This is a genomic window from Streptomyces sp. UNOC14_S4 (assembly GCF_020740835.1).
Classification (GTDB): domain Bacteria; phylum Actinomycetota; class Actinomycetes; order Streptomycetales; family Streptomycetaceae; genus Streptomyces.
In genome coordinates this window covers 1-56907 of the sequence record NZ_JAINFC010000001.1, presented here as the reverse complement: position 1 = coordinate 56907, position 56907 = coordinate 1, and the positions used below count along the sequence as shown (strand labels likewise).

The 56907-nt window shown below is 64.2% G+C and carries 66 protein-coding genes (1 of these 66 only partly in view); 57 read left to right on the top strand and 9 right to left on the bottom strand.

The annotated features are described in order from the left end of the window. From K6I34_RS00340 to K6I34_RS00075, 52 genes are all read left to right on the top strand, one after another. A protein-coding gene (locus K6I34_RS00340; protein ID WP_229321935.1) for an endonuclease/exonuclease/phosphatase family protein crosses the window boundary here: on the top strand, positions 1-831 show its 3' portion. The gene continues 9 nt to the left of window position 1, outside the view; only the last 831 of its 840 coding nucleotides appear in the window; its start codon lies beyond the left edge, outside the window; the stop codon is at positions 829-831. A 24-nt stretch (positions 832-855) separates the two neighbouring features. Then, positions 856-1194, top strand: a complete 339-nt coding sequence (locus K6I34_RS00335) for a MazG-like family protein (RefSeq protein ID WP_229321934.1) — start codon at positions 856-858, stop codon at positions 1192-1194. 92 nt (positions 1195-1286) lie between these two features. Next, positions 1287-1640 carry a hypothetical protein gene (locus K6I34_RS00330; RefSeq protein WP_229321933.1) on the top strand — a complete coding sequence of 118 codons (354 nt, stop codon included), beginning with the start codon at positions 1287-1289 and terminating at the stop codon, positions 1638-1640. Beyond that, positions 1640-1975: a hypothetical protein gene (locus K6I34_RS00325; RefSeq protein ID WP_229321932.1), complete on the top strand. Its 336-nt coding sequence runs from the start codon at positions 1640-1642 to the stop codon at positions 1973-1975. The genes K6I34_RS00330 and K6I34_RS00325 overlap by 1 nt, the downstream gene beginning before the upstream one ends. Next, positions 1972-2568 carry a hypothetical protein gene (locus K6I34_RS00320; RefSeq protein WP_229321931.1) on the top strand — a complete coding sequence of 199 codons (597 nt, stop codon included), beginning with the start codon at positions 1972-1974 and terminating at the stop codon, positions 2566-2568. Before K6I34_RS00325 ends, K6I34_RS00320 begins: the two co-directional genes overlap by 4 nt. Continuing rightward, entirely contained in the window at positions 2568-3779 is a 1212-nt protein-coding gene (locus K6I34_RS00315) for a hypothetical protein (RefSeq protein ID WP_229321930.1), read from the top strand. The genes K6I34_RS00320 and K6I34_RS00315 overlap by 1 nt, the downstream gene beginning before the upstream one ends. Then, complete coding sequence (locus tag K6I34_RS00310) at positions 3779-4597, top strand: hypothetical protein (protein ID WP_229321929.1); 819 nt, start codon at positions 3779-3781, stop codon at positions 4595-4597. Before K6I34_RS00315 ends, K6I34_RS00310 begins: the two co-directional genes overlap by 1 nt. Further along, entirely contained in the window at positions 4594-5133 is a 540-nt protein-coding gene (locus K6I34_RS00305) for a hypothetical protein (protein ID WP_229321928.1), read from the top strand. Before K6I34_RS00310 ends, K6I34_RS00305 begins: the two co-directional genes overlap by 4 nt. Before the next feature lie 62 nt (positions 5134-5195). Further along, entirely contained in the window at positions 5196-5807 is a 612-nt protein-coding gene (locus K6I34_RS00300) for a hypothetical protein (RefSeq protein ID WP_229321927.1), read from the top strand. An 11-nt stretch (positions 5808-5818) separates the two neighbouring features. After that, the gene (locus K6I34_RS38525) at positions 5819-7417 is read left to right on the top strand and encodes a phage tail sheath subtilisin-like domain-containing protein (RefSeq protein ID WP_229321926.1); all 1599 of its coding nucleotides are present in this window, start codon (positions 5819-5821) and stop codon (positions 7415-7417) included. A 15-nt stretch (positions 7418-7432) separates the two neighbouring features. Then, entirely contained in the window at positions 7433-8014 is a 582-nt protein-coding gene (locus K6I34_RS00290; RefSeq protein ID WP_229321925.1) for a phage tail protein, read from the top strand. A gap of 34 nt (positions 8015-8048) precedes the next feature. Then, complete coding sequence (locus K6I34_RS00285; RefSeq protein ID WP_229321924.1) at positions 8049-8900, top strand: hypothetical protein; 852 nt, start codon at positions 8049-8051, stop codon at positions 8898-8900. Positions 8901-9046: 146 nt separating this feature from the next. Beyond that, positions 9047-12052, top strand: coding sequence for an NlpC/P60 family protein (locus K6I34_RS38145; RefSeq protein WP_275126936.1), 3006 nt, complete (start codon positions 9047-9049; stop codon positions 12050-12052). 2 nt (positions 12053-12054) lie between these two features. Then, positions 12055-12798 carry a hypothetical protein gene (locus K6I34_RS00270; RefSeq protein ID WP_229321923.1) on the top strand — a complete coding sequence of 248 codons (744 nt, stop codon included), beginning with the start codon at positions 12055-12057 and terminating at the stop codon, positions 12796-12798. Positions 12799-12810: 12 nt separating this feature from the next. Then, a complete protein-coding gene (locus K6I34_RS00265; protein WP_229321922.1) occupies positions 12811-13089 on the top strand; it encodes a tail protein X in 279 nt (92 codons plus the stop codon). Next, positions 13079-14260 carry a hypothetical protein gene (locus tag K6I34_RS00260; RefSeq protein ID WP_229321921.1) on the top strand — a complete coding sequence of 394 codons (1182 nt, stop codon included), beginning with the start codon at positions 13079-13081 and terminating at the stop codon, positions 14258-14260. Before K6I34_RS00265 ends, K6I34_RS00260 begins: the two co-directional genes overlap by 11 nt. Beyond that, positions 14260-14481 (top strand): phage baseplate assembly protein V, encoded by a 222-nt coding sequence (locus tag K6I34_RS00255; RefSeq protein ID WP_229321920.1) that lies wholly within the window; start codon positions 14260-14262, stop codon positions 14479-14481. Before K6I34_RS00260 ends, K6I34_RS00255 begins: the two co-directional genes overlap by 1 nt. Positions 14482-14495: 14 nt before the next feature. Further along, complete coding sequence (locus K6I34_RS00250; RefSeq protein ID WP_229321919.1) at positions 14496-14900, top strand: GPW/gp25 family protein; 405 nt, start codon at positions 14496-14498, stop codon at positions 14898-14900. A gap of 61 nt (positions 14901-14961) precedes the next feature. Beyond that, positions 14962-16470 (top strand): baseplate J/gp47 family protein, encoded by a 1509-nt coding sequence (locus tag K6I34_RS00245; RefSeq protein ID WP_229321918.1) that lies wholly within the window; start codon positions 14962-14964, stop codon positions 16468-16470. Beyond that, the gene (locus K6I34_RS00240) at positions 16470-17294 is read left to right on the top strand and encodes a hypothetical protein (RefSeq protein ID WP_229321917.1); all 825 of its coding nucleotides are present in this window, start codon (positions 16470-16472) and stop codon (positions 17292-17294) included. The genes K6I34_RS00245 and K6I34_RS00240 overlap by 1 nt, the downstream gene beginning before the upstream one ends. 24 nt (positions 17295-17318) lie before the next feature. Next, positions 17319-20057 (top strand): hypothetical protein, encoded by a 2739-nt coding sequence (locus K6I34_RS00235; RefSeq protein WP_229321916.1) that lies wholly within the window; start codon positions 17319-17321, stop codon positions 20055-20057. Then, complete coding sequence (locus K6I34_RS00230; protein ID WP_229321915.1) at positions 20054-24463, top strand: hypothetical protein; 4410 nt, start codon at positions 20054-20056, stop codon at positions 24461-24463. Before K6I34_RS00235 ends, K6I34_RS00230 begins: the two co-directional genes overlap by 4 nt. A 558-nt stretch (positions 24464-25021) precedes the next feature. Then, a complete protein-coding gene (locus K6I34_RS00225; RefSeq protein ID WP_229321914.1) occupies positions 25022-25921 on the top strand; it encodes a hypothetical protein in 900 nt (299 codons plus the stop codon). Then, on the top strand, positions 25918-26595 hold the full coding sequence (locus K6I34_RS00220; protein WP_229321913.1) for a hypothetical protein: 678 nt from the start codon (positions 25918-25920) through the stop codon (positions 26593-26595). The genes K6I34_RS00225 and K6I34_RS00220 overlap by 4 nt, the downstream gene beginning before the upstream one ends. Positions 26596-27052: 457 nt before the next feature. After that, a complete protein-coding gene (locus K6I34_RS00215; RefSeq protein ID WP_229321912.1) occupies positions 27053-27526 on the top strand; it encodes a hypothetical protein in 474 nt (157 codons plus the stop codon). Continuing rightward, positions 27526-28026: a MerR family transcriptional regulator gene (locus K6I34_RS00210; RefSeq protein ID WP_229321911.1), complete on the top strand. Its 501-nt coding sequence runs from the start codon at positions 27526-27528 to the stop codon at positions 28024-28026. The genes K6I34_RS00215 and K6I34_RS00210 overlap by 1 nt, the downstream gene beginning before the upstream one ends. Next, on the top strand, positions 28023-28253 hold the full coding sequence (locus K6I34_RS00205) for a hypothetical protein (RefSeq protein WP_229321910.1): 231 nt from the start codon (positions 28023-28025) through the stop codon (positions 28251-28253). Before K6I34_RS00210 ends, K6I34_RS00205 begins: the two co-directional genes overlap by 4 nt. A gap of 3 nt (positions 28254-28256) precedes the next feature. Next, a complete protein-coding gene (locus K6I34_RS00200) occupies positions 28257-29036 on the top strand; it encodes a hypothetical protein (protein WP_229321909.1) in 780 nt (259 codons plus the stop codon). A gap of 17 nt (positions 29037-29053) precedes the next feature. Beyond that, a complete protein-coding gene (locus K6I34_RS00195; RefSeq protein ID WP_229321908.1) occupies positions 29054-29455 on the top strand; it encodes a hypothetical protein in 402 nt (133 codons plus the stop codon). Between the two features lie 334 nt (positions 29456-29789). Next, positions 29790-30146, top strand: a complete 357-nt coding sequence (locus K6I34_RS00190) for a hypothetical protein (protein WP_229321907.1) — start codon at positions 29790-29792, stop codon at positions 30144-30146. A gap of 102 nt (positions 30147-30248) precedes the next feature. Next, a complete protein-coding gene (locus K6I34_RS00185; RefSeq protein ID WP_229321906.1) occupies positions 30249-30419 on the top strand; it encodes a hypothetical protein in 171 nt (56 codons plus the stop codon). A gap of 186 nt (positions 30420-30605) precedes the next feature. Further along, positions 30606-30764, top strand: a complete 159-nt coding sequence (locus K6I34_RS00180; RefSeq protein ID WP_229321905.1) for a hypothetical protein — start codon at positions 30606-30608, stop codon at positions 30762-30764. Then, positions 30765-31214, top strand: coding sequence for a WhiB family transcriptional regulator (locus K6I34_RS00175; protein WP_229321904.1), 450 nt, complete (start codon positions 30765-30767; stop codon positions 31212-31214). It begins immediately after the preceding gene. Next, positions 31207-32043 (top strand): hypothetical protein, encoded by an 837-nt coding sequence (locus K6I34_RS00170; protein ID WP_229321903.1) that lies wholly within the window; start codon positions 31207-31209, stop codon positions 32041-32043. The genes K6I34_RS00175 and K6I34_RS00170 overlap by 8 nt, the downstream gene beginning before the upstream one ends. A 44-nt stretch (positions 32044-32087) precedes the next feature. Beyond that, complete coding sequence (locus K6I34_RS00165) at positions 32088-32528, top strand: hypothetical protein (RefSeq protein ID WP_229321902.1); 441 nt, start codon at positions 32088-32090, stop codon at positions 32526-32528. 214 nt (positions 32529-32742) lie between these two features. Continuing rightward, a complete protein-coding gene (locus K6I34_RS00160; RefSeq protein ID WP_229321901.1) occupies positions 32743-33315 on the top strand; it encodes a hypothetical protein in 573 nt (190 codons plus the stop codon). Positions 33316-33435: 120 nt separating this feature from the next. Next, positions 33436-33723 carry a stage V sporulation protein S gene (locus K6I34_RS00155; RefSeq protein ID WP_229321900.1) on the top strand — a complete coding sequence of 96 codons (288 nt, stop codon included), beginning with the start codon at positions 33436-33438 and terminating at the stop codon, positions 33721-33723. Positions 33724-33794: 71 nt separating this feature from the next. Continuing rightward, the gene (locus tag K6I34_RS00150) at positions 33795-34094 is read left to right on the top strand and encodes a hypothetical protein (RefSeq protein WP_229321899.1); all 300 of its coding nucleotides are present in this window, start codon (positions 33795-33797) and stop codon (positions 34092-34094) included. 248 nt (positions 34095-34342) lie between these two features. Continuing rightward, positions 34343-34633 (top strand): hypothetical protein, encoded by a 291-nt coding sequence (locus K6I34_RS00145; protein ID WP_229321898.1) that lies wholly within the window; start codon positions 34343-34345, stop codon positions 34631-34633. Further along, complete coding sequence (locus K6I34_RS00140; RefSeq protein ID WP_229321897.1) at positions 34630-35115, top strand: hypothetical protein; 486 nt, start codon at positions 34630-34632, stop codon at positions 35113-35115. The genes K6I34_RS00145 and K6I34_RS00140 overlap by 4 nt, the downstream gene beginning before the upstream one ends. 215 nt (positions 35116-35330) lie before the next feature. Then, on the top strand, positions 35331-35519 hold the full coding sequence (locus K6I34_RS00135) for a hypothetical protein (protein ID WP_229321896.1): 189 nt from the start codon (positions 35331-35333) through the stop codon (positions 35517-35519). Further along, on the top strand, positions 35519-35731 hold the full coding sequence (locus K6I34_RS00130; RefSeq protein WP_229321895.1) for a hypothetical protein: 213 nt from the start codon (positions 35519-35521) through the stop codon (positions 35729-35731). Before K6I34_RS00135 ends, K6I34_RS00130 begins: the two co-directional genes overlap by 1 nt. A gap of 20 nt (positions 35732-35751) precedes the next feature. Continuing rightward, positions 35752-36855 (top strand): peptidoglycan-binding protein, encoded by a 1104-nt coding sequence (locus K6I34_RS00125; RefSeq protein ID WP_229321894.1) that lies wholly within the window; start codon positions 35752-35754, stop codon positions 36853-36855. Continuing rightward, positions 36852-37157 carry a hypothetical protein gene (locus K6I34_RS00120; protein ID WP_229321893.1) on the top strand — a complete coding sequence of 102 codons (306 nt, stop codon included), beginning with the start codon at positions 36852-36854 and terminating at the stop codon, positions 37155-37157. Before K6I34_RS00125 ends, K6I34_RS00120 begins: the two co-directional genes overlap by 4 nt. Before the next feature lie 2 nt (positions 37158-37159). Continuing rightward, positions 37160-37417, top strand: coding sequence for a hypothetical protein (locus tag K6I34_RS00115; protein ID WP_229321892.1), 258 nt, complete (start codon positions 37160-37162; stop codon positions 37415-37417). Between the two features lie 78 nt (positions 37418-37495). Then, a complete protein-coding gene (locus K6I34_RS38770; RefSeq protein ID WP_374230758.1) occupies positions 37496-38119 on the top strand; it encodes a transglycosylase family protein in 624 nt (207 codons plus the stop codon). Between the two features lie 82 nt (positions 38120-38201). After that, positions 38202-38711 carry a hypothetical protein gene (locus K6I34_RS00100; protein WP_229321891.1) on the top strand — a complete coding sequence of 170 codons (510 nt, stop codon included), beginning with the start codon at positions 38202-38204 and terminating at the stop codon, positions 38709-38711. 2 nt (positions 38712-38713) lie between these two features. Beyond that, entirely contained in the window at positions 38714-39025 is a 312-nt protein-coding gene (locus K6I34_RS00095) for an HNH endonuclease (RefSeq protein WP_229321890.1), read from the top strand. A gap of 2 nt (positions 39026-39027) precedes the next feature. After that, complete coding sequence (locus tag K6I34_RS00090; RefSeq protein WP_229321889.1) at positions 39028-39321, top strand: hypothetical protein; 294 nt, start codon at positions 39028-39030, stop codon at positions 39319-39321. 84 nt (positions 39322-39405) lie between these two features. Then, the gene (locus K6I34_RS00085; protein ID WP_229321888.1) at positions 39406-40686 is read left to right on the top strand and encodes a helix-turn-helix domain-containing protein; all 1281 of its coding nucleotides are present in this window, start codon (positions 39406-39408) and stop codon (positions 40684-40686) included. Positions 40687-40846: 160 nt separating this feature from the next. Next, positions 40847-41599 carry a hypothetical protein gene (locus K6I34_RS00080; protein WP_229321887.1) on the top strand — a complete coding sequence of 251 codons (753 nt, stop codon included), beginning with the start codon at positions 40847-40849 and terminating at the stop codon, positions 41597-41599. Positions 41600-41667: 68 nt separating this feature from the next. Then, a complete protein-coding gene (locus tag K6I34_RS00075; RefSeq protein ID WP_229321886.1) occupies positions 41668-42381 on the top strand; it encodes a bifunctional 2-polyprenyl-6-hydroxyphenol methylase/3-demethylubiquinol 3-O-methyltransferase UbiG in 714 nt (237 codons plus the stop codon). A 95-nt stretch (positions 42382-42476) separates the two neighbouring features. Here the strand turns inward: K6I34_RS00075 and K6I34_RS00070 are convergent, their stop codons facing one another. From K6I34_RS00070 to K6I34_RS00055, 4 genes are all read right to left on the bottom strand, one after another. Next, positions 42477-43733 (bottom strand): MFS transporter, encoded by a 1257-nt coding sequence (locus tag K6I34_RS00070; RefSeq protein WP_229321885.1) that lies wholly within the window; start codon positions 43731-43733, stop codon positions 42477-42479. A gap of 113 nt (positions 43734-43846) precedes the next feature. Next, positions 43847-45043, bottom strand: a complete 1197-nt coding sequence (locus K6I34_RS00065; RefSeq protein ID WP_229321884.1) for a hypothetical protein — start codon at positions 45041-45043, stop codon at positions 43847-43849. Positions 45044-45219: 176 nt separating this feature from the next. After that, positions 45220-46608 carry a hypothetical protein gene (locus K6I34_RS00060; RefSeq protein WP_229321883.1) on the bottom strand — a complete coding sequence of 463 codons (1389 nt, stop codon included), beginning with the start codon at positions 46606-46608 and terminating at the stop codon, positions 45220-45222. After that, positions 46605-47210 carry a hypothetical protein gene (locus K6I34_RS00055; protein ID WP_229321882.1) on the bottom strand — a complete coding sequence of 202 codons (606 nt, stop codon included), beginning with the start codon at positions 47208-47210 and terminating at the stop codon, positions 46605-46607. The genes K6I34_RS00060 and K6I34_RS00055 overlap by 4 nt, the downstream gene beginning before the upstream one ends. 288 nt (positions 47211-47498) lie before the next feature. Between K6I34_RS00055 and K6I34_RS00050 the strand changes: the two genes are divergently transcribed. The 3 genes from K6I34_RS00050 to K6I34_RS00040 are packed head-to-tail and all read left to right on the top strand — an operon-like array spanning position 47499 to position 50253. Next, the gene (locus K6I34_RS00050) at positions 47499-48479 is read left to right on the top strand and encodes a hypothetical protein (protein ID WP_229321881.1); all 981 of its coding nucleotides are present in this window, start codon (positions 47499-47501) and stop codon (positions 48477-48479) included. Next, positions 48476-48967, top strand: a complete 492-nt coding sequence (locus K6I34_RS00045) for a hypothetical protein (RefSeq protein ID WP_229321880.1) — start codon at positions 48476-48478, stop codon at positions 48965-48967. The genes K6I34_RS00050 and K6I34_RS00045 overlap by 4 nt, the downstream gene beginning before the upstream one ends. Next, on the top strand, positions 48964-50253 hold the full coding sequence (locus K6I34_RS00040; RefSeq protein ID WP_229321879.1) for a hypothetical protein: 1290 nt from the start codon (positions 48964-48966) through the stop codon (positions 50251-50253). The genes K6I34_RS00045 and K6I34_RS00040 overlap by 4 nt, the downstream gene beginning before the upstream one ends. A gap of 242 nt (positions 50254-50495) precedes the next feature. On the opposite strand, the gene K6I34_RS00035 is transcribed toward K6I34_RS00040, so the two are convergent. From K6I34_RS00035 to K6I34_RS00015, 5 genes are all read right to left on the bottom strand, one after another. Then, on the bottom strand, positions 50496-50960 hold the full coding sequence (locus K6I34_RS00035; protein WP_229321878.1) for a CopG family transcriptional regulator: 465 nt from the start codon (positions 50958-50960) through the stop codon (positions 50496-50498). Positions 50961-51153: 193 nt separating this feature from the next. Further along, complete coding sequence (locus K6I34_RS00030; protein WP_229321877.1) at positions 51154-51663, bottom strand: hypothetical protein; 510 nt, start codon at positions 51661-51663, stop codon at positions 51154-51156. A gap of 333 nt (positions 51664-51996) precedes the next feature. Beyond that, the gene (locus K6I34_RS00025; protein ID WP_229321876.1) at positions 51997-52689 is read right to left on the bottom strand and encodes a hypothetical protein; all 693 of its coding nucleotides are present in this window, start codon (positions 52687-52689) and stop codon (positions 51997-51999) included. Between the two features lie 223 nt (positions 52690-52912). Continuing rightward, complete coding sequence (locus tag K6I34_RS00020; RefSeq protein ID WP_229321874.1) at positions 52913-53707, bottom strand: hypothetical protein; 795 nt, start codon at positions 53705-53707, stop codon at positions 52913-52915. 89 nt (positions 53708-53796) lie between these two features. Next, positions 53797-54303, bottom strand: a complete 507-nt coding sequence (locus tag K6I34_RS00015; protein WP_229321872.1) for a hypothetical protein — start codon at positions 54301-54303, stop codon at positions 53797-53799. Between the two features lie 191 nt (positions 54304-54494). Here K6I34_RS00015 and K6I34_RS00010 point away from each other — a divergent pair, with 191 nt between their 5' ends. Together K6I34_RS00010 and K6I34_RS00005 are read left to right on the top strand one after the other, a co-directional pair. Continuing rightward, the gene (locus K6I34_RS00010) at positions 54495-54728 is read left to right on the top strand and encodes a hypothetical protein (RefSeq protein WP_229321871.1); all 234 of its coding nucleotides are present in this window, start codon (positions 54495-54497) and stop codon (positions 54726-54728) included. A gap of 74 nt (positions 54729-54802) precedes the next feature. Then, complete coding sequence (locus K6I34_RS00005) at positions 54803-56839, top strand: recombinase family protein (RefSeq protein ID WP_229321866.1); 2037 nt, start codon at positions 54803-54805, stop codon at positions 56837-56839. The last annotated feature ends 68 nt before the right edge of the window (positions 56840-56907 follow it).

Below are 56907 nucleotides of genomic sequence, written 5' to 3'. Positions count from 1 at the left end.
GAGGCTCCGGTCAATTCCATCAGGATGCTGACGCTCAACATCGGCGGACCATCCCCGGAACGGGCGCAGCGCCAGCTCGCCTGGCTTGCGCAGCGCCCGGAGGATGTACTGATCTTGACCGAAACAACGCCCAGTCGTGGATGCGATCTCTTGGCGGAGCGGTTCGAGGGCGCCGGGTACGAAGTGGTGTACCCGGCGCCTGAACGGGGTGAGCGCGGGGTTTTGATCGTCAGCCGCTTGCCGATCAGCGCGGGCGGAACGCTGGAGACTGGTTACCTGCCCTACCGTGCGGTGCGGGTGGCGGTTAAGGCCCATGACGGACCGCTCGACATCGTGGGCCTGTACGTCCCGTCACGGGACGCCAGTGCACCCAAGGTTGAGCGCAAGCGTCGATTCCTCGAAGAGGTCCAAAAGGCGCTTCCTGGCGGAGGCACGCCGTCCAGGCGCGTGGTGATCGGCGACTTCAACGTCCTGGAACCAGGGCATGTTCCCCGATATTCTGCGTTTCGGGCGTTCGAATACGGCTTCTACCAGTGGTTTGATTCGGTTGGCTATCTGGACGCTTTCCGGGAGCTTCATCCCAGTACCCATGAGTACTCATGGGTGGGGAGAACCGGCGACGGTTACCGGTATGACCACGCATTCGTTTCGGGCTCTCTCCGTGCAGCAGTACACTCATGCGCTTACGTGCACGAGCCGCGTCACTGCACGGAGCCCCGGCTCAGCGACCACTCCGGACTCAGCCTGCGGCTGGCGGTCAACCCCGTTGAAGCTCTCCCGGTCTCTGATCCAATAAACATCCGGGCCCAAGAGCCTCCAGCACTGTTCTAGGTGAAAGTGAAAGAGATCCACTAAATGGAGCACTGCAAGCCAATGGATGATGAGACGTCATGGGACATCGTGAGTCGAATCGTGGAGTGGCTGGACTCGAAGACTGATCTGCCACCCAGCACGGTGGAACTCCTGCGCGTGCTGAAGATCGGTGAGGAGTACGGGGAAGTGGCCGAAGCCGTCCACGGCGTTATGGGCTCTAATCCCCGCAAGGGGGTGAGCCACACGCAGGATGACATCGTAAGGGAGCTGTTCGACGTGATCCTGACTGCCATGGTCGCTGTGGTGACCATGAGGCCGGACGCGAAGAAGGCGTTCGGCGCACATCTCTCCTCCGCCGCCGACAGATTGCTCTCCAGCTGACCCAGGCAGTGGCGAAGCTCGGCTAACTCCTCTTTGAGATCCCTGCGAAGATTTCTCGCAGGGATCTCTTTTGTCTACGTGAGGAGTGCCAGATGCCGCCCAGGAAGAAGATTTCACCTCGCGATCACACTGCGATGGTGCACGACGAGCTGGTGAAGAACCGCGAGCTGGCCGAGAAGGAGGCCGCGCAGCGCGAGTTGATGGAGGCGCAGGTTGCTGAAGAGGTTCGTAGTCAGGTCGTCGACCTGACACAGCCCGATGTCGTGGTGGAGACCCAGCAGGTCGAGGTCGGTGATCCGGTCCGGGAGATGCAGGTGGTGGAGGATCTCCGGGACGTCACCATCGGGTATCGCCAGACCTACGATTTTGAGGCTGGGCGGAAGTACCGGGTGCCGTCTCACGTCTATGCCCATCTCCATGAGAAGCGCCTCGTCTGGGGGGCGTAGTGTCCTCCATCGAGAACACTTCGCCCGTCGTGATCGGGCGTCACTACCGGCTGCGTGCACCAGAGGGCATGGGTATTGGGTTCGCCAAGCTCGAACCCGGGGATCAGGTCCAGGTCTACGGGATAACGCCGCCGGGTGAGCGCAGCAATCCCTTTCCGGACCAAGCGAATATTGCCTTCCTCTTCTATGACCCTCGGATACAGCCTGGAGAGCTGCTAGAGCGGCGCATCGCGTGCGCGGAACCCGTTTTTCTCCAGAACTTCGACCTCATCGACGACAGCACAGTCATGATCGGCCAGCCGACCCATGACCAGCACCAGGACGCCGTGACATGAGCGCACTCGTGCCCAAGCAGACCGCGGCCGAACTCACTCAGCTGCTGGCCGCGTCGCCCACTCCAGATAACGCCCTGGTCTGCGCCTACCTCCAAAGCTTGTGGAACGCGGCCAAGGGCGACCGCCAACTGCTCTACCGGCTCTTGCCAGCCGACTTCCTGGCGTCGATGGCATCCGTTATCAGTGCTGGGGGAGAGGCCGCGCTCCTCAAGGACATCGAGCAAGTGAAGGACCGCCCTGTGCGCCGCCGTCTCGCCCTGCTGTCCTCCGACCCCGGTCCGGATGCTTCCGCCGACGGCATCGCGTCACGGGAGATTGTCGCCGCCGGGTATCAGCGGCAGAACCTGACGTTCGTGGAATCCAGGGATGACCAGGGCCGTCTCTTCTATGCGACTACGGAGGTCATGTTCGGCCCGCTGCTCTTCACTGGTGGAGACGGCGCAGGGACGGTCACTCATGTGGCTGCCGTCATGGAGTCCGACACGACCACATTGCGCGTACTGGCCGTGTGGCAGCTGGCGACGCCCTTCCAGGTCCACAGCGGCGAGACCGTATCCCTGAAGGCGGGCACGGCGCAGCTCGGGGTGGGCTGATGGCGCAGATGATCACTCCGGGCATGCAGGACCTGTGGATGCAGGCCCTGCTTCACCCCCGAGCCGATGTGCAGAGCAGCCGCATCCGGCAGTGGTACGAGACGGCCACCGCGCGCTTGGCCAAGGCATCAGGCGGCGACGGCGGTGTGTGGCTGTCGAGCCTCAGTACGCCGACGCTGGCGCAGTTGCACGGCCGCTTCGCGCTCGCGCCCGAGGGGCTGGACGTTTTCCTGACCGGCTCGCGCAGCAGCGACTGTTGGGTCATGCTTTTGACTGGCCCTCCGCGTGACATGTGGGCGTCCGGCGCGGCACTGGCCCGCGATGTCGAGGTCATTGCTGAGGGCTGTACGCCCCAGCGGCTGGAGTTCGCTGACGGCATTCAAGTGGGCGCCGACGGCTCGGTCATGGTGAGCAGCTCCAACACGCTCATCTTCGGCCCCTTCACTGGCACTTCCGGCTCCGGCGGCGCTATCAGCCATCTCGCGGTACTTCCGGACCCGGTGCGTGGAGACACCGTGCCCATCGCGGTCGCCGAGCTCGACACCACCGTGGTAGCGACGCAGGGCAGTGCTTTAGTCATTCCCAAGGGCGGTCTCACGCTGCGGTTTGCCGGGGCCGGTCCGATCGTGCGCTCCGCCTACCAGGCTGTCCTCCACGCATCCCTCAGCGTCGCCGGAGGAGCTGACGCCCTCGTCCCGCTCATGCGGCACATGAGCGCGTACCTCGTATCCCAGTCCGGAGTCGACGCGCTGCTGTACGCCGTGCACGACGACGTTCTGCGCTGGCTGAGCGCCGCCCTCAGGGCTGACAGCCAGTACATCGCCGCGGTCCTGGCTGCTCGTGCCCAGCGCTCTGCGGGCTTCGACTACACCCCGGAGCTGTGGGTGCGCCTGCTGGCCGACAGCCCCGGACCCGATCCGACGATGGATGACGTCCTGGAGGCCGAGCTGCTCGCTCCCGGCTACATGCCGCAGACCGCGGCACTGGCCGGAATGTCCTCTGGCCACAGCCTCAGCAACCCCCAGCGCCGGGTCTTCGGCCCCTTTACCGACACCGACGGCTCCAGGTCCTCCGTCACGCACATCGCCATCACCTCAAACCCGGACACCGGCCACGTCATCGCCGTATGGCCGCTCGACACGCCCCTGCGGGCCCAGCAGCTCGAAGAACTCGTCATACCGGAATGGACGCTGCACCTGGAGGCCGCCTGATGGCAGACATCGCCAAAATCATCAGCCGCGTCCGCGCCATGATCGACGACTACGGCACCCCGTACCGCGATGTGCTCACCGGCACCGGTGACCTCGACGAATACGACCTGTCCGAGTCCAACGTCACCGTCGACCGCGTGTCCCAGATCTCCGGCGGCACCATCACCGACCTCCAGGCCGGGAGGAACTACACCGTCGACCAGCACCAAGGGCGCATCATCTTCCGCGGCGGCGTGGGCACCCTGCCGCTCGGCGCCACCGTCATCGTCGAGGGCACTGCCCGCGGCATGCTCACGGACGAGGACCTGGCCCAGCACGTCCGGGACGCCCAGCTCTGGCACTGCGGAAACCGCACGATCACTACGCGGTACCGCTCCAAGGAAGGCTTCATCCGCTACTCGGACGAGCCCCTGACACTGGACAACCTGCCGGAAATCGAGGAACTCCCCCTCGCCCTTCTCGCCGCGGTGAACGCCCTGTGGCAGGTCGCCACCTCCACCGCCACCGAGCCCGACATCCAAACGGCCGAAGGCACGCACATATCCCGCTCGCAGGTCTACGAGCAGACCATGGACCAGATCACCGCCCTGACCAACCGGTACAAGGAGCTGTGCGAGCAGCTCAATGTCGGCATGTACCGGATCGAGATCTCCACCCTGCGCAGGGTCTCGCAGACCACCGGCCGCTACATCCCCGGCTACTCGCCGCGCGAGTTCGACGATGCCTCCTATCCGGCGCGCCAGCTGCCGCCGATCGACCGGCACCACGAGGACCCGTCCGGTATCCCCTCACCCATCCTTCCGGGGCTGACCGGGTGACGCGCGCCGACCGCAAGAGGGGCCGGTGGTCGCGAGCACAGGCATCGGCCACCATCGACCGGGGACTGCGCGCCTGGGCCACGAAAACCGGTGACGCCCTGACCTGGTACCGCTACGCCCCCGAGACGTCACAGGCGGACGACGTGTACGACGAAGGCACAGGGCGCGGCCGGATCTTCTGGGGCCCCATAACCGTCCCCCTGCTCAGCGCCTACCGAGACCAGGGCCAGGCCGACCGCACCGAGCAGGGCCTCTATCAGGTTGCCCCGCTCCAGGTCACTGCGTCGCTGCGCCAGATGGAGCGTGTCGGCCTCACGGCGCCGGACCTGTACAACTATCGGTATCTCAGGGACTGGATCGGCTACGACGGGCGCCTTTTCCGTATTGAGGACATGCAGGTGCTCGGTCGGCTGAACCGGCGGGACACCGTGGTCGCCATGACCTTCTCTGAGATCAAGGCCGACGAGCTGACCTCCGATCCGTTGTTCAAGGCGTACCGAGACTTTCATGGGCGGTTGCTGAATAAGCGGCGCTAACTGTTCGCGGGTATCAGGTGTGACTCTGGATCTGTCAATGATCATTGAGCAGAGGTCGATTCATGCCGTGGCTGAGGAATGAGGATGCCGCCGTCAGGCGGAAGATCCATGGCCTGTCTGTCAAAGACGGGGACGTGGAGCTGCCTGTGGGTGTGCGTTTCTCGCTGCCTGAGAATGAGCTGGCTGATCAGGACTTCCCGCTGATCATCATTGAGCGCACACGTGTATCCCGAGACCCCAGCCGGGAGTGGCGCGGAAGTGTTCAGCTCAAGTACGCGCCGGAAGGCTACGAGCCTTGGGCTGATATGACTGACCCGTCGAAGTCCCCGTACTTCACGCGTGACCCAATCCCTTACCTGATTGATTATCAGGTCACGGCGCTGGCACGTAAGCAGAAGCACATCGCGGACCTTGCAGCCCTGCTGTCGGATCTCGCATACCTACCGGCCAGATTCGGCTTCCTGGAAGTCCCCGAGGACGGCACCGTCAGAAGCCTCGACCTCATCGGCGGCCCGGAGTTCCCCGTCGGGTGGGACGAATACCGAAAGCGCCTCTTCCAAGCCGTCTACCTCGTGCAGGTCACCAGTGAAGTGCTCGGCGAGGTCGAGAATCCGACCCGTGTCAAGGAAGTCATCCAGAAGATCAATGACACCCAGCACCCCTGGCCGACCTAAAGGAGACACACGTGGCCAACTACCGGCGCCCCGGAATCTTCGTCGACGAGACACTCACCCCCATCCTGGTCAACGATGCCCCAGCAGGCGACTTCGTGTCCTGTTTCGTCGGCGAGCACACCTACGGACCGAGCACACCCACCCTGGTCCGTAACTGGGCCGATTTCGTGACCATTTTCGGCGGATTCGGAAACAGCAACTACCTCCTGCCTTTTGCCGTGCACCAGTACTTCAGCAACGGAGGCCGTGCTGCCTACGTGGTGCGCGGCGTCGCCAAGGACGCCAAGACGTCCCAGCTCACACTCAAGGACCGGCAGACCCCCGCCACACCGGCGAACACTGATGGCGACAAGACGAAGGCGGCAGCCCTCCCGGCAGACACACTCCGGCTCACAGCCAAGGCCGCGGGCAGCTACGGCAACAGCATCTCGGTCAGCATCACCGACTCCAATACGGGCCTGGGCCGCTTCAACCTCTGGATCAAGGTCGGCGGAGACTCGGCAAGCAATGTCGTCGAACGCTTCAACGACATCACCACCGACCCCGCTGATTCACGCAACGTCGTCGCCGTCATCAACTCCCCGACCACCGGCTCGAAATTCCTCACAGCCGAATACCTCAACCAGCCGGTATGGAAGGCGGATTACACCCCCGTGCCCGTTCAGGGAGCTTCGCTGGCCGGTGGTGATGACGGCGCGGCCACGCCGGACCTCGTGGCCGCGGCCAAGCTCCTGGAGGAGACCGGACAGGCCCTGAACATCAACCTTCCCGGGGTCAGCGACGCAAGCGTCCTCAACCCCATCATCGACTGGATCGAATCCTACGGATACGGCTTCTTGGTCGTCGATGCCCCCAAGCTCGACGGCAACACCAACACCGAACAGGCCGTCGACAAGTACCTGGCACTGTCTCCGCTGAGCAACAAGGGGACCAGCCCGGCACCGCTGCGCTCGTCCTCCTACGTCGCTGTGTACGGCCCGTGGATCAGTACAGCCGACCCCGCAGTTGCCGCTGTGGGTGCGACGCGGCTTCTCCCGCCAGGTGGCGCGGTAATGGGCAAGTTCGCAGACTTCGACATCCAGTACGGCCCCCACCGGACCCCAGCCGGACCGGAAGCATCCCTGAAAGCTGTCTACGCTGCGCAGTACCGCTTCATCGATACGCAGCTCGACGCCCTCAACCAGGCCGGTATCAACATCATTCGTCAGGTGCCGAACACCGGCTTCTGCGTCATGGGCGGGCGCACTGTGCGAGCGGGCTACCCGGACCGGTACATCGCCGTGCGCCGATTCCTCATCCACGTGCGCAAGATCCTGGTGGAGTCGACACAGTTCGCCATTTTCCAGCCCAACACTCCCGACCTATGGGCATCCCTCTCCGCCATCGTTACGCAGCGGCTCACCGAGATGACGCAGACCCAGATGCTCAAGGGGGCGACGCCCGACCAGGCATTCCGTGTGGTCTGTGACTCCACCAACAACACCGCGGTCACGGTGGCCAACGGCGAGGTGCATATCGATATCGGCCTTGCCCTGGCGCGACCGGCTGAGTTCATCGGAGTCCATATCGGACAGTTCGAGGGCGGATCGACCTCAACGGATTCCCTCTAAGGGAAGGAGCGCGTCATGGCAGGCAAGACCAGGACCACCGTCGAGCAGAAGTCGTCACTGGCCTCCATTTCGACTGACCCTCTACGCTCGTTTAAGTTTCATGTACAGATCAGCGGGCCCCAGTCTCTTCAGAACGCCTACCCCAAGCTGGGGTTCATGGCGGTAAGCGGACTGAGTATGACCACCGACGTGATTGCCTACCGGACCGGTGGCAACAATGTGACTACTCAAAAGCTCCCGGGGCAGTCCGACTTCTCTCCGATCACCCTCTCCAAGGGCCTCTGCCCGGGTGATCAGCAGCTGCTCGACTGGATGTACCAGATGTTCAGCGTTATGCAGGGCGTGGGGCAGACCTATGACACCAAGACCGATTTCAGAGCGACGATCGACATCATGCTCATCGACCATCCGGTCACGACATCCACCGCAGCAGTGAAGGCAATCTGGCGCGTCTACAACGCGTGGCCCACGGCCATTTCGTTCGGCGACCTGGACGCAGGCCAGAACATGTACTCGGTCCACCAGATGACCTTTGCGCACGAGGGGTTCGACTTCAAGGTGGCTCCGAAGTCCGGGCCCACCGGAGTTTCCCTCTAAACCCCACTTGATGACCCCCACACAGGAGCTGTAGATGTCCGAGACCACCTACGACTGGCACTTTGACGACGGCAACACTCCGCAGGCCATCAACCCCGCCGAGAACGCGGCGCAGGCCAACGCCGCCATGCAGCAGGTGCTCGCCGAGTCCACCGGCCCGGCACCGGACGTCCCCGTGCCCAACGATTGTCTGGTCACCCTTCCCGTCGGCATCGAGATCGACGGAAAGACCGTGCGCGAGGCCGAGATCCGTGAGCTGACCGGAGAAGACGAGGAAGCCCTCGCCAAGGTCGCCACCAACTCCCTGCGGTTCTTCGACGTCGTTCTCCAGCGCGGCGTCGTCTGTATCGGTGACACCAAACCGACTCCGGACCTCCTCAAGAGCCTCTACGTCGGCGACCGAGACGCACTCCTCCTGGCGATCCGCATTGCGACCTTCGACAAGGCGCTGGAGATGACCGGCGTGGAGTGCCCCGGCTGCGGCCAGCGCATCGATGTCACCGTCGACCTCTCCACCGTCCCACAGCGAGGGCTCCCGGTGGAGCCGCACAGCGTGGCGCTGCGCAAGGGCACCGCCTTCCTGCGCTTTCCTACCGGAGCCGATCAGGCGTACATCCTCGCCGACCAGGACACCAGCGACGCCCGCAGGAACACGCTGCTGCTGGAGCGCTGCCTGGACCACATCGAAGCGCCGGACGGCACAGCCACTCCGGGCAGCTCCCAGGTTGCCCAGCAGATGGGTATCGCCGACCGCCGCAAGGCCCTGCTCTACCTCGCCGACCACGCGCCGGGCCCGGAGCTTGCACACGTCTCCGTCGAACACGACAGCTGCGGAAAAGAGGTTCCGCTGCCGCTCACGCTGACGGACACCTTTCTCAACCTCTGACGTCGAAGCCGCACTCATCGACTACTCCTCGCTGGTCCACGCCTACGGCTGGACTCCCTCGGAGGTCAAGCGGCTGACCGTGCGCGAGCGCCATTACTGGCGCGATTTGGCCCTGTGGCAGAAGGAACGGAAGGAGGTCGCCAGTAATGCCGTCCAATGACCAGCCAGCAACCGAACCGAATATCGCAGGCCGCCTCCTGGGTACCAGCGCCTTCGTCAAGGGAGTAGAGGACACAGAGAAGCAGATCAAGAAGCTGGGCCAGTCCCTGGATCGCATGAACAAGGCGATCGACAGCCTGACAGGAACGATCCAGGGCACCGGGCGCAGCGCCGGGAGATTTCCCCGGGCGAACACAGCGTCGCGGGCAGGACTGGCGCAGGCCCCCACGCAGGCTGGTGGCTCCGGCTTCATTCCGCCGGGATCGGCGGTGGCGGTGCAGCAGGCGGACGGCGACCGGCTCCCTGTGCTCCGGCCGCAGTACTTGCCCCGGCTCTACACCACGACGCGTCCGCAGGAGCCGCCCCGGGTCGACCTGACGCGGCTGGACCGCTTTCCCGTTCCATGGCGTCCACTGCCCCTGGCAGGAGGCGGAGCCGGTGGGGGAGACGATGGTGGCCCGAGGCGCGGTGACCCTGAACGGTTCAGCTTTGGGCTCGGGCAGGCCACGAATCGGGCGATGACGTGGGGCGCCGGAAAATTCCAGCGCCGGGTCGATCACATGACCTCGCAGGCGTACGAGATGGACCGGTACGCCACATACGCCTACACACAGTGGGGAGACCCGGACAAGGGACGCTGGAGCGAGAAGAACCGGCTGCGCAATGACGCCATGCACAGCAGTACCGCGACGAGCACCGAAGACCTGAATACCGGCCTCTTCGAGGTCGACCGCCGACTGGGAGCGGGCCGCTCGGATGCCGAGCGGCGCATCCTGCACAAGCAGGCGTCGGGCTATGCCGTCCTCGACCCGAGCATGGGTATGGCGGATTCCGCCCAGATGATGACGGCGATGTACACGCCGCAGGCCAGCATGATGTACCAGGTCCTGGGGATCGGGCCGACCATCGGCGAAGGCGGCGAGCGGATGTCGCAGTCCCAGCTGAACGAGAATCTCCTCAACCGTATCTACCGAGGCGGCGGTTACTCCCTCAAGAACGTCCAGGCCGACAGCGAGCAAGGCGGCGCACTGCGCACGACGCTGGAGGCCATGGCCCGCGCCCAGGGGCAGTCGCAGGACTGGGTGGAGAACCGGCTGACCCAGATCCAGTCGCAGGCCAAGTGGCAGGAGAAGACGGGTGGAAGCGCTGAGGAGTTCGACAAGCTCCTCCAGGATGCCGGTGGCACGGGGGACAAAGCGAAGAAGGCGCGCGACAAGCTCGACGAGGGCGGCCTTGACACCGACAACCTGATCAACCAGCGCAAGAGAAAAGAAGGCGAAGAGCGCCGTCACGACAGCCAGATGATGGATGCCTTCGCTCCCGCGCTGTCCGCCACAACAGACGTCGTCATCAAATTCAAAGAGGCACTCAACTCGGTCCTGGAGCTCCCCGGGCTCAAACAGCTCATCGGCGGATACCAGGGTGTCGACAGCGGCACCGGCGGACGGCTGAGCAGCACCCTGGGCGGAGCGGCCAAGGGCGCACTGGCCGGAGCGGGCATCGCCTCCTTCGTACCGGGCATCGGTACCGCTGTCGGCGCAGCTGCCGGTGGTCTGATCGGCGGTCTTGGCGGCCTCATCTTCGGCGGTGCCGACGGCGGAGGCGGCTCCGGTGGCAGCGAGCAGAAGTCCACTAACAGAACGCGGTCCAACCTCACCCAGGGCAGCGCGAACGCGGCTATACGCGCGGCGCTGACCCAGATCGGGGTGGACTACTCCTGGGGCGGCGGTGGGCCGGACGGCCCGAGCACAGGCATCGGACGAGGCTCAACCACCGTGGGCTTCGACTGCTCAAGCTTTATGCAATACGCCTACGCCAAGGCGGGAATCCGGCTCGGGCGCACCACCTATGAGCAGATGACCCAGGGCAAGGGAATCGACTACAAGGACCGGCGCCCCGGCGATCTGATGTTCCCGAACTCGGGGCACGTGGTCATGTACCTGGGCAATGGGAAGATCCTCCACGCGCCGCGCAGCGGGCAGAAGATCCGCATCGACCCGGAATCGCATTTCGGAAAGTACATAGCTGTCCGGCGGCTCGTTGCCGGTGGCGGGGATACGTACGACGGTGGTGACGGCAGCAAGTCCTCGGAAGCCGGAGCGGGTAACGACAACAGCGCGAAGACCGGAGCATCCTCCATCAGCGCTGTCGGAGACGTCTACGGCAGTGCCAACGAAGTCGACGTCCTCAAGGCAGCCCTCGCAACGTCCGCGGGTTCTCCGGCGGGAAGCGGAAGTTCGCCGAAGGAGAAGTCCCGTGATGAGAACGGCGAGTCAGGAGATACCTCAGCTGCCTCGATGGACGGCTCCGGCGGATCTGGAGTCCAGCGCTGGAAGGGTGTCGTCCAGGCTGTCCTGAAGCAGCTGGGTGAACCTATGAACAAGACCAGTCTTGTCCTGAAGGCTATGGACAAGGAGTCAGGCGGCAACCCGACCATCGTCAACAAGTGGGATTCGAACTGGGTCGACGGAACTCCCTCCGTCGGACTCATGCAGGTCATCGGACCTACATTCAAGGAGAACGCCGGTCCGTACCTGCACACAGGGCCCTTCTCCTATGGCGTCTCCACCAACGCGGCAGCCAACATCTATTCCGCTGTGCACTATGCCCGGGGAAGATACGGCAGCGGCTGGGCCGAGCGTATGGCAGAGCCGCGGGGATACGCCGTGGGTGCCTGGGAACTCCCTAATGACGAGATCGCTCAGGTACACAAGGGCGAGATGATCATCCCTGCCCAGCAGGCAAAAACAATTCGCCAGGCATTGCTCCAGGACTCGATCCCGATTAAATCTCCGGCTGCCGAAGCCGCTCGCGCCAGTGCTTCGGGGACGTCCACCCGCGGCGGAGGAGTCACGCTGCACTTCGCCGACGGGGCCATTCGCGTCACTGTCGCAGGCGGCTCTTCCGGACCGGCCGCTTACCAGATGGTGCAGCAGATCGTCGACCATATTGCCGCTGATGATCGCATCAAGAAGATCGGGGCGGGAATCTAGGAATGTTTGAGAATACGAAGGAACTGAGTGCCGATCAGAAGTCCAATGAGCCCTGGGACCGGCGTCAGACAGCGACAGCAGGCGTGTGGGCCGGAGGCGGCAGCATCGGAGAGGGGGCTGATGACTACCACAACGAGCTGTTCAGCCGCCGGGGATTCATTCAGACAGCCAAGTCGAGCGGTGTTCCTGTGGCGGATATGAAGACTCTCCGCTTCCTGTACAACCCGTCCACCGTCGCTATCACTCATGGGCTCGACGGGCAGAATATGCAGCTGGCCCAGTGGCAGAGGTCAGAGGACATGACTGGAACCGCGCTGCTGCCGGTCAACAACTCGTGCAGCTTTTCACTGCTCTTCGACCGGACCTTCGACGTCATCGGCCCCCGGGACAAGCCCCCCGCCAAGTTCGGCGTGATGTACGACGTCAACATGCTCTACAACCTGTGCGGTATCAACCAGAAAGTGAAGCCGAACATCGGCGGCGGTGGCGACGACGACTTCCCCGTAGGTCCCTGGATCGGCGGAAGCGACAAGGATGACAAGCCGTCATCTGATTCCGGGGAGATGCCCCAGACCATCACGGGCCCCATGCAGATGGTCCCCGTGGACGTATATTTCGGCGGCCACCAGAATTTGTACTTCTACGGCTTCATCAGCAATATCTCGATCAACTACTCCCACTGGGTCCAGGAGATGATACCCACACGCTGCGCGGTAAGCCTGACGGTCACCGGCTTGCCCAAGTAAAGGAGGGCACCCGTGATATCGAGCCGATCCCGGTATGCACACAACGGCACCGAGCTGGCTACCAGTCCCGACGGCACCGTTCGTAAGGTGATTTCACCCAGTAGTCAGAAGACAGTGCGCGCCCGCGCCCGGCGCTATCGGTGGAAAGAAGGTGACCGCGTCGACCTGCTGGCCGACCGCTGGTATGGCGATCCCACCCAGTGGTGGCGCATCGCCGACGTCAATCCGCACGTACTGGACTGGACCGAGCCCGACTCCGGAACAGTGATCAGGATTCCGAATGTCTCTTAACGTACACGCTCCGCATGCCGAGATCGTCTACCCCCAGGTCACCTCATTGCGGCAATTCGTCACGGAGGTGACCGTCCGCCTAGGCGAAACTGTCCATCCGGTCGCCGAGGTGACAGTAGCGTTCTCTGCACCCCTGCGCGCCAATATCCAGGGCTGGCTGCTGGAGACTGGGCGCCTGATACCGGAGGATGCCCCGGTACACCTGGTGTACGGCTCCGGCCCGCACCAGCGCAGCAACTTCTTCGGCTACGTGCAGTCCTACTCGATTGCCACCGCTAGCGATGACACGCGCTTCACCCAGAACACGGAAGTGTCCGTCACCTACACCTTGGTGGGGGCTACCAGTCCGCTCCAGACGCAGACCAACCGGACGTGGATTGCAGCATCGCCGTCCTACATTGCCCGCACCATCTGCCGTGACCACATGCTCGCGCCGATGGTCCAGCGAGACGTGGGGCGCCTGGGCGCACGGGCACAAAATGCCCAGAGCGACTGGGTGTTCCTCAGGAAACTTGCTGCGGAGTGCGGGCTGCGCCTGGTCGTGGACAACACGAACGTCTGCCTCACTGATCCCCTGGTGTCGCTGCGCGAGGGCCGGGAGGTCCCCGCGTTCTTCCTGACGAAACTCCCCGGTATCCGCGACACCGTGGACGAATTCCGTGTCACCACTGGCGAGCTGGACCCGGCCAGTGGTCGGCGTACCCGCTCGGAGAGCTTCAGCTACAACCCCGCGACCCGCCACCTGTCCCGGGTCGTCGACAAGGCCACCTCCAGAGCGCGCAGCACGACCTTCGCCACGCAGCTGCCCAGCGCCTCCCAGACGATGGCGACGCGGCGGGCTGTCAGCCAGCCTGCGAATGCGCAGCTGTGGGTGCAGGCCGTCGCACGTGTCCGGGGAGACGCCCGGGTACGCCCGGGTACGGAGGTCTGGATGCAGGGCGCAGGCATGGGGCCGCGCAACACCGGCCAGTGGATGGTGCTCTCCGCCCACCACCATCTCGAACTGCATCTGAACGACGCACGCAAGTCGGTCTACAGCCTGAGCATGATGGTGGGCCGCAACCGCCCGGACGGCCTGGACGCAGTACCCCGCTCGCGGGTCCTGCCCGCGCCGGTCCGCACGGTGCTGACGCAGGGGCGCTGGCGTGCCGAGCACACCGGAGCTGCCTGATGAGCCAGCTGGGCATCTTCCTCGGAGTGGTCTCGCACAGCAAGGACCCGGCACAGCGTCACCGAATCCGGGTGAAGATCCCGCAGCTCGCAGGAGACAGCCCCCAGCCGTGGGCTTCCCCGGCCTTCCCCGGGTCACGCCTCCCGGCGGTCGGTGAGGAAGTGTGGGTCTTCTTCGCCGGGGGCGATCCTCACTGCCCGGTCTACCTGTCCCGCCCATGAGCACGGAGGTCCACGTGTCCCAGCAGCTGTCAGTGCCTTTTGCACTGGACAAGACGGGGAAGGTCGCCGCGGTCGAGAGCCGTGACCAGCAGATGTCCCAACGGGTCCGTGCCGTGGTGGCCACGGGCCTGAGCGAGCGCGTGATGCGGCCGGACTTCGGGACCGACCTCGGGCCCTTTCTCTTCGAGATCAACGATTCGACGACCCGTCAGGCGATCCGTCACACCGTGCAGGACTCCCTCAGCCGCTGGGAGCCGAACGCCATCATCAAGGGCATCGAGCCGCTGGTGAAAGACGAAGCGCAAGGGGTGGCTGACGTCTATGTGGATATCGGCCGGTCCAATACCGACCCCGAGGCAACGGACGGCATGGAGGACAATATCGTGGTCAGGCCCGGCGGCCGGGTAGACATCTATTAATAATTTTTACGTCACCGGCTCCACGCTCTAAGGGAACTCATTTCCCGATCATGGAGGGTCCATGGCACAAGGCAAGCCGGTCAAGCCCGCCATCGACTACACGGCGAAGGACTTCGACGGCTTCCGGGACGCCATGCTCGCCCACGCTGCCCAGGTCTTTCCCGAGTGGACCGGCAGGAACACGGCGGATTTCGGCGTCGTCCTCGTCGAGCTCATGGCCTACATGGGCGACATCCTCAGCTACTACCAGGAAGCCGCCGCCCGCGAGGCATTCCTTTCCACCGCCACCCGCCGCGAGTCCATCATGGAACTCGCGCGCATGCTCGGCTACACGCCCGATGTCGCCGCCCCCGCCACCGGCACCGTCGTCCTGGCGACCGAGGAGACCCAGGCCACCGACGTCTTTGTGCCCGCAGGCACCAAGACCACCACCGCGTATCTGCCCGAGCTCGACGGCCCGCTGGTGTACGAGACCACCGAGGACGTCACCCTGACCGCCAAGGGAGGCAGCGCCACCGTCAGAGTCATCGAAGGTGCGACGGCAGGGACTACGCCGCTGCTCATCCAGCGGCGTACCGCACAGGAGCACGAGGTGCCGGTCGAGGCGCTGGGGACCTCCAGCGGACAGCGCGATCAGCGGATCACGCTGGCGCAGTCCCCCGCCATCCTCGACAGCATCCGGCTGTGGGCGGACGGGGGAGCGGACACCGTCGAATGGCGGCGCGTGGACTCCCTCATGGAGTACGGCCCCTCCGACACGGTCTTCGAGGTCGACACCTCCCTGGAAGGCGTGACCACGCTCGTCCTGGGCGACGGCATCACCGGGTCCATCCCGGCGATGGGTCAGCCGATGTACGCGGCCTACCGGACCGGAGGCGGCAGCCAGGGCAATGTCACCGCGGGATCACTCGTCGACCTCGCCGACGCCCTGACCGGCGTCTACATCATCTCCTCCTCCGCCATGACCGGCGGGCGGGACGCCGAGGGCCTGGAGTCGATCCGTGCCAGCGCTCCTCGCGCCCACCGCACGCAGGACCGCGCCGTCAGCCTGCGTGACTACGCAGACCTCGCGCTTGCGGTCCCTGGCATTGCCAAGGCCCGTGCGCTCGCCCGCCAGACGACCTCCGTCCAAGTACGGGTCGTCGGCGCGCACAACTCGATCCCGTCGGCGGAGCTGCTCGACAAGACCGAGCGGTACCTCCAGAAGAGGGCGGTGGCCGGGGTCAGCGTCACCGTCTCACCAGGCGTTCTGGTGCGCGTGCACCTGGGCACCAAGGATTCCCCGATTCTCCTGGGCCTGTACCCCAATCACCACCGTGAAGACGTCATGCTCGCCGCGACCCAGGCACTCCAGGGGCTGCTCTCCGACACCGGCACCGATTTCGGCATGACCATTCCCGTCTCCCGGGTCTACAGACTGCTCGACGGCATCCCGGGCGTGGAGTACGCCAAGATCCCTTTCCTCACCCGCGACGGGGCCGTCCAGAACGGAGCACAGGACATCGTCTGCCGAGACTGGGAGATACCCGTCCCCGGAAATCTCTACATCGCAACCGACGGAGGTCTGTGATGCCCTCTCACTACCCCAAGGCCATCCGGCGCTGGCCCCAGCACGCCAATCAGCGCGATTACGTCATGGCGGAGGACGTCAACGAAATCCAGGACGAAGTCCAGGGCATCAGTGCCACTCTCGGTGTCATGCCCAACGAATACCTGGACTCCACGGGCAAAACCACCCGCTACACCAGCGTCGACTCCCGTCTGGACAATATCCAGCGTGACATCGAGAGGCTGAAGTATTACCAGGACGGGCTACTGGATGCTGCGAAGACCGGATGGAATCTGCCCGTCGCCTCCATCCGCTCCTCCGGCACGAACATTCCCCAGACCGTCAACCAGACCAGCCCGAACTCACCGGTGGAGGACTGGTGGCCGCTGCTCTACGACTCGCCGGTCATCGACCCCCTCGGTATCGCCAAAAAGCCCACCTACTACCTCACCTGCCCGCAGACAGGCTGGTGGACCATCTCCGTGCGCACCATGATGTGGGTGCCCCGGCGCCAGCCGAGAACCCAGTCCACTGACCACGCCATGTTCACGCGCATCCACATCGACCCCGTTTCCAAGGACGTGGCCACCGACGGTGACTCGGCCCCGCTGGGCACCAACGGCTACCACCGCAACAACCCGACCTATAACGGCCCCTGGTACCAGGGAGAAAAACTCTCCGTCGAGATCCGGCATATGGGAAACAAATCCATCGCCAATGCGCCCGTGAATGATCCGATTGGCGCGCAGACGGTCTACACCTGGATCGGTCTTTCCTACCTCCGTGCGCTCCCCGAGCAGATGCACACCCGCCCGCCGTGGGACGTTGACCCACTCGGCATCTGACCACATCTAGAGGGGAGGGCTGCAATGGCGGTCTACGGACTCGACTTCTACTCGATGTCGAAATACGGCATCGATATCCGCATCGACTACAGCGTTGAGCCCGTCACCGCTGTCCCCACCGGGCCCGGCATGGTGCACCTTCAGTGGTCCCCCTCGAAGGAGGACGCCTGGACGATGCTGCGCCTGGTGCGCAACCCCTTGGGACTGCCCGGCGATGTGAGCGACGGCGAGCTGCTCCTGGAGACCGGGCACGAGGGCCTCGTCGCGAGCTACCTCGACACCAACCTGACCCAGGGGCGCCCCTACTACTACTCGATCTTCGTCGCCGCGCCCTACCCGGACTGGACCCCGAGTACCGCCTACCAGCCCGGCGACGGCGTCACCTACCAGGGGCAGAATTATGTCTGCCAGACGAACACCACGGCCACTCCCGGCCAGAGCACCGCCTGGTCCGCGACGACCGGTACCGGAACGTGGGTACGGGCAGGCAACACCGCCGCCATCGCCGTAGGTAACCACCGCTACGCCGAGCGTTTGTACCGGCTGACGCCACGCTCCTATCGCACGGCCCTGGAGGAGATCACCGGCTACGAAGACGGCATCACCAACCGCCAGCTGTACGCCTTCTTCCAGATCCTCGGGCTCCAACTCGACGTCATCAAAACAGAGTTGGACAATCGCATCCGCATCCACGACCAACGCCATACCGATCTCACCCAAACCGAACGCGCCGCTGCGACCCTGGGCGTTGAGCCCGCCCTCTCCGAGCGCCCGGCCCTGCGGCGCAACCGGGTGCGCAACTCCACCAAGGCAAATCGCGCCAAGGGCTCCATGCCCGGACTGCGCCAGGTGATCCGGGACATGACCGGATGGAACTGCCGGATCGAGGCCACCCTCAACCTCATGGTCGACCAGGACCAGTCCGGGATCTGGCACCCCACTCACCAGGAGTGGAAGCCGGGTATCCGCTATGCCGAAGGCGAGTACGTCCGGTACGGCAACAATATCTACAAGGCCAAGGGCTCCAGCAAGACCTATCAGGCAGCCCAGCTCTTGCCCCCCGCCGCCTCCTCCTCGCAAGGAACGGTCCGCAGGCAGGTCTACCAGGGTGAGCGCGCCTTCGCCGAGAACTTCAAGCTCGGCGACTCCTTCACCCTCGCATTCGAGGTCACCACCGCGGGCGAATACGACCTTTCCGCCGTCTACACCACTGCCAGCGACTACTCCATCTGGGACACCGAGCTCGACGGCACTAAAATCCACACCGGCTTCGCCGGATACAGCGCCTACGTCATGCCCGCCGGAGTCAGCCTCGGACGCGCGACCCTTACCGCCGGGACACATCATCTGCGCTTCGTCTCCACTGGGAAGAACGACGCCTCCGGCGGATACCAGATGGGCGTGAACAGCTGGACCATCGTCCCCACGGGAACCCTGCGCGCCGCCGACGTACCGCCCCAGGGACACGTCGACTCCGGCCTCTTCTGGAGCCAGGAGGACCCACCCCGGGACTGGGCGCTGGAACGCAACCCTGTCACCCTGGACCCGTCCACATGGTGGGGTTTCCGGGACGACACCATGGCGCGGCTGCCGGTCGGCGGGCTGGGCACTCAGACCGGCATGACGCCCGTGCCCGGTGCCAGCTACGCAGGCACGAGCCTGACGTTCACCGCGCCCGATGACCAGCAGTCCTACACCCTCTCCTCCGTCGCCAGCGCCCAGATCCGGCCCTGGGATCCCCGGACCGACTACGTGATCGGCAACTTGGTCGCCTGGCAGGGCACGACGTGGGAAGCCATCGCCACCGTCGGCGAGGGGCAGGAGCCGGGGCGCAGCCAGGCCCACTGGCGGCCCTCGCTGATGACCGCGGACCGCAGCAACCCGGACTCCTCCCTCGTGGCCAGCTACGGCGTCCCGCTGCCGCGCCTGTACGACTGGAGTCCCAGTACCCACTACATGCCCGGCGACCTGGTCATCTATGGCCGCTACCACTACGAAGCCGTCCTGCCGAGCACAGGGGAGCGCCCCAGCGGAGGCCCCCGCGACAGCCGGTCGTGGTCCTACGCTGGAGCCAACATTGAGACGGTCACTGCCAGCGCGTGGACACGCTACGCTGACGGCAAGGCGCTGGCCGACATTGCCGTGGACCTGTGGTGGTACGACCAGGACGCCGCGTACATGACCTGGAGCAGCCGCACTACCAGCAGCGCGGTGATGGACCGTTTCGACGCCGACCGCGACACGCTCCAGGGTGCGGCCACCGGGTCCGCCCCCACGACGTGGATCACCGGCGGGGGAACGTGGTCCGTCACCGACGGCATCACGCATGCCGCTCCGGTGAAGGCTGCGGACGGCACCTACCTGACCTACGCGATCTTCGAGCCGCAGGCCCTGGCCGGAGCCGCGCCAGGCACACTGCCTCTCAACGTCAGCGGCACTTTCATGAGCCGTCCCTCCGACCCCCTGGCTCGGCACGGTGTCGTGTTGTCCGCTAAGGCGGACATGGCCGTGTTCACCCTGGCAGCCCGGGACGGTCTCTACCGGTACACGCTCACCGCAGGAAAATACGCCGCTGTCAAACTCGGCGGCTACCCGGAATTCAAAGACGGCGAACGCATCACCGTATGCTACGAAAAAGATCAAATGGTGATCAAAAAGTCCAGCGGTGACGGCTACCAGATGGCCGACCTGCTCACCGTAAAGAACCCCGAAATGACAGGCCACCACGTGGGATTCGCGGAAATCAAGGGGCAGACGCAGTGACCGATCTTGGCATCACCGACGCAGCCAGCGCGACCGCGTTCGGCTCCAGCCCCACACTCGGCGTCAAAATACCGGCCATGTCCGCCGAGGTCACCGCAGGATTCAAGGGCAGCGCACAGCTCTTCGGAGCATCCGCATTCGGCGGGTTTACTGATTTCGGGTTCGCTGCGTTCGGAAACACCAGGGCAGGCCGTCGCATCCCCTGGGTGGACCCTGTCTCCGCCATGACCCTGGGCCACGGAATCGTCGATGCCACCGATGGCTGGCGCCGGACCTTCCTGACCGCGACCGTCCCCCAGGGCCGCAACACCGGCGTCACCAACAGCTCCTACCGGGGGGCTGCTTACGCTGCACTGGCCGTACGCCTGCCCAACCTGCCCAAGGGGGCAACCCCTCAGCTGAGCGCCGTCATGGTCGAGCGGCACACAGGCAGCAACCTGCTGCATGCCGATGCGGCCTACCACCTGCGAGCCGTCTGCTACACCGGCACCTGCTGCGACGTCACCCTCTCCGCCGACCTCGTCCTGGTCGGCAACCGGTCACTGCGCTGTACCGTCACCAACCCCGCCGGACCCGCCATCGGCCCCACACCTACCTTCGCCGCCCTGGCCAAACTGCCGGACAACGCGCCCCCGCTGACCCTGTCCGCCTCCGTCGCCACGAGCTTCGCCGAGACATTCACCCTTGTGGGCACCTTCTACGACGCCCTGGGCAACGCACTCTCCAGCACCGACGGCAGTAAAAAATTCACGACACCGGGCGGCTACGGGTGGGCCAATGCCACCCTCGACGTCACCCCGCCGCCCGCGGCTGTCTACGCGAGCGTCGTCCCGTCCGTACGCCCCTCTGCGACCTTGCAGGTCGGAGAGAACATCTACACAGCCGCCTTCGGCGTGCGGTACCAGTCGCTCACCGCCCCGCGTCCCGGTAAGAACGGCTACCGGCCCGCCCGCCACATGTACATCAACCTGCTCGCCAACCGCATCAACCTCGCCCGCAATCCCTCATTGACCAGCAACACTCCCGCGACCTGGCGCACCTACACCCCGGAGGGCGACGGCCCAACCGTCATCACCCAGGCCGTAGGACGCACCCGACCCGGCGCAGGCGACTTCCGCGCCACCCCATCCAGCCCCGAGGCCGTCCACCCTGACGGAACCCGCATCGGCATCGGCAGCAGCGTCAGCCCGCAGCCCAGCAGCACCGCCCTGGAGCTCATCCACGTCGGCCGCCAGCACACCCTCTCTGCCTACATCCGCGAGACCCCCGGCAACACCCTTCCCGTCCACGCCTTCGTGCGCGTCACCCAGGAGATCCCCGGCAAGGGCACCGTCGCCACCGTCCACCGGGGCATCTCCACCACCGATGTCCGCGCGCAGCACCCCGAGCACACCGACGGCGAATGGGTACGCGTATGGATCACCTTCACCCCGCCTCCCGGCAGCTCCCGCTGGGTGACCGCCTGGTTCGGACCACCGGTCGAAGACTTCACCGGCAGTACTGTCAGCAGCTTCCAGCTCGACGACGTCCTGCTCGAAGAAGCCGGAATCCTCCAGCCCTACTTCGACGGCGCAGCCCACCACCCCGACTACCTCTGGGAAGACACCGGCCCCGCCGCAGGTGACTCCGGCGAGCACACCCGCAGCCACCTCTACCGCGAACGCCGCTCCTTGCAGCGCCGCCTCGCCGAGAACCTCGACGCCCACATCCAGCACGGCACCCCCTACGACCTCCGCTACGCCACCGCACCCACAGCTGACCAGAGCGAGGCGCTGCCCCCGCTGCCCGGAAAGCCCGGCGCCTCCACCCCCGCCGTCCCCGGCGTGCGCGCCACACAGGTCGCGTCCCGGTCGGCCGTCGTGGCCTGGACGTCCCACACCGACACCGGCCGCAGCATCGTCGTGCGCGTCCCCGGACGCGCTGACACCGTGCGCCCACCTGCCCTGGGCGGCGTCTACCTGTCAGGACTGGAACCCGAAAACCTGCACCACATCACCGTGCTGCGCCGCGACGATGCCACCGGAGCGGAGTCCGCCCCAGCCACGGTGACTGTGCACACCAGGCGCACCGCCTGGCCGGAGGGGCTCCTCAACCTGGCGGCGGATCCGTCATTCGAAGCATCGGGGCAGCCCAGCAGCGGCCAGGTCGGCAGGTGGACCGTGAACCGCGAGACCAGCCCAACCGGCCTCTTCCTGGACACCCAGACCGCGCTCCTGGGATCGGCCAGCCTCCGGCTCGACTCCCGCGGTGACGGCCAGAGCTACGGCATCACCATGTGGCCCCACCGCCGCCCCGTCGTCCCCGGCCAGCAGTGGACTTTCAGTGCATGGGTACGTACCTCCACCGCGCGCCCGGCGGGGATCTGGATTCGCTGGTGGGCTGAGGGCGGCACTACAGATGTCTCCATCACGGACGCCGCCGCCAGCCTGCCCGCCAATACCTGGACCTACCTGACCGTCAGCGGCACCGTACCCGACGGGGCAGACAGCGCTTTCGGGCACGTGCACTTCCCCAAGCATGCACCGGGGGAGGCGTACTGGGTCGACGGCGCCTCCTTCACCTCCACCCCTTCCGCTGTCGAATACGCGGACGGCGGCACCGCGGGCTGGGAATGGATCGGCACTGATGCCGACCGTACGGCCCGGTACATCGGCCTGCCCGGAGAGCGCGTCACGCCGAGCAGACTTCAGATCACCGATATCGGCGCCTATTCCGCGACCATCAAGTGGGATCCTGCCAATCCGAGCAATGCCAAGCGCGACATCATCATCCGTCAAGGCACGCAGGTCATCGCCGAAGTGCCCAAGACCGTCGGATTCAAGCGGCTCACCGGTCTGCGACCGCGCACTGGCTACACCTACACCGTCACCCAGCGATACGACGACGGGCAGGAATCAGGCCCGCTGACCCTCACCCTCACCACCCAGCCGGACACCTGGACCAAGGGCCTGACCAACTACGCGCCCAACCCGGGCTTCGAGTACGGCACCCTCACCGGCAACAGCCTCGGACCGTGGTCCACCGACACCCCAGGCAGCACAATCGAGCTGAGCACCACCGCCCCCATCGGCACCAGGAGCCTGGCACTGCACGGCAGGACAGGCGCGACCGTCGCCCTCCATCACAGTGCCGCACCCGCGGCCACCGCCGAGGGCGAGAGCTGGACCGCCTCCGGATGGGTGCGCAGCACCGCCTCCTCCACGGCGCGCATCACCCTGCGCTGGCAGAACGCCACGGGTGCAGACGTCCTCCTTCAGCAGGGGCAGAGCCTTCCGCTGGCCCCGGGGGAGTGGCAGCGACTCACGGTCTCCGGCAAGACTCCGGTGACGGCCACCCGAGTGTCCATGATGGCCGTCTTCGAAAACCAGGTCGACGGCGAGAGCTGCCACGTGGACGCGGTCATGCTCACCAAGACCCCATCGACCGTGGAGTACGCCGACGGCGACACCCCCGGCTGGCGCTGGAACTCCGACCCCGGGGCCACCAGCACAAGCACCTACGCCGACGACGGGGCACCGCCCGCACCCTTCGGTCTCACCGCGCTGCGCACCAGCGAGAAGGACGTCTCGATCACGTGGGGCCAGCCGCCCGCCGACCGGGCTCTGACCGCCCGGGTCTGGCTGTCCGGCCAGAAGCAGTGGGAAGGGGATGCTGCCACCCGCAGCCTCCGCCTTGCCGGACTCCAACCAAGCACCACGTACACCATCGAAGTCGCCTACTACGATCCGGCCCGCGACAAGGAGTCGCCCAGGAGCGCTCTGACAGTCACCACCAGCCCGGCGAAGTGGCCGCTCGGCCTGGTGAACTGGGCACCCGATCCCGGATTCGAGTACCTCAAGCGCGACAGCAACGGACTGATCGGCGGCGTGTGGACGCTCAACAGGGACTCACGCATCACCGAGCTGGACATCAACACCACCAGCGGCGAGCACTACCTTCAGTACACGGCCCGGGACAACGCCGCCGTCGCCGTCACCCACAATCCCAAGCGCATCCCGGTCCAGCCTGGCCAGCCGTGGACGGCGAGCGCCTTCGTGCTGCCCTACACCGCCGACCGCAAGTGCTCCATCGTCATGATCTGGTGGGACAAGGACGGCAAGGAACTGCCCCACACCGATATGACTCCACAACTCCTCCCGAAGCTCAAGTGGAGCCGGATCTCCTACACGGACACGGCGCCTGCCGGGGCAACAGAGATGTACGTGATGTACCGCATCGGCGACTTCGCAGAGCCGACGAAGAAGGGGGAGCTGTACTACCTCGACAACCTCATGATCACCCCAGGCTCGACCGTGCACCCGTGGGCGTCCGGTGACACCGAGGACTGGGAGTGGATCGGCGGACCCGGCGGGACCAGCCGCTACAAGGGATGGCCCGGCGCCGAGCAGCCCGCCAAGGGCGCATAGCAAGACCCCCAGGGCGGGGGAGAGGGGCACGCCCTGGGGGTCTGACCTCAGAGGCAGGGGGGACCTCTGAGAAGAGGGTAACGAGAGCAACGCTGAATATGTGAGCGGGCCTCTCGCGTAGAGTGCGTATCAACTGCCAATCCATTGTTGGTGTGGGCCAGTTCATAAAGAGCCAGGGAATGACGCGCCGAACTCCGGTTGTTTCTCTAACCGTTCCCGCCGCCTCAGCCACCGCTCAACCTGTCGGCGGCAACGCTGACAGGTCATGCTTCCCTTCCAGCACTCACAGCACCGTCCACCCGCAGGCTGGTGGAATCGTGCGCAGGGAATTCGCCCCCCTCTGCCGCTTCAGCCATGAGACCTGCACAATTTGGTACCACATGACGTGTCACCCACCTGCCTTGCCGGAGGGCGAGCTCTCACCCGCGCTGGAGAGAGAAGTCGCAGCGCATACCAACTCGCAGGAATGAGTTGATCCCCAGTTGAGCCACGGCCTACCAGCTGCCTAATCTCCGATGCCAGGCAGCAGCTTCTCTGCACCAGATGAAAGGCCCCGGGATGCCACGTGGACACGGCAGAATCGACGCCGAAATATGGGACAACCCCAACTTCCTGAAGCTCGATGAAAAAGCACAGCGGCTCTACCTGTTCCTCATCTGCCAGCCTGACGTCACCCACACAGGTGTCCTGCCGCTAACCCTCAGCCGCTGGGCACAGACGGCCAGCGGACTGACTCCCGCCAGCCTCCGCGAAACCCTCCAGGCCCTCGCCCAGGCCGACCTCGTTGCCGTGGACCACACCACAGACGAGCTGCTCATCTGCGGCTACGCCCGCACCACGAGGATCTGGAAGCAGCCGCGGATCATGGGAGCGATGGTGCGCGCCGCCCGCCAGATCACGTCACCATCCCTGCGCGCACGGCTCCGCGCTGATATCGAATGCCTCCCCCTGAGCGACCTCACCGACGTCTCCACCAGCAGCGGTCCGTCCATCCGGCAGCAGGTCATCCAGCACGTCCAGGCGCTATGCAGGGAGCTCACACCCCCTACCGCACCCCCCTCGCGTACCCCTTCGCCAGCCCCCTCCGCAGCCCCTTCCTCCGCTGCTCCAGAGGTCGCCCCACAGGCCCCTGCATTGGCCGACCAGATGCTGACCGCATGGTGGGAACGCTACGGCCGCCGCACCGCGCAAGGCCGGAGATCCGTGCACGCGACCATCGCCGAGGCCCTCGACAACGGCAACGACCCCCGCGAACTGTGGCGCGCCATGGAGAGACTTGGCGAGCTCAGCAAGCCCGTCACCGGCGGCACGCTGACCTACGCGTATGCCGAGCTCCGCAAGACGTCCAAGCCCTCCGGCGCTCCTCAGCTGCCGAACGGCCTGCACCCCACCGGCACGGACCGCCGCGTCGCCGACCACTACGCCCTGATCGCCGAGATGGACCGGGAGACACGATGACCCCCGCCGAAGCCGGACGACTCCTCGCCCACTGCGCAGCATTCGACAACAGACAGCCGAGCCGGGCCGCCAGCGAAGGGTGGGCTGCCGCACTGCGCGATGTCCCGCTCGACGAGGACGCCCTGGCCTCCGTCGCCCGCTACTACGGCACCCCGCCGCGCGACCCTGGACAGCGCCTGTGGATCCAGCCGCACGACGTGCGAACCCTTCGCAAGACGATCCGCAGCGAGCGCCTGGAAACCTACGTCTACGACGGCGACCCCGACGAGAGCACCCAGCAGTACCTCACTCGCCGCCGCCACCAGCTGGCCGCTGTCGCCTCCGGCCATCAGCCGTCCCCCTCTGCAAGAGTGGCCCTGACCGGACCGCCGCATCCGAAGGTCGCAGCCCTCCTCAGCGGCGTCGGCCATGCTGTCGACGACGACACGGCAGCGGAGATCGCGGCCGTACGCCGCCCCGGCCCGCTTGGCACAGACTGCCCCACGTGCAGCGCGCCGATAGGCCGACCCTGCCGTACACCTAGCGGCAAACCTCGCGCCGCGCACCGCCACCGGGTGGATACCGCGTTCGGCCATGAGATGCCGGACGCCGGAGCAGCGGAGCGCGAGATGGACCGCCGCCGGGATGCCTCCCGCCGCTATCTGGAGGCAAGTTCCACGCAGGATGCAGCGTGAGGTGGGAGCAGCTCCTGGCGGAGGAGCTGCCCACAGGCAGTTTCGGGGGCCCTCGCCCGCAGGAGCAACGTTCGCAGGCTGCTGACCCTAAGAAGACGCCTGATCCCAGGGCGGCCGAGCACCGGGCCGTGCTGGAAGCCGAGCTGGCGGATTGGTACCAGCGCCGCCGCTCCGCATATCTGGTGTGACATACGACACCGGGCCGAGAAAGTTTAGTTTCCGTCAAACGCATCGTCAATACTTATCAGTTGTTTTGGTGCAGCAGTAGTAACGCTGCCAGAGACACCAAACGTTTGGTGCTGCTGGCGAAAGTGTTTGACAGGGAATTCTTCGTTAGTAGGGCACTAACAGGGCTGTTGTAGTGTCGTTGGTGTCGGGAGGAGATATCCCGCGCCTACTTCTGCGGCTGGATCCGCCGTAACTCAAGTCCCTCTGACGTGTCCTCAGGAGCACCCTCATGCCTTTTTTCGGTACCGACATCCCTGATGCAAGCCGCGACAGTCAGAACGAAGCGCCTGAAGCGGCCTTCCGGAGAAAGGCAGCCCGGTGGGCGCTCGTCAGGTCGCAGATAGAAGCTCAGACCAGGATCCTTGACGACCTGAAACGGTCCCTCTCTGCCAATCTCCAGGAGTTCGGAATCCGGGACGATAATGGCTCCTACATCATCGACCTCGGTACCACCTACGAAGTCTCGGGGAAGCCCTTCACGGCACTGAAGCTGGAATGCTCCCGTCAGCGGACAGCAGATGAAGACGTCGCCGAACGCATCGCCCTGGAGAAGAATCTCCTCGACCGTCTCTTCCCCCACCGCCGTGTCTTCGATCCACAAGAGGTCCACGTCCTCCTCCAGGAAGACCTGCTGACGGAGGATGAGGTAGACGAAATCTTTCCCGAAGAGATCTCTTACCGATTCGTCCGGGCAGGCAAGTGATGACGTCGCGACTCCGCTACTTCAAGCCCGTCGAGGGCAGCGCCCAGGGCGCCGATGTCCACGCCTACTACCCGGGCTCGTCCCGTCGTATCCGCACCGTCAATCCCGACACCATGCAGCTTGTGGCCCCCGCACCCGCCGAGCCCGTGTGGGACGCCCAGCCCCGCCTCCTGCGCGTCGGCACCGAATGGCGTGAATTCTTCACCATCGGTCAGCTCGCCAATGCCCTCAATCGGTCACCCGTCACCATCCGCAAATGGGAGACCAGCGGCATCATCCCCATCCCCACCTTCGTCATCAGGGGAAAGACCGAGCGCGGAAACCGCCGCCTCTACACCCGCGAGCAGGTCGAAGGGATGCTCCGCATCGCCGATGAGGAGGGAATCCTTCACCACGAGGGGGAGGGGATCCACATCTCCGACACCCGCTTCTCCGAGCGCGTGATCGAACTCTTTCGCGACCTCGCAAACCGGCTGCATGACCAGGGGCAGGCCGCGTGATCTACCGCAAGCTTGTCACTGAGCGCTACAACATGGGATCTGGCGAGCACATCGAAGTCTCCGTTGAAGTTCAATGCGACTCCGAGGCAAACACCATCAACGACATTGAAGAGACCATTAATTACCTCCTCGTCCCCGAGCGCCTACTGGCCAGAAAGCATGCTGAGGAGACCTCCTTCATCCATACCCACCCCGGCCTGACCCGGCCCCACCATCAAAGGATGTGAACGATGCCGTATCCCCGGTACGCAGCCCAGAACGAGCCCAGCGCCTCCGTCTCCTACGACACGGCGCAGGATGCGCCGTCGGGGTACAGCGAACCCGCTGCCCTCGCATACCAGCTCCCCGCCCCGGACCAGCACACCAGCACTGAGGGACCTCAGGCGGCGAACGCCGGGTGGGACGCCTACGACCGTGTCGCCGGACCTGGAGAGACAAGCTACGAAGCCAAGAACGCACTGCGTCTGCAACTTTCCAATGTGCCCACGCTCTTGAAAATCCTTGACAATCAGCCCTTCGACAGCTATCACGTCCACTGGTTCAAGGAGATCACCACCGGCCGCCGGTCTTTCCGGGGACGTGACGTCGGCTGCCCGCCGTGCGACGAACTTGGCCACCGTCCCCGCAAGGTCGGGGTCTTCAACGTCGCTGCCTATGACGACACTACGGGCACCTGGGAAAACCGGGTCTGGGAAACCGGCAGGACCGTCAGCGACCAGCTCCGTGCTCTTGCCAACGACCGCAAGCGCGGACCCCTGACCAATCCGGTCCTCTATTTCGCCGTCTCCAAGACGGGCGCAGGAACCGAGACGAAGTACCACGTCGAAACCGTCAAGGCCCGCGACTTGGAGGAGGACTGGGGTATCCAGTCGCCGAGTCAGGAAGACGCGTCCAGGCTGCTCCAGGGAGTCCAAAACGAGGCGTGGGAGCGGCACAACAGCGTCGCTGAGCTGCGGGAGGCCGTCGCTCGGGTGCTTGCCGAGTCGGAAAACCATTCGTCCGCCGCATAGACCGAGGAGCACCCCCTATGGCTGAGTCGCATATCCCCGCCACTTCCAGCTCGCTCCAGACCGAGCTCCTCATGGACTCCGTCGAGACGATCGACGAGGAGCTCCTTGTGTACCTGGAGCGCCTCGGGCAGCCCCGGCGCAGCCCCGACGTCCTGGACATGGAGACAAAGGCGTCCCGAGCGCGCCTGGAGTCGGTCGCGCCTCTGCGGCCCCTTATCGAGATGTACTGCCGCCTGTGGGCCGAGGGTATGTACCAGCTCACCTCCGAGGAGGCCGCGGACATTGGCGAAGTCGCCGAAGTGTGGGATCAGCTGGTCACCCAGATCGTCAGCCACATGAATGCGGTGTCCGTGGCCATCGTGGCGAACCTGATCGACAAGGGCGTCATCACGCACGCGCCGCGCAGGGCCCGCCGGTGAGCGGATTCTGGGACCGGGTCGTCGGGAGCGGGGCCCCCGTCCCGTCTGGCACGGCAGGCTCCGCGCCCCCTCCCCAGCACCTGATGCCCACACCGGCCAAGACGCCTTCTGCGCACCAGTCGTCCACCTGCCCCGGGTGCGGCTCAGGCCACTACATGGCCCCGCCCAATGCCCCCCAGCATCCCCGGTGCTTCGACTGCGGCTACCCCAAGCTGCACTCCACCAGCGGACTGATAGCCGGACCTTCGGATGGGCCGCCCACCCCCGCGCGCATTCAGTCCCCGAGCAGCCCGAGCATTCACCAGATCGTCCATCGCATCGGCTAAGGAACATTGTGGCAGCCACACAAATCATCACGGTGGAGCAGCTATTGGTGCTCGCCAACCGGGCGGAGCGCCCCGGCGGCCTCACGGCATCCGAAGCCGATCGCCTGCGGCGCGGAGTCCAGGCACTGGCCAGTCGGCCCGCAGAACGCCGCCCGCGGTCTTCAAGGGGTCCTCAGCAGCGCGCAGCGGAGGCACGGCGGTTGCGGACCGCTCTCGCCCGGCTCCACTGGCCGCTGCTCCGAGGCGGCATCGAGGTGTGCGCCGAGTGCTCCAACTGGGACGGACAGCTCTGCCGGGGGCTTCTCACACCGTGGCCCTGCCCCACCGCCGACACCGCCAGGCTCGACACAGTGCGGGCCAGCTGAGTGGTCTCTCCTCTCTGCCGCATCCCGGAGGACGAACGGGCGCCTTACCGGGAATGCGGGGAAACGACTTACCGTGCCACGACGTTCACTAAGGAACGGGAAATGAGTGAGCAGATGATGATGGACACCCTGGAGTCCCTGGCTCTCGCGTGTGAAGAGCGCGCCGAACAGCTGAGCTCCACCTACGCCACAGGAGAAGACACGGGCACGGCCCGCAGCCTCTCCGAGATAGCCGACATTCTCAGAGGCTTGGCACTCGACTGCCAAGCCTGAAATCTGCGCAAGCAGCGCTCTGGGGGAGTGCACGTTCCCTCCAGGGCGCTGTGCCGTCTGGGCCCGTCTGATCCTTTACCCGTCCGTGATCCGGGGGAGTAACTCCAGCGCATGACATATGAGTTACTCGCTTCGTAGTGTCTCCGTCAGGCAAAGCGCCAGAAGCGCTACAAACTGGGGGATCCCATGAGCGTCGAATTCTACTTGTGGGCCCTGATCGGATCACTCGTCCTCAACGCCGCCGCTGCCCTGATCAACACCATTTGTGATCACCTCAACTTGTCCCGGATCCTCCAGCGCCTCGACGCCATGGAAGACCGGCTGCTCATACCGGACGAGCGGTGAATGGCGCTCTACTCTCGGAAGAAGGCACCCGACTGGAGCGCCAACGGCAATCCGGCCCTCGAAGCGAAGTGCCGTAAACCCCGCACTCCTGACACGGCCACCTCCGACCCATGGTTCGACGACCCGGACGAAGCTCGCGCCATCTGTAATGGGACAGCCGACGGAATCATCTGCCCCATGCGCCACGAGTGCCTGACCCAGGCAATGATCAACAACGAGCGGCACGGGGTCTGGGCGGGACTCACCGAAATCCAACTGGTCTGGATGCGCAGACACTTCCGCCACCAGCCGGACCAGTGGCATGTCGAGAACGCCATCGCGCACGAGGAGCTCGTCCAGCATGAAGCACATACCGAAGACACCCGCGGTACGGCGCAGGAAGACACCGGCCCCCGCCAGCTTGAACTCCCTTTTCGAGTCACGTCGGACGGACAAGTCCTTCTTGTCTGAAGCCCGCGCACACGTCATCGCCCAGCATCAGGCCGACACATCGCGACGGCAGGACATCATCCACCCGTCGGAGATGGCCAAGGCCGACTGGTGCCCGCGCGCCACCTATCTCCGCATCGAAACAGGCATCCACTACAAGAAAGACTTCAAGTTCCGGAGCCTCAACATCTTCGACACCGGACATGAGGCCCACACAAAATGGCAACGCCGCGCATGGCAACTCGGCTGGCTTGAAGGGAACTTCGAGTGCCTCCATTGTGGCCACATCTGGTGGTCGGTCAGCCCGGACCGCTGTGATGGATGCTCCAGTACCGCCCTCATGTACGCCGAAGTCCCCGTCGCCGACATCGACGGCTATCAGATCGCCGGACACGCTGACGGCCTCCTCAAACCGATTCGAAAACTGTTGGAGATCAAGACGGTGGGAGAGGGGACCTACCGCATGGAGCACCCCGACCTGCTCACCAAACACACCGTCACCCTGGACGACGGCTCCACCATCGTGAACCTGGCAGCTGTCTGGGCCGACACCCGCGTCCCCTTTCCCAGCCACATCCGCCAGGGCCAGATCTACATGTGGCTTGCACGCAAGGCCGGGCTCGACATCGATGGCATGGAATACGTCTACGAATCCAAATTCAACCAGGACACCAAGAGCTTCACCGTGCGCGCCGACACCAACACCATCGCCGACCGCATCGCCATGGCCCACGACATCAAAGAGCGCCTGGGCAGCCACAACCCCCCGCCCTGCCCGCACGACGGATGCGGCGACTGCGCACCCTACACAGAAACACATCCGCGCCGCCGCCGTCACCGGGCCAACTGACCACTCCACGACCGGACACACCTGCGGTACCCACAGGAGCAGCCATGACCTCACTCGCTATCGGACAGATCTGGACGTGCAGGGATCCGCGCCGCCTCGGACGCTCCCTGAAAGTGATGGCCTTCGACCACGAGTACGTCCATGCCAAGGTCGTATCCAATTCCCACAAAGTCCAGCTCTTCGTGGACGCCGGGGATAAAGCGCTTGACCAGCGAGGCCGCCGCACGAAGATCCTGACACGCCGCTTCAGCTCCGACTGCTACCAGCTCGTCGCGCCGGTACCCACGCCCGCCGACTCCGCAGTGGCGCGGCTGCCCCAGACCTGCATGGACTATGGCCACCACAACTGGTTCCCGATACAGATTCTCTGTCCTCAGGATCGACGGTCCGTCGTCCGGCTCGTGTGCATCCAGTGCTACGGCCACACGCAGCGCGACTCGCCCTGCTTGCCGGATGCGGTGTTCCCGGGGGGCCTGGCCGCATGAGGCAGCTTCACGCAGCTACCCCTGAACTCTTCCGCGTAGTTCGCAAGGCGGTCTACACAGATGGCCGGGAGGACGCGTCCTACTACGGCCCCTACACCACGGAGGGGGCAGCCCAAGGAGCCATCGCAGTGCTCTCCAGGTACATGCCCTGGCAGGCCGTGTCATGCACGTACACAATTGAGCGCGCCATCACACGCTGGAAAACAGTCGCCTGATGTACCCCTTCATCGGTATCGACCAGTCCTACTCAGGCTTCGGTTTTGCTGTCTACTGCCACCCCAGTGAGATCTACCAGACCAAGACAGGGAAGTGGCAGGCCAAGGATTTCGTTTCCCAGTCCGACCGGCTCAACAAGGTCTTCCGTGACGTTCAGATGATGCTCACCGATGTTATCCGAGCCTTCGGAGGAATATCGGCAATCGCCATGGAAGGGTACGCACACGCTTCCAAGTTCCAGCGCGAGTCCCTCGGCGAACTCGGCGGGACAGTAAAACTGGCTATAACTGAAGCAGCCGGATACGACACCTGGCGCCACCCCATCATCGTGCCGCCTCCCACATTGAAAAAGTTCCTCACCGGGAAGGGTACGGCGACAAAGCAGGAGATGCTCGACACGGTGGCTAGCCGCTATGGTCCCGTCTTCCGCAACGATAATCTTGCCGATGCCTACACGCTGGCACGCGTCGCCGCCACATGGGCAACCGGGAACGGCACCCCGGAGCAGCTCGCCCTCGTCCAAAAAATCCAGCCTTCAGCCGACCGGCGCCGTCACAGCGAGGTCGCCTAAGACGCCAAGACCAGAGAGCCCCTCCATCTGAGTAGGGGCTCTCTGCTATTACCACTCAAGCCGTCACACCTCCTACTCTCGGAAATGTCCTTAGCAGACATACCCAGAGAAGCGGCTCAGATGAAAAACCACGCACCCGAGGAGATCACCCTCCTGGTGAAATCCTCCACATCAGCCACGAGTCTCGGCTCCATGTTGGCACGCTGCATCTACGAAGGAAAACGCGTAAGCCTCAGAGCAATTGGAGCCTCTGCCGTCAACCAGGCAGCGAAGTCGATTCCGATCGCCCAGGGACACGCAGCCCCCAAAGGCCACCAGCTCGCGGTCAATATCTCCTTCTTCGACAGCGACATCCAAGGACAGACAAAGACCGGACTGCAATTCCGCATCACTGACACTGCCCGGTAACTCACCAGACGCACACGAAGAAGCGGCACGACAACAGCCAGTAAACCCCAAGTCCACGGCCAGGAGGCCACATGAGTGAGCACATCATCTCCACCGGTCAGTTCCCGACCGTGGGCAAGTCCATGGCAGGCACCCCCGCAGCCTTCGTCCAGCCTCAGGCAGGCATCCGCATCCCCAAGACAGGAAACGCAAAGGGCGGCAAGCCATACCCGGAGCATGCGACGGGACACCGCAGCGCCAAGGTCGATCGCACTGGCATCGGTGGCATCAAAGCGTACCGGGCTGTGCAGAACACACCCATCGCCGAAGAGACCGGCCGCAGCGTCCACACCATTCCGTCAAAGTTCCACTTCGACACCTCCGGTAAGTGACACGTGCTCCCTCTCATACTCGGTGCAGCTGCACGCGTCGTCGCACCCGCTATCGGACGTATCGCCGCCGGTCGAGCTGCCGGGGCTGCCGCTTCTGGCGGCGCTGCACGGCTGCTCCAGCCCGCTCAATTCGCCACGGGAATGGCTCTGGGCGCGAGCAGCGGAAGTAACTCCGGCAGCGACAGCAGCACGCAGGCCCCCGGCAGCGATGAATCCAACCCCGTCTACAACCGCTGAGGAGAAGCTTCATGCTGAACACCCCTGCCTATAGCGCCGGAGTCCTCAGCCAAACCCAGTTCGGAAAGGCCACGACCGAAGTCGGCAACATTCTGAGCGGCAAGTCTCAGCCGATGCAGAGCACGTCGCCGACTGGAAACATTATCGGCGGTCTCCTCGGCACCCAGGCCACCCAGAATGTCACCACGAGACCAGTCTCACCTGCCAGCACGACCGGGTCCTCGACCGGCAGCTCCAGCCCGAGCACGTACATCGGCAGCAATCCGGTCACCAATGCCCAGGCACGCCAGGGGCGCCCGTGAGCGACATCCTCTACTCCACGCCCTACCAGGTCCCCGGCAGCGGCGGGGCCGTCTACGGCGGCGGAGGCAGCACCAGCATCACCGGTGCCCGCGACATCTCCGCTGCACGATCCGGCATGGCGAAGGGACGCCTTCCGGAGGCCGAGTACCCCGACGGCTACCTCGGCACCTTCACCTCGCGACGCGCTGACCGCCTGAGCAACGAATCCGTGCGGACTGCCGAACGGAACAACTCACGACCGTACCTGCGAGGCGTCCACAAGGGCAGCCGCCTGGTACCCAGCGACTACGAATGGCCCGTCGATTTCCACCCCATGACAGGAATTGAGCACCAGAGACAGGGCCGCCGCTGGACCGCACAGGGGAATCCGGAAAATCAGCCCCTGCACAACCCGGCGAAGAGCGATGTTTCAGCAGAAGCCCTTGACGTAAACCCGCTCAAGCGGCAGGAGCTTCGGAAGCTCCTGCCTTCCTGGAAGTGATGCGCTGATGGACACTCCTCGCCCCTGGGAGACGCTGAGCAAGTATCAGCTGCGCGACCTGCTCAACGCGCACACCACCACCCTTGCACCAGGGCCGTGGGCTGCACCCCGCCCGAGCCATATGCGCAGCAACCGGGCTCCCGCGGTGGAAGACGCATTCAACCCCGACGCTGCCTACCCACTTGCCCCGAGGGAGCCACACCGTGGATAAGCCTATGTCGCTATTCGACCGCCGCCGGTCCGGGCGCGGCGACAACGTCAGATGGACCATCCCCGACGACCTGGCACTGCTGGCCCGCGGGCGACTGGACTCCTTGTTCAACGACCGCTCGAAGTCGAAGCTCGGCAACAACAGGCGGACAACCCCGCCGACACCTCGAATGCCGAATACGGAGCGCACGTAATGGCGTACATCCCACGCGGACCGCTCACCAACGAGCTCAGCTACGGACTGACCGACGGCACACTCCGCAAAGCCAGCCCCAACCGAGGCGGATACGTCGAGGACACCACAGTCCAGTCCCGTGCCGCCCTCGACTACCGCCACTTCGGGTCACTGGGCCTCTCTGACACTGGCGCCGCCGCCATGTCTGCACACGACAAGCCACTGCACTGACAACTAAGAGGAGACCAAACATGGGTACACGATGGGTCGCTGAGGCCGAAGACCTGGGAAACGGCAGCATCGGTGGCGACATGGACAGTCCGGAGCTGCCCGCACGTGTCGTCTGGCACAGCACCGAGACCGGCAATGGTGACCAGTCTTTCGACAATGTCGCCGCGGGCCTCATCGAGGAGGAGGTACAGCCGCATTTTCTGTACGACCCGACGACAGACCGCCTCGGTCAGTTCGGCCCGCTCGACCAGTCCGCCCGCGCTCTGAGGAATGACGGCTCGACGAGGACCAACCGCACCGGGACGGCATGTATCCAGATCGAAGTGCTGGCCCGAGCCGCGAGCCCTTTCACCGACTACTGGACCCCCGGACCGAACTTCGTTGCGATGATGAAGGCCATCAGGTCCTGGGACATCCCCGATACATTCCCCATGGGAGCCCCACCGGAGTACCCAGGTGACTCCCGGCGCGACCGCGACACCTGGGAGGAGGAGGGCGGCCACTACTGCCACGCCAACATCCCCGGCAACGATCACGGCGATCCGGGCGCAATCAACCCGAGCAAGATCTTCGACGCAACGCCGGGCGACGGCCAGCCCAGCAAGCCGAAGCCGCCGCCCCCGTCCGACGGCCTGGGCCACTACGAGGTCACCATCGACGGCCTGACCTACGGCCCTGGCGCATACGGCAGTCAGGTCACCCGCGTCGGCCAGGCCCTCGTCGCCGCGGGGTTCGGCAGCGCGTACTCCGAGGGCCCCGGCCCACGCTGGACAGACGCCGATACCCAGGCGTACGCCGCCTACCAGAGGTCACTCGGCTACAGCGGTAAGGACGCGGACGGCATCCCCGGCTCCGTCACCCTGCACCAGCTGCTCGGCTCGTCCAGCACTGAGTACCCCGGCCGGGACGCAGTCCGCTACGGAGCCAGCGGGCCCCAGGTCCTCGCTGTTGACCAGGCCCTGATCCGACACGGCTACGGCAGCTACCTCTCCTACGGCCCGTCCGACTACTACGGCGACACCACACGGGCAGGCGTACGAGCCTTCCAGCGGGATCAGGGCTGGAGTGGCAGCGACGCTGACGGCGATGTCGGCCCGGTGACCTGGAAGCGGCTGATGCAGTGACCGAATGGACCGCGCTAGCGGCAGTGCTCAGTGCCGGTCTCGGGTCTCTCATCACCAGCATTTTCCAGGGAATGCGCATGCGCCGCGATGGCTACAACCAAACACGGCGCGAGCACATGGACGATATCGCCCAATGGCGAGAAGACCTCGCAGGGAAGCTGCGTGAGGTGGAAGCCCTCCTCAATTACTGGCGCGGCGTGGCTGCCGGATATGAGTACCAACTCCTCGCTGCTGGACTCACCCCTGAGAAGCCCGAGCCGCCAGCCTCACTGCTCTACCACCGTATATCTGAAGGAGATTGACGATGCGACAGTACATTAAGGACAACCCCATCCTGACTCGGACGGTCATCGTTGGCCTCCTCACCGCGCTTGTCCACGTGGTACCAGCGCTGGCTGGTGTCGAGGCCAACGAGGTGGTCATCGGCGGGCTTAACACCTTGCTCGTCCTGATCATTGGCCTTGAATCCCGTACCCGCGTCACCGCCAACCACAAGATCGCCAGCCTTCCGGCACCTGCCCCCCAGAGCTTCATCCCGGCCGACAACTCCGTCCAGCTCTGACATCCCACAGCCCCCGGCATCACACAGCCGGGGGCTGTGCCGCGTTCGCACCCCCTGCACACAAGAGAAGGGAGCGGCATGCTCCGCAAGCTTGCCATAGCACTCCTGCCCGCAATCACCGCTACCGCACTGGCTGTATCCACCGGACAGGCATCCGCCACCCGCGCGGAGCCAACCACTACCACCCGATCGGAAGCCCCTGAAAAGAGTGCGCCGAGTACGCACACCGTCCAGACTGGCGAAACCCTCAGCCTCATCGCACAACGCCAACTCGGTGATACACGCCACTGGCAGAGCATTTACGAAATCAACAAAGGAATCATCGGACCCGACCCCAACTTCATCCGGCTGGGCCAGAGCCTTGCGCTGCCCACGGGCCACCGCAAGCCCTACACGGGCGAGAATGAGGCGAAGACAACCACTCCACGCCACGCCAAACCGAAGGCGACGGACACGGAATCGCGCAACGGTATGTGGGATCGCCTCGCCCAGTGTGAATCCTCTGGTGACTGGTCGATCAGCACGGGCAATGGATACTACGGAGGTCTCCAGTTCTCCCTGAGTACCTGGCGAGAGCACGGAGGAAACGGCATGCCGCAGGACGCTTCCCGCGAGGAGCAGATACGCATCGCTGAAAAGGTGCTGGCAGACCAGGGGCCCGGAGCATGGCCCGTCTGCTCTTTCGATGCCGGGATGCGCTGACCCTCGATCCGGCCGTTAACAGACCTTTCGGCTCGCCCCATAGCGTGAGGGGCGAGCCGATATCCGTGTAAGGGGAAGGTCTGTGACCGAAGAGAACATCCGCCTGCTGATGTGCCATAACTGCCGCACCATCGAGGAGCTGCCCGATCACGATGGGCACCCCCGCGAGGACCACCTGCTTGACAACCTCGTCAACCGCCACGAATTCCCTGACGGTGCGAAGCATCGAGGGCAACTGTTGAAGGTCCCGAAGGCGTACTGGGAGAAGGCGCACTACAAGGACGAGATCATCAAGAAGATCAACCATAATCTCGCTAAGGGAGGCAGCGATGGCCTTGGCGGCGACTTTTACAACACGAAGGCAACTTTTCAGGACGACGCCATGGCCTGCTGGAAGCGCCACAACCGCAGTCTGGACTGCTCCGACTGGAAGAGCGACAAGGTACGACTCACTCCTGGCACTGCGAAGGAGCGCAAGGTAGCTGGACTCCCTAAGTACCGCTCCCCGAAAGACCGCTACCTCTGCGACTTCTGTCCGGTAGCCAACGCAGTACGCAAGGCGCACTTCGACAAGACCGCACCAAAGGACTGACCATGCCCGAAGCGAAGAAGACGTCCCGCGGCCAGCAGATCCTAGATGGCAAGAAGGGCGCTGAGAAGGGGATTGCGCGCACCAAGAAGGGCTACAGCAGCGTGCGTGACCCAAAGACCGGCAAGGTCACCTACGGATACCGCCTGGTCATGGAGAAGAAGCTCGGGCGCAAGCTGAAGTCCGACGAGACCGTCGACCATATCAATGGCAACCATCACGATGACCGACCGTCAAATCTCCGAGTTGTGAGTAGGGCTCGGAATACTCAGCTGATGCACGAGCGGCGGGACAAGAAGAAGGTCACCAAGAAGTGACTATGGACCTCAGTAATCTCAAGAATCAGCAGGGCGCCGCCTCTCAGGCCACCACTGCCTTCCTCGTCGTGGTCGATACCGACGGCTCGGTATCCGTGAGCACCGATCTCGCCAACCCTCCGAACGTCGAGCGCTCCGCAACGTTCACCGACATCCGCACGGCCTCCCACGTCGTCCAGGAGGACACACGGGCCATGCAGATCTCGGGCCTGGTCCAGCAGCAGATGATGGCCGTGGGCCAGATGGTGCAGCAGCAGATGCAGACCGAAGCCCTTGCCAAGTCGCTCAAGCTGTAGCCGCCCACGACGGCATCGAGTACACGAATAGACGGGCCATCTTCAGGCCACGCACGTGTCGTCCCGCCCGTCGAAGGGGTATGCATGGACGCGATGCTTGGACACCCATCATCCGGTGAGCGGCTGGGACCACTGATCCGCATGCTGCGCGAAGCCAAAGGCTGGACCGAGGACGATCTCGCCAAGGCTCTCATCGACGACTCCGGCCGCAAAACCATGACCCGCACCGAAGTGTGGCGATGGGAGGTCGAGTACGAGGGACGAACAGCCGGACCCCTCTGGCTCCCGCACCTGGCCAACGTGCTGGACATCCCGGTCACACGGCTCCAAGCGGCGAAGGCAGCATCAAAGGCAGCCAGAAGGATCGGACACCTCACCACCGTCACACCAGCCGAAGTCCTCGCCTCCCTCGTCCCACCCGACGACCCCTTCTCCCCACTCGCCACCCACACCGGGCGGCGAGTGGGCAAGGACGACGCCGAAGCTCTCCTGCGCCGTGTCCATGGCCTGCGCCTGGCTGACGACGTCCTAGCCGGTGGAGACCTGGTGGAGACCTGCGTCCGCGAACTCCGCCGGACCATCAACCTCTACAACGGCACCTGCCACACCGAAAAGGTCGGCAAGCGCCTCCTCACAGCCGTGGCAGAGATGGCACAACTGGCCGGATGGGTGGCCACCGACACCGGCGGCGCGGTCAACCCGGAGCCCCTCTTCCGCCTCGGAGCGTCAGCCGCACGCCAGGCTCAAGACGGCGCTCTGACCGCCCACCTGCTGGGCTCCTGGGGCTATTGGCAGGCCAACACCGGAAACCCCCACCGAGGCGTCGAACTCGTACGCACAGCCGAAGCAGCCGCCGGGAGCGACGTCCCCCTGGTCGCCAAGTCACTGACCGCAGCGCGCCTCGCATGGGTGAACGCCCTAGCCGGAGACGACCGCAGCGCCCTCCGGCACATCGGCGACGCCATGCAGCAGATCCACGACGCGGACCCCGAAGAGGCCAACGACAAGCTGTGGCTGTACTGGGTGGACATCCCTGAACAGGAAGTGATGCAAGCCAGGGTGGCCACCCAGCTCCATCGTCCCCTTCGCGCCGTCCCCCTGCTGCGCCGTGTTCTCGACAACTACGACCCCACGCACGTACGCGAGTACTCCCTCTACCTGTCGTGGCTGGTCACCGCGCTGCTGGACGCCAACGAGATCGAGGAAGCCGCCGTCCAGGCCACTCGGATGTTCGAGATGACGGCATCGGTACCCTCGTCACGCGCCAGCGAACGAGGACAGGTGGTGTTGACCGCACTGCGGCATCACCGCCAGGCGCTGGAAGTCGAGGAGGTGCTCATGCACTGGGACGCCACCCCTTCGTAAGGCCGAGTTTGGCAGACGATTTGGCACACGAGTTGGCAATTCCCCAGAAGCCAGGACGACGGTTCACTCGATAGCGAGCCCGAGACACCCCCGCAGACCAGCAGGGATCTCTTCTCGGCTCAGGTGCACTTGTCCTCGACAACTGGGAGGCGCCGTCATCATGACGACCGCAACCACACAACGCACCAACCACACCGTGTTCTCCGTCGAACTGCCGGAGGACTTCACCCCGACCTGGAACAAGATCGACGGCATCACCGTCGACGGCAACCAGATCACCATCGACACCGCACGGTACTTCTTCCGCTACGAGAACCCCACGTGGCTCCTCGTGGACTGGGAGCTGGTCCGCTCCGAACTCCTCGGTGTCACGGAAACCAGCGAGCAGACCATCGAGCAGCTGGCCAGCAACTTCATCAAGGCCCACGGCCGGTCCACCAACGACCCGGCCAAGGTCCTGAAGACTGGCTACCAGGTCGCTGCGCACATCTTCCGGGACGACTACGTCGGCGTCGGCAAGCTGGACGTCACCGAGCACGAAGTCAAGGCGCTGCGCGAGGCCGCCACGATCATGGCGCTGAACAAGGTCGAGCTGACCGGGCGCATCGCGAACGTGGGCCCGTGCTGGTTCTTCCCGATCGCCACCTCGGTCGTCTTCGGATTCGACGAGGACAAGGGCAAGCAGGTCGACGAGCTGTACCACGGCGGATGGTTCAACGAGGACCGTCGGCGCGAGTCGGTACTCGCTCACGCCGCACTCGGCGGCCGACTCGTCCACGGGTGCCAGGCATCCGCCGAGATGCTGGGCGGCACGGTACTGGAGTACGGCACGAACCTCGCCCGCTTCACCAGCGAACTGGGTGCGATGGGGGACGAGTGGCAGGACCGCGTGAAGGCCATGGGTCGTAAGTGACCGAGGCCAGAAGGGGAGCCGGGGCAATCGCCCCGGCTCCCTGTCACACCACGAGGGGAGAGTCACCCATGGCACGCACGAATCAGCTGCATCACACGTTCTCCGCCGACGCGCAAGTGAATACCGCCGCATGGAACGGCATCGCCGACCAGCTGACGCCATGCGACGGTCCCGCTGAAGTCCCAGACCACATCGAATGGACCTCGTGGCCCGGACATGGGCCTGACCACGACTTCCTCGGGGACGTGAGCGGAAAGCGGGTCGCCGAACTCGGCTGCGGTACCGGCGAGCACACCGCCTACATGGCCGCTCACGGAGCCGCGCTGGCCGTCGGAGTGGACATCGCCCAACACCGCATCAAGCAGGCCCAAGAGCGATATGGGCATCTCGCCGGAATCCAATGGGAGGTCGGCGACGCCATCGAGGCCACAGCCCACCTGCCCAAGATCGACATCTGCATCTCCATCTACGGCGCGCTCTGGTACGCCGACCCGGCCCTGCTCCTGCCCGTCATCCGAAACCGGCTCAAGGTCGGAGGCGTGCTCGCCTTCACCGTCAACGCCCTCCGCACCGGACAAGTGCCTGGCCGCCGCGTGGACAACCTCACGCTCCCTGACGGCATCAGGCTGCCCGTCGTGTACTACTCCTACGCCCTGCCGACCTGGAGGTACCTCCTCCAGGAGGCAGAGCTGACCCTCGACACGGCACTGACTGTCGACGACCCCACAGGGGGCGGCCACCAGGCCCTGGTCCTGCGAGCCCACCGCCCAGCCGAAACCTAGGCATCCTCCCCGCACAGGAAAGCCCTCACCAGAACAAGTCCCGGCTCCCCTTCCCGAGATTTCTGGTGAGGGCTTTCCCGCGCGCACCACACGATCTACGCACGCAGTTGCTTGTCCGCCTCCGGCTCCAGGGACAGGACAACGGGCTCGGCCGTCCGCACTTTCATCGTCTTCAGTGCTGCCCAGGCCATGAGGCCAGCCGTGGCCGTCGCCACACCTCCAAGAGCGAATGAGGCTCGGGGTACACGCTCCAGGGCCATGGGCAAAACCAGCATGCTCAGCATGCTGGCCACGTGCAATTTGACGGAGTAGACACTGAACATCCGCAACCTCTCGGGTCCGGGGAGCGCGGCGATCTCCGTGTTGAGCCCGATCGACGTGATTGGGATCAACAAGCTCCCCATGGCCGCCACCACGGCGACCTCAGCCAGGCTGCTGCTGTACGCGAACGCTGCCAGCAGCAGACCCCGCACCGACCAGACCACGCAGAAGCCGGACGGGAATTGACCCGGCAGGCTGACGTGACCAGCAACCAAGCTGCCCAGCACCGAACCCATTCCCATCGCAGTGAGGACCACCGCGTACGCGCCTGCCCCAGCGTGGAGCCGGTCAGTCAGCCAGATAGGAATACCGATGGTCGCGACAGTGGAGCAGAACTCACCGACCGCACTCAGTAGGAGTGCACAACTGATCGATGGCCGGGCGCGCAGCAACGGCAGCGCCTTCACATCCGGCTTCGCCGCCTTCCCACTCGGCGAAGCAGAGATACGCGCAGCGTCCGGCACCGCCCGGCTGAGCCAAAAGAAAGCAAGCGCCGAGATCGCGAACGTCCCGGCATCGATCAAGAACAAGTCCTCAGCCGCCATGACCGCGAGGAGCACCGCAGCCGAGCCGGGGCCCAGGAACCATGTCGCACGGTTCGAGAAGTCCATCAGCGCTGTTACCTGACGAACCTCGTCGCCTCGGACAAGACCCGGCGCCAGGGCCGACAGGCTCGGGCCTGTGAGAGCGTCACACGTGCCGATGACAACGATCACCACCAGCACGCCAGTCAGGCCGACCGACTGCCACAGCCAGGGCATCGCCCCGACAACGGCGATCTGCACGGCATCGATCACGGCCAGGGCACGGAAGGAGGCACACTTTGCGACCAGCTTCCGGCCGAAGGCCCCGATCAGCAGGTGGGGCACCGACTCGATCACCACAACCAGACCCATGGCGACCGCACCGGATCTTTGCCAAGCGGTCCACGCGAGTGCAAGAGTGAAAAATCGATCACCAAAAACCGACAGCGTCTCCGCGACCCACAAGAACAGGACCGGACGCTGCTTGAGAAGACTCAGATAGCTCACGGCGGGACTCTAGGGGCGCGGCAAGCTTCATGAAGCTCCTTTGGCCACATCTCGTTCGAAGGGAGGAAACCGCCCGGCAACCACGGCAAGATCGGCAATACGAGATCACCGGCTCAAGGCTGAGGCCCACGTGCTGAGGTACGACGGACGATGGTCTTCAAGCCTCGCCGCCGTAGGGGATCATGGCGCTGCTCCTCCACCGCCACCACGGTCGTGATGGGATCTTCCCCGTCGGGAAGGAGATCAAGTCGGACCCAGTACGGGGCGATGAACTTCGTGGTCTCCTGGCTTCTTTTGGGGCCAAAGAGAACTCTCTTGAAGTGCCCCGATCGCTGGTGAGGCGCTTGCTCAACGCCAGAGGGAATACTCTCCCCGTCCTGGACGCGACCAGCCTGGCGTCGCAAGGCGTGCAGTTTCGGACCTAGGCGCCACCCCACCTCGACGAAGAATGGTGCCCGGTCCCGCTTGACCTTGGCGCGCCTGTGAACGCTGGGCTGGGCTACTGGCGGCTCGGCCATGTCGCGGTTGTCGCAGCACAGATAGAGGAGCATGGACATGGCTGGACGGAGTAGCTCGGTGCAGATCTCCGAGACCTTCCCTTGAACCCTTGGGTCAACCTCCTCAACCGTGGAGAACTGCACAGCATCCTTGAGGGTGAACCGGTCCCTACTTGTCGGGAGCATCGCCTCAACGTGGGTCTGGGACAGCACCTCGCCGGTCTCGTCATCGAGAAGGTCGACAACGAACAGCAGCCCCAAGTAGTCCCAATTGTCGTCGGTGAAGACCTTCTGTAAGAGCCCGTTCTCGACCTTCCGAACGCCATAGACATAGAAGCCGCGAACCAGGCCCCCGCTGATCGGCCATGGGTCAGGCAGGACCACCAAAGGGTTAATGTGCGGAAGGTGGCGGAAGATGCTACCCGGGATCTTGTCACTGCTAGACCGGTAAAGCTCTGCGGCGAAATGCTCGTTGAAGTCGTAGGTGACACGACCCCGGCTCGCCCACATTTTCCACACGCCGACCTGCTCGGCAAGAGTGACAATATCGACGATCTGATGCACGCTCAAACCTGCTGGCCGCGCCGCCGAAGCCCGTTGACCCTTAGCGACTTTGTCCAGAACCGGCAGCACCCACTGGTACTCGCTTCGTAGCGCATCCTCAAGGACAGAGAACGTCTGGGTGAAGCACTCACTCACGTCATTGGCTGTGATGGCGCGTCCGTGACGCACCGGGACCTTCGGCTCACGCTGTCGTTTCACGAAATCCTCTCCGTAAGGTCCGCTGCTGAGGTCGAGCTGGTTCGACACCACTGACGTGTCCCTGATCGATGCGCCCTACGCCCGTCGTGCAAAGCAACTCCGTGTCCTGCAAGGCGCGTTGATGCTGTCGTCGACCTGCGGTCCTGGCCCGGGTATCTGGACAACCAGGTCCGACTGCCTAGGGCCCCGGTTCAGCAACCGGGGCCCTAGACCTATTTCAGGCGCGGTCAGTCGGCAGGCAGGAACTGCCTCAGCCCTAGCTCCCGCATCTGGGTGGTGTCATCAGGAATGACGACCGGTGCGGGCCTCTTCCTCTTGCCCCCGCGCTGCTTGCTGGTCGGCGCCTCCTGCCGAGCGTCCTCCGTCGCAGGAAGTGATACTGCGGGCTCGTCGCCAGCTACTCGATCTTGGAGTTTCTTGTCCTCTTGGTCTACGAGGCGTCGCACCTTGTCGGCCTTCTTGGAGCTGGTGATACCGGGATCACGCCGAAACCAGCCGTACAAGCCGTCCTGATCCCGCCAGGCACCGAAGTACAGATCATGCTGAACCTCAGGAGGCTCCTCGCCAGCCCAGTAAGGCGAGATCTGAAGGCACAACCCTTCGACCGGCGGACCCAGCACGACGAGAGGAGCTTCGCGAGCCCAGCCCCAGGTCCCCCGATCGGGGCGCTGGCCCGGCTCTGGCGCGGGAAGAAGCTCAGGCCATACCTTGGGAGACACGAGGATGGCCACGGCGAAGTCAGCTGCTCCGTTTGCTGCTTGCGATGCCAGTTCTTGTACACGCCGGACGAGGGGATCATCCATGGACTGCCAAGAAACCCCGGCTAGCACGAGCAAGGTCGGCGGCTTCCAGGGCAACTCAGACGTGATCTCCGGCCGGGCTGCGGCATCGATCATCTCGGTGACGAGGTGCCGCGGTGTTGCAGCGCCAGTGAGCTTTCCTGCCACGTCCGCGATGATTAGCCTGATGCCAGATTCCTCCGCACCAGCCGTCAGCTCCCTGAACCAGGTCGCCAGCGCCGCCGTGTCAGTGTGGGAAACCCACAGTAGCTGACAGCCTGAAGGCTTCCACGCCGCTGGGTGACCGATCCCAGTGCGGTGCTCAATCTTGTGACCTGGCAACGGCACAACGACTTCGGCGAAGGGGTCGAACGACGGAACGGCGTCGACCTCCTGGCCCAACGCGGCTCGGCTCTTGCCGAGTTGCTCCGCAACCTCAGCCCACCTGCCCGACAGCGAGTGCAGGCTGCGCAAGATCGTTGCTCTACGATCACGCAGGATGAGGCGCTGCTCTTCGTAGGCTTCGCGGAGCTTGGCTTCGGCATCGGGATACGCGCGATAGCCCTCGATCAGCTGGTCACGCAACGCCGGGACCAAGACGGCCTGGCACTCATCCCACCAGGAGTGATACCGCTTGTTTCGCGCAGCGATCAGCCGAAGCCATTGAACATGCTCCAGCAGCGACGAGAACTCCACCCGGCGCTGGGCGAGGTCCTGAAGAACCCGCTGCTGCGCAGTGGTCTTGTCATTGATGTACATGGGACTACCGCTGGAAGCCTCTGATGAGAGCTGGTCGCGCCATGCACTGAACGCCTCATTGAGGTCCAAGGCGATCACACCCCCAGCTCGTCAACCCAGCCCTGGACAAACTTGGGGATGTAGGGGGTGCCCCCGCGCTGTACGGACAGAGTCTCCGAGAGGGCGATGCTCGCCTGGTAGATCTTGCCGATCTGGAAGACCTGGCCCAGCAGGCCGAAGTCACCGACGACGGCGTAGTAGTGCAGATTTTCGAGCGCGCTGACCCATGACCTCAGAGCCTTGCGTGCTGCGGATTCCCCAAGCGTGCCGACCCTGACGGCCTCTTCAGCATCAGCCACGGCGCTTCGGATGCACTGCGCGTACAGGCCGATGGACGCCAGCGAGCCCCACGACCACTCGATGTCGGATTCGAGGAGAACGGACTCCTCATCGGAGGCGTTCAGCGCCTCCAAGCTGCTGTGGTCGCCCATGTGGACGGTCGGTACGCCCGTCAGAAGACCTCCGTAGTAGCGGGCGCCCGCCTGGACCTGCTGAGGCGGCACCGGGAGGTCCAGCTCGATCTCCACCGACTCCTTGTCTCCCACGGCCACGCTCCAGTCGATGAGCTGGGTGGACGGCAGAGTGTCGGTGACGGGAGCGAAGGCGTCAGAGGGCAGCGTCAACTTGCTGTCGGTGTACATGAAGAGCACCTCTCAGGCACTGTGAGTGGGAGTGCAAGCAACGTACTTGCACCAGTCCATGTGATGCAAGCAAGTCGCTTGCATCACAGGAAGGTTGAGGGTGGACCAGGGGCGGCGTCACACCGGCCGCGCCCCGGATCCTGGCTGAGTCCACAGCAAGGGCAGCGCGAGCGGCACAGGGCGCAAGGGGTAGATCCACGCTGACATCTGAGGGCGACTACCCAGCGTGGCGATGTCAAGAGATTCAGCGCTAACACCTATTGGCGGACCACTCATAGCGTCACAGCCATGACTGGCCACAACGCGTTCTACAAGAACCTCGCCGAAGCGGTGCACGACATCGACAAGCCGGAGACCGGCCAGAGCGGGTACTTTTCTAAACCCGCAACCCACCTCGATCCGAACCTCTTCGACGGTGACCGGGTCAAGCCCGAACTCCGGAGCTGGATTATCGACATCCTCGAAGACTTCTTCCGAGACGTCACAAGATTCCGTCTTTGGGCTGAAGTGTGGATAGCAGGGTCAGGTATTTCCTACCAGTGGGAGGCGGACCGAGGGAACGGCGACTTGGATGTGCTAATCGGCGTCGACTACAGCAAATTCACACGCGTCAACCCGGTCTACGCGGGCCTGGCTTCAGCTGAGACAGCACAGCTCATAAACGACTCCCTCCGGCGAGAACTCTGGCCCCAGACAGCCAACACGCGTATCGGAGACAAGTCCTACGAGGTCACCTTCTACTGGAACTCCGCCCGAGGCGTTCAGGACATCACCGCCATCCACCCTTACGCGGCATACAGCCTTACGAAGGACGCATGGACCGTCCGTCCCCCCGACCTGGCCGAAGACCCACGCTCGCTGTATCCCAGTGAATACACCGAAGCCGCTGACATCGATGAGCAGGAAGCGCGCTACATCATCGATCGCTACCGCTCCCTGCAAGGCCAACTGAGCAGCCTCACCAAGGCATCACCAGCGTGGATGAATGCGGCAGCAGAACTGAAGCGCACGGTCGCCGTGGCAGCTCAGCTATATAACTCCATCCATGACGGCCGCCAGCAAGCATTCACCCTCAACGGCGATGGCTACTCCGATTTCCATAACTTCCGCTGGCAGTCAGCCAAGGAACGCGGCATTGCCGCATCTCTCCGAGAAATCAAGAACATCGGAGTCACCGCTCAGGAGCTGACGGACACTGAGCTCTACGGAGAGCCAATCGCCGACGCGAGGCAGGCCCTCATCAGCGCGGCACTCTGGGGGAAACGATGAACATCGCAATCACCGTCGAGGGGATTCTCCGGAACACTGCCAACGACGCGCTGATCTCGACGGGCAGCGGCATCTACCACGCGCTCGCAGCGCACCACAGCATCTACCTCGTCTCCGATGACATCGACCACGAAGCCGTCCGCCGCTGGCTGCGCCTACACGGGCTCGACCGTCACATGAAGGTGATCCACAACCGGCACGCCGCCGATCGGCGCTCCACCACGCAGATCCGACTCGACGCCATAAGCCAGCTCTCTGGCACAGGCACGAAGGTGAATCTGGTCATCGAGCCTGACCCGGCCGTCACCGCGGAATTGCTGGCCCAGGGGTACCCAACGGCTACCCTCACGCTGCCGAACTTCGCCAAGCCGGAATGGCGCCCCGACTACACCCAGGCCCCCCGCCCTTGGGACGACCTCGTAGCCGAAGCCCGACTCCAGGCCGACACCCACGCCAGGGACCCCCGGCGGACGGCGGAGCCCCTGTGAAGCTCTACCTTGCAGGAACCGAGTTTCCAACGTATCGACGCCTGCTCGCAGCCGAAGGACACACAGACGTCGCCCTCTCCTACACGGGGCTGCGTAAGCGCCGCAAGCTGGACAAACCCCTGCGCCTGGACGAGCAATTCGAGGACAGGGCACAGATCCTCCTCGACTCCGGCGCCTACAGTCTCAGCAGCGACCTGTTGCCCGCTGAGCTCCGCGCCATGGCCGACTCCTACTACACCAATCTTGTCGCTCCGAACCTGGAACGCATTGAATTCTTCACCGAGTTCGATGCACAGAGCCTGGGGGCGGAGGAGCGGGAAGGCTGGCGTACCTGGATGGCCACCCGCAAGGACAAGGCAGTCGTCGTCTGGCACCCCGGGCAAGACCTCGCGGAGCTCAGTGCCCACTGGCCCAACATTGCGATCCCGAAGGACGAGCTCGACGACCACCTCGTCCGACGGCTCAAGGCCCTCCTCCAGGAGCACGACATCCGGCTCTTCGGCCTGGGCATCACAAAACCTGGCGTCATGGAACGCGTCGCGTTTCACGGGGTGACGAGTACCAGCTGGCTCTCGCCCGCGCAGTACGGCGACACCATCTGGTACTCCGGGGGAGAGCTGCGCCGCTACCCGAAGAAGATGAAGGAGCGCGCGCGTGCACGCCATCGTCAGGAGCTCGCTGCCGCCGGGCTCGACGTCGATCTCATCGATGCAGACGACTCGACTGAACTGCTCCGAGCCTCGATCTATGCCTGGTCGCAGTACATGGACAAGCTGAACGCCCGGAGCAGGGGAGTAAGTACATCCGTGGAAACGCCATCTCATGAGAACGCGGATCTGGTCCCCCAGACAGTTGATACCCAGGCCCTGGAGGAGCGGCACGGAGAAGTAACTCCCCTACCTGCATGGCGACGCGAAGAGCCTATCCGAGTACGTACCAAGGAACAGCTCGCTGACGCCGAGGCCAGCATCCTGGAGCTTCAGCTCGGGCGTGTCTACAAGCGAGCGCGACAGGAGGAGTCGTACCAAGACGGGGAACTCGACCCTGTTCTGTCTGAGGAGATCGACAGGTTCAGCACCCTCATAGCCAAGAAGCGCAAGGCGGATGAGACTTCGTTCTCCATCTCTATCAAGGCATCTCAGAAGGGCGAGGCACAGACCGGCCTGATTTCCCGGCTTTTCGGCCGTGAGGACGACACGCAGGCCAAGGCCCTGCCAGCCCCTGCCGAAGCACCACAGCAGAAGGACATTGTGGAGGCAGAGATTGTTGACGAGCACGCCGCATGATGAGTAAGTGTGCAGCGAGTCTGACTGCTTGGAACCGCAATCATGAATACGACCTCGTCGAGCATCCTTGCCCGCACTGTCGAGGCCGATGGCCAGAGATGGACGAGTGCACTATCTGCGAAGGCAACGGAACGGTGCCCTCAGAGCACTAGGAAACAAGAAGGGCCCGGTCTCCCGGGCCCTTCCCAACCCCTTCAGAGAACGGGGGCTTGAATTATGCCAGTAGACCTTGTGCCAGAGGGTCAGGGGTAGATGGAGATGGTGACAGACCATGGAGGAGTGACATCGTAACTTTCGCTGATATCCATGCTCGCGATACTCGGGCAGTCTGGAAACCGCTCTTCCTGGAGTTGGGACCATCGCGCGAGATGGCCCAGCACCTCCGCCTGGGAATGTCCCACGAAAGTGATCTCGACTTGGGTGCGCACCGTGGGGCCGTCGTCGAGGCCCTCCACGCTATTTAGAGCGACCTGAAGAGTCTGCACTTCACGCATGGCCAGTTCGCATGCCTTCGCGTAATGCTCGTCGAGCCCTGCCACACTCTGAGGCGGTTCGAGTAGAAATCTCTCGACGGCGTAACGGATGACGTCGGCGCGGGTCACCCCGCGGCGCTGCGCGTGCTCGTCGAGCCTGGCGACCATCTCAGCGCTGAGGCCGGGGAGTCCTGGGCCCGTCGCTGGCTGTCCAGCCTCGCCGCTGTTGCTCATGGGGTGCCCTCCTTGCCGAGAGGCTTTAGATACCCAAATGGTAGGTGGTGTAAGCCAATTGACTGCCTAAAATCGGGTGGTCGGTGGACCGGTGCACCATCTGTGAAGGCGACGGCACAGTGCTCGTGTGATCCAGAAGGCCCCGATTTGAGTCGAGGGCCTTCTTACTTCCGTCAGTGCGGGCTGCGGATCGTCACCGGTTCCTGGCGATCGCCTTGACACGGTCGTTGGCTGAGCCGTGCTTGGCGAACAGTCCTATCACGGCATCGGGGGCCATCCGCTGTCGTGCAGCAGCTACCAGTTCCGCTTCGCGGCGGTCGAGGTACCAGCGGTCCTCGTTGAGTTGGTGGATGGCTGTGGCGATGCTCTCTCCGAAGTGGTCGGAGCATCGCGGCATCCGGTCCTCGACTCTGCTGTAGCAGCCGTCCCCATCGCAGAGGCGATATACGCCATCAACAAGGACCTCCACCCGCGCGGCTGTGTTGTCGTACTCATCTATGATCTCCGCGATAGCCCCGGTGCGGTCCATTTCGGACCAGACGATCAGAGTGTCGGCATAGTGCAAGCCGCCGCAGTGGAGAAGCATGGCGGCCAGGTCGACGGCGACCACAGGAGAGACGGTCAGCGTGTGTTGGCCGTCGGTGAGAGCGATATCGCCGGTAGCGGTGGCGCAGTCGGCAAGCAGCGTACGCACGGTGGTCACGGAAAGTCTCCTTCTCTGGAGGGGCTTTAGCCCCTGGAGGTGTGAGAGCCCTCCCCTGAAAAGAGGAAGGACTTCCCGGGGGGAGAGAGCAGGTACCTCCGCTCGCGCGGAGACTCGGGGAGGTATGCCCCCTCGCGCCTACCCATCGATACACCTCCTCCGCTCACGCGGAGAAAAAGGCCCGCCGGTTGCTCACCGCCTCTGAGCATCGGCCCATTGCTGCGTTGGTCCGGAAGTTGAGCTGGCGGTTCCCGGCTGACGGCGACGTGGCGCTGGATGGACTGTCAAAGGCCGGAACCATGTCCGCCAGGGCGTTGACACTTATGCGGCCACTCAGGCCCTTGCGCGAAGGCTGGCAGTCAAGTCGATCACCGACTCGTCACCGATTTGAAGTGCCCTGATGTGCAGGGACAGCAGGCGCGCCAGGATGGTGCGGGCTTCCCGGTTGCTGGTGGGCTCGTTGTACCGCAGCGCATACAGGGCGTCATCCACGACCGACTGAGCCCCTGGCTCCTGAGCCCGGACGCGGAAGGCATCCCGGACCACCTGTAGGTCGTCATACCCCTGAAGCCACTGGATAGCGTTGGTCAGCCCATACCGGTTCGTCGGCACCGGAGGCAGGGGAAGCATGAGGCTCTGCCCTGGAGCGCCGGTGATGGTGGCGAGCCATCCGCTAGTCAGGTACGTCCACCATGCGTCAGGCAGATTGCTGACACCAAGAGTGAGGGCTACTCCATCAGGGATGTCGTACTGGGCGTGCAGGATACGGACCGCCCTTTCGAGGAGTCCGCGCAGGGTGGAGGGAGCTGCCGCCGAGGTAGCCCGGCGTAGCACCGCCTCGGGGTCCATCGCTGCGAGCGACGGCCGTCCATGCGTCGGAACGATCGGCCGCCAGCGGGGTGTACGGACCCACCCGTCCACGAGGATCGATTTCGTGTTGGTGTCGTTGGGCGGCTCGTCCGATGGCGTCGGACGCTTGGTGTGCTGGGCGAGGAAATCACCAGCCTGTACGGCCAGTCGAGCCACTTCCCATTTGTCTGGCCTTCCAATGCCGGGGCAGGAGTCGGGGGCGTAACCCCACAGGGTCAGGGCCGGATGGGCTATGGGCGTTGTGGTCATTGTGCTCCGATCGAGATGTGGGCGGGCGCCTCGGTATTGGGACGCCTCGCGCGGACGGTCGATATGTCCTTAGTGGCGAGGAGCAGTTACCAGTGACTCTATTCACCACAGGTTGTTGGGGAGGCGGGTATCAAGCGAGATCACCGTGGTGGTCCCTGCCCGGCCGACGGACGGCGTTCGCTTGAACAGCGACGGTGGGGTAACGGACCTCGGCACGCCCAGAGGGGCCGAGCTGGTACTCAGCCTCGATTCCCCACCGGGACATCTGGCGGCGTACGGATCCGGGTGCGATGTTGAGATACTGCGCCACCTCGTCCCGCGACATGGTTCCGTGCTGTACCAGGTCCTCGTCAGGCGCCTGGAGGGCGATGAGCTCTCGGCGTGCGCGGTCAGCCGCCCCGGCGGCCTTCAGGGCAGCGGTGCGGGCGGTCTCCGCGGCACGGACGGCCGCGTCGTATTCCCGGCGCCGCTCCTCCACAGCAGTGGTCCAGGCATGCAGGTATGTTTCGACGGTCTCCCACAGCCGGGGCCAGGAAGATACCTCCTCGGAGGTGAGCCGTACGGTCTTGCCGCCCACGACGGTGACACGATAGACGGCAAGGACCTGCGGCATCGCCATGTTGACACGCGAGTGGCCTTCGATCTCCAGCGATACGCCCCCGCGCCGCCATACGGATCGCTCCCCAGCCGCCGCTCCCTCGACAGCCTCTTTCACCTCGGCCTTGAACTGGTCCAGCGGGTTCAATCCCTCGCCGGGTGGAAGCGCGTGCTGAGCCACAATGCCCCAGAACATCTCGCCGGGCACGTCGTCGACACTCTTAACTGCACCGGCAGCGTGGAGTGCCTCAGCGATGGCATCGATGTCGTACTCGTTGGCGCTCCCCCCGAGAGCCAGACCTATGTCATAGGTGAAGTCACCACTCATGGTTTCCCCCTTCGAGTGTAATCCTGGGTCATTTTCGGGCCCCTGAGACGTATTCGTTACTGGAGAATTTTCTACCGCTTGGTGAGCCATCAAACACCGTGACCACAAGCGGGGCATGTGCCATCTTTCTGGAGCTTGAGACCGCAGTACCAGCAGTTCGTCTTCCTGCCCTGTGCGATGTCGCGGACAGTGCTCTTCAGGTAAGCCTGAAGAACTAGGTCAACGATCGCTTTAATAGGGCCGTCGATATGCGTCTCCCCGCCAGCCATCCCCGACCAGGTGATGGGGTGTGCCTCGTAGCAGGCTTGCTCGCCGAGCCCACAGTCGCCGTCGCACTTGTGGGCTGCCTCTCTCAGCGCCTCCGTGAGACGGTCGCGGAGCTCGTCGGCCCCGTGCCCCCGACTCCAGGCGAACTGAGCCAGGAAGCCTTCGCCTTCGACCATGGCCGACACGGGCCCGCGGAGGTTAGCGGGCAGGAGCGCAGCCTCCTTGGCGAAGGACGTCCGCAGGGCGGCCACCACCTGGTCCGACTGCTCTCTGGTCATGGGGATGACGAACATCCTCAGCTCGTCACGTGGCGCCTCTTCATGCTCCATGGGACTCCTCTCCGTTTGGGTGCTGCCAGGGTGCCAGATGCCACTGACAGCGGGCAGTTGATCTGCGGAAGTGCGCTGTCGGTGGCGTCGTCTGCACCGCCTGCTGGGCGCTGTGCTCGCCGTTACCAAGTCGTGACACTGGTGACCAACTTCGGCCTGAGACATCCTGATTGGTCCCGTGATGGCCTGCGTTGGACATGCTGTTCGACGTGGGAGGGGCTGTGGTGGGTCAAGGGCAACGGGCGGTCGCGATTGACGGCGATGTCCTGCGCGAGAGCTGTGAGCAGCTAATTCCGGCCGACTTGCCAAGTGACCTTGGCCCCAAGCCAGTTGAACCCATCCTGCGGGCTGTCCTCACACCTGGTTCCTATCGCCGGGTGCTGGAGATGCTGTTTTCGCCACGGGAAGATCAGGAGGCGGCGTAGTATGCGCCGTACCACATGGATGACCCCGGCGGCGTTGGAGCGCCCCGGGGTCTGGCCACTCGGGAAGGAGTGACATGGGTCAGTCTGTCATATCCGCAATCGATGTTGCACGCAGGGTCGAAGCCCCCACGCTCAGAGCTGTTGATTACCTCCGCGTCAGTACGGAGGAGCAGAAGAAGGGCTATGGGATTGCGTACACGGGCAAGAAGACCTCGAAGTACATCCTGGGTAAGGGCTGGAAGCACGTCGGGACCTACTCCGACGAGGGCGTTTCTGGGGCGCTGGAAGCGCATGAGCGCGAAGATCTCAGCAGGCTCATGGAGGACGCGCGGCAGACGCCGCGGCCTTTTGACATTGTGATTGTCCATGAAGGTCGCGCTATCGGACGTACCGGGCGCGCATTCTGGCTCTGGGTCTGGGAGCTCAAGAAGCTTGGCATCTATGTCGGAGTTGCTAAGAAGGACTACGACAACAGCACTCCCGAAGGGGAGAGCAAGATGCGTAAGGATGCGGACTACGCCGAGGATGAACGGAATATCATTCGTGAGCGCACCCAGGGCGGCCTTCAGGAAAAGGCGGAGGATGGAGGTTATACCGGCGGTAATGTGGCCTATGGCTACCGTGTGCTCAATAAGGGCGTCAAGGGAGAAAGTCGCCTCATTGTTGATGAATGTAACTGCGGCGACGGTTGTGTGATCAAGCATGAGGCTGACTGTCTTCGGCGTGCCCGTACTCTGTACGTCCAGAAAAGAAATTGGAACGATGTTGCTCTCGCGTTGAATGCAGAGGGTTATCGGAGGCGTGACGGTGCTCTATGGGGGCGCGGTGGTATACGTCAGCAAGTCCTCAATCCAGTGGTTTTGGAGGCTCGCCAGATTTATAGAGGATCGGCGCACGTGAAGCGAGATCGTGCGGGCGCCCCAATCAATGGTGACTCTGTCGTGATTTCACTGCCGGAGATCTTTACATCCGAAGAGATTAAAGAGCTCAAGAGTGCTCAACGGGTTTTGTCGCGTACGTCTTCTCTGGGGAATGTGTATCCCCTGTCTGGGCGCATACCGAGCGACTGCGGCGCCTTGTACGTCGGTGGAGGGCACGAAGGCAGGCAGCGGGTGTATCGATGCAAGGGCAAGGAAGGGAAGGTTGCAGGAGCTTCTGTCTGTTCCTGCGGCTACATCCACGCCGAACCTGTTGAAAAGGAGACATGGAATCTACTCCGAGAGTTCCTCGGTGATGTCGAGCAGCTTAAGGCTATGGCAGATGATTGGCTTGGCGTCGGATCGGGGCAACGCGTCAACTTCGACGACCACATCAAAGAGCTGGATCAGCAGATAAAAGTCCAGACTCGCGCGCTCAATATGACCCGGGCAGTCACGGCCAAGGAGCTTGCTGGGCAAGAGGAGCTGTCCGAAGCAGAGGCGGAAGAAGAGTTGGAAAAGGCTGTCGCGCCCTTGCAGCTTGAGCTCGCGAACCTTCGAAAGAAGAAGAAAGACGTCGAAGACTGGAAGGCTGAAGCCGAGAGCGCCCACGATCGGACGAGCAAGCTGCTCCAGCTGGCCGAGATGGCGCATAAGCGTCTAGGGAAACCTTCTGCGCAGATGCAGGCCGACTTCATGAGCATGCTGGATGTGAAGGTCACCGTCTTGTATGCGCCAGCTCCGCCAAAGGGAAAATCTTGCACGTTGGCGGAGTGGTTCCGGAAAAATAAGCGGGAAGTGCCGACCATCACGGACAGCGGATGGGCAAAGGTTGAAGGGCTGCTGGCTAGCAAGGGACGGAAGCACTCGCCGCGCTTGCTCCTGGAATCCATCTTGCACAAAGCGCGTACGGGCACACCGTGGCAGGATCTTCCGTCCTCGTTTCCGCCCTTCCAGACCCTTGCTACCACGTGGACCCGCTGGAGGGATTCAGGTCTCTGGGAACAGGTCATGGACGCCCTCGCGGGTGAAGAAGGGGCACCTGTGCCTGCCGAGCCCGCCGCGAAGATCAGGTTGGAGTGCTCGATCGTCCCTGACCTGATCCTTGAAAGTGAAGGTCGCTTGGGGGAGCTCGCGCCTCGGGGCTGGCAACACCAAGCGACCTTCAAGTTCCAAGCAGTGCTGACGTCCTGACCTGCGGAAACGCCGCTAGCAACACTGAGGCCCCTCCACGACCCACCAGAGATGGCGGATCAGAGGGG

Coding starts and splice junctions, on each gene's coding strand:
- K6I34_RS00160 (WP_229321901.1), top strand. CDS start 32,743: ATGTACCCCTTCATCGGTATCGACCAGTCCTACTCAGGCTTCGGTTTT.
- K6I34_RS38770 (WP_374230758.1), top strand. CDS start 37,496: ATGCTCCGCAAGCTTGCCATAGCACTCCTGCCCGCAATCACCGCTACC.
- K6I34_RS00055 (WP_229321882.1), bottom strand. CDS start 47,210: ATGTACACCGACAGCAAGTTGACGCTGCCCTCTGACGCCTTCGCTCCC.
- K6I34_RS00175 (WP_229321904.1), top strand. CDS start 30,765: ATGGCGCTCTACTCTCGGAAGAAGGCACCCGACTGGAGCGCCAACGGC.
- K6I34_RS00090 (WP_229321889.1), top strand. CDS start 39,028: ATGGACCTCAGTAATCTCAAGAATCAGCAGGGCGCCGCCTCTCAGGCC.
- K6I34_RS00220 (WP_229321913.1), top strand. CDS start 25,918: ATGACCCCCGCCGAAGCCGGACGACTCCTCGCCCACTGCGCAGCATTC.
- K6I34_RS38145 (WP_275126936.1), top strand. CDS start 9,047: ATGCCGTCCAATGACCAGCCAGCAACCGAACCGAATATCGCAGGCCGC.
- K6I34_RS00285 (WP_229321924.1), top strand. CDS start 8,049: ATGTCCGAGACCACCTACGACTGGCACTTTGACGACGGCAACACTCCG.
- K6I34_RS00020 (WP_229321874.1), bottom strand. CDS start 53,707: ATGAGTGGTGACTTCACCTATGACATAGGTCTGGCTCTCGGGGGGAGC.
- K6I34_RS00260 (WP_229321921.1), top strand. CDS start 13,079: ATGTCTCTTAACGTACACGCTCCGCATGCCGAGATCGTCTACCCCCAG.
- K6I34_RS00300 (WP_229321927.1), top strand. CDS start 5,196: ATGCCGTGGCTGAGGAATGAGGATGCCGCCGTCAGGCGGAAGATCCAT.
- K6I34_RS00195 (WP_229321908.1), top strand. CDS start 29,054: ATGGCTGAGTCGCATATCCCCGCCACTTCCAGCTCGCTCCAGACCGAG.
- K6I34_RS00075 (WP_229321886.1), top strand. CDS start 41,668: ATGGCACGCACGAATCAGCTGCATCACACGTTCTCCGCCGACGCGCAA.
- K6I34_RS00115 (WP_229321892.1), top strand. CDS start 37,160: ATGCGACAGTACATTAAGGACAACCCCATCCTGACTCGGACGGTCATC.
- K6I34_RS00155 (WP_229321900.1), top strand. CDS start 33,436: ATGAAAAACCACGCACCCGAGGAGATCACCCTCCTGGTGAAATCCTCC.
- K6I34_RS00330 (WP_229321933.1), top strand. CDS start 1,287: ATGCCGCCCAGGAAGAAGATTTCACCTCGCGATCACACTGCGATGGTG.
- K6I34_RS00180 (WP_229321905.1), top strand. CDS start 30,606: ATGAGCGTCGAATTCTACTTGTGGGCCCTGATCGGATCACTCGTCCTC.
- K6I34_RS00050 (WP_229321881.1), top strand. CDS start 47,499: ATGACTGGCCACAACGCGTTCTACAAGAACCTCGCCGAAGCGGTGCAC.
- K6I34_RS00335 (WP_229321934.1), top strand. CDS start 856: ATGGAGCACTGCAAGCCAATGGATGATGAGACGTCATGGGACATCGTG.
- K6I34_RS00130 (WP_229321895.1), top strand. CDS start 35,519: ATGGCGTACATCCCACGCGGACCGCTCACCAACGAGCTCAGCTACGGA.
- K6I34_RS00035 (WP_229321878.1), bottom strand. CDS start 50,960: ATGAGCAACAGCGGCGAGGCTGGACAGCCAGCGACGGGCCCAGGACTC.
- K6I34_RS00225 (WP_229321914.1), top strand. CDS start 25,022: ATGCCACGTGGACACGGCAGAATCGACGCCGAAATATGGGACAACCCC.
- K6I34_RS00210 (WP_229321911.1), top strand. CDS start 27,526: ATGACGTCGCGACTCCGCTACTTCAAGCCCGTCGAGGGCAGCGCCCAG.
- K6I34_RS00135 (WP_229321896.1), top strand. CDS start 35,331: ATGTCGCTATTCGACCGCCGCCGGTCCGGGCGCGGCGACAACGTCAGA.
- K6I34_RS00145 (WP_229321898.1), top strand. CDS start 34,343: ATGCTGAACACCCCTGCCTATAGCGCCGGAGTCCTCAGCCAAACCCAG.
- K6I34_RS00085 (WP_229321888.1), top strand. CDS start 39,406: ATGGACGCGATGCTTGGACACCCATCATCCGGTGAGCGGCTGGGACCA.
- K6I34_RS00310 (WP_229321929.1), top strand. CDS start 3,779: ATGGCAGACATCGCCAAAATCATCAGCCGCGTCCGCGCCATGATCGAC.
- K6I34_RS00080 (WP_229321887.1), top strand. CDS start 40,847: ATGACGACCGCAACCACACAACGCACCAACCACACCGTGTTCTCCGTC.
- K6I34_RS00185 (WP_229321906.1), top strand. CDS start 30,249: ATGAGTGAGCAGATGATGATGGACACCCTGGAGTCCCTGGCTCTCGCG.
- K6I34_RS00215 (WP_229321912.1), top strand. CDS start 27,053: ATGCCTTTTTTCGGTACCGACATCCCTGATGCAAGCCGCGACAGTCAG.
- K6I34_RS00125 (WP_229321894.1), top strand. CDS start 35,752: ATGGGTACACGATGGGTCGCTGAGGCCGAAGACCTGGGAAACGGCAGC.
- K6I34_RS00245 (WP_229321918.1), top strand. CDS start 14,962: ATGGCACAAGGCAAGCCGGTCAAGCCCGCCATCGACTACACGGCGAAG.
- K6I34_RS00165 (WP_229321902.1), top strand. CDS start 32,088: ATGACCTCACTCGCTATCGGACAGATCTGGACGTGCAGGGATCCGCGC.
- K6I34_RS00270 (WP_229321923.1), top strand. CDS start 12,055: ATGTTTGAGAATACGAAGGAACTGAGTGCCGATCAGAAGTCCAATGAG.
- K6I34_RS00235 (WP_229321916.1), top strand. CDS start 17,319: ATGGCGGTCTACGGACTCGACTTCTACTCGATGTCGAAATACGGCATC.
- K6I34_RS00315 (WP_229321930.1), top strand. CDS start 2,568: ATGGCGCAGATGATCACTCCGGGCATGCAGGACCTGTGGATGCAGGCC.
- K6I34_RS00240 (WP_229321917.1), top strand. CDS start 16,470: ATGCCCTCTCACTACCCCAAGGCCATCCGGCGCTGGCCCCAGCACGCC.
- K6I34_RS00200 (WP_229321909.1), top strand. CDS start 28,257: ATGCCGTATCCCCGGTACGCAGCCCAGAACGAGCCCAGCGCCTCCGTC.
- K6I34_RS00045 (WP_229321880.1), top strand. CDS start 48,476: ATGAACATCGCAATCACCGTCGAGGGGATTCTCCGGAACACTGCCAAC.
- K6I34_RS00255 (WP_229321920.1), top strand. CDS start 14,260: ATGAGCCAGCTGGGCATCTTCCTCGGAGTGGTCTCGCACAGCAAGGAC.
- K6I34_RS00015 (WP_229321872.1), bottom strand. CDS start 54,303: ATGGAGCATGAAGAGGCGCCACGTGACGAGCTGAGGATGTTCGTCATC.
- K6I34_RS00005 (WP_229321866.1), top strand. CDS start 54,803: ATGGGTCAGTCTGTCATATCCGCAATCGATGTTGCACGCAGGGTCGAA.
- K6I34_RS00290 (WP_229321925.1), top strand. CDS start 7,433: ATGGCAGGCAAGACCAGGACCACCGTCGAGCAGAAGTCGTCACTGGCC.
- K6I34_RS00150 (WP_229321899.1), top strand. CDS start 33,795: ATGAGTGAGCACATCATCTCCACCGGTCAGTTCCCGACCGTGGGCAAG.
- K6I34_RS00320 (WP_229321931.1), top strand. CDS start 1,972: ATGAGCGCACTCGTGCCCAAGCAGACCGCGGCCGAACTCACTCAGCTG.
- K6I34_RS00095 (WP_229321890.1), top strand. CDS start 38,714: ATGCCCGAAGCGAAGAAGACGTCCCGCGGCCAGCAGATCCTAGATGGC.